The organism is Mucilaginibacter flavus (assembly GCF_030409315.1).
Taxonomy (GTDB): Bacteria; Bacteroidota; Bacteroidia; order Sphingobacteriales; family Sphingobacteriaceae; genus Mucilaginibacter; species Mucilaginibacter flavus.
Genome location: NZ_JAUFPS010000035.1, coordinates 57,672 through 115,342 on the forward strand (window position 1 = coordinate 57,672; position 57,671 = coordinate 115,342).

The 57,671-nt window shown below is 42.7% G+C and carries 49 protein-coding genes (2 of these 49 cut by a window edge); 25 read left to right on the forward strand and 24 right to left on the reverse strand.

Features of this window, described 5'->3' with window-relative positions; genetic code table 11:
- The 4 genes from QWZ17_RS16225 to QWZ17_RS16240 form a co-directional block, all read right to left on the reverse strand.
- Positions 1 to 525 carry the 5' portion of a family 43 glycosylhydrolase gene (locus QWZ17_RS16225; RefSeq protein ID WP_290306319.1) on the reverse strand. Its footprint begins 435 nt before the window's first position, so 525 of the gene's 960 nt are visible here — the first part of the coding sequence; it begins with the start codon at positions 523 to 525; its stop codon lies beyond the left edge, outside the window.
- A gap of 89 nt (positions 526 to 614) precedes the next feature.
- A complete protein-coding gene (gene cysQ / locus QWZ17_RS16230) occupies positions 615 to 1,394 on the reverse strand; it encodes a 3'(2'),5'-bisphosphate nucleotidase CysQ (protein WP_290306320.1) in 780 nt (259 codons plus the stop codon).
- A gap of 68 nt (positions 1,395 to 1,462) precedes the next feature.
- Positions 1,463 to 2,338, reverse strand: a complete 876-nt coding sequence (locus QWZ17_RS16235; RefSeq protein WP_290306321.1) for an alpha/beta hydrolase — start codon at positions 2,336 to 2,338, stop codon at positions 1,463 to 1,465.
- Positions 2,339 to 2,551: 213 nt separating this feature from the next.
- A complete protein-coding gene (locus QWZ17_RS16240) occupies positions 2,552 to 5,506 on the reverse strand; it encodes a discoidin domain-containing protein (protein ID WP_290306322.1) in 2,955 nt (984 codons plus the stop codon).
- Between the two features lie 469 nt (positions 5,507 to 5,975).
- Here QWZ17_RS16240 and QWZ17_RS16245 point away from each other — a divergent pair, with 469 nt between their 5' ends.
- The 4 genes from QWZ17_RS16245 to QWZ17_RS16260 all read left to right on the forward strand — a co-directional run bounded on the left by QWZ17_RS16245 (position 5,976) and on the right by QWZ17_RS16260 (position 9,198).
- A complete protein-coding gene (locus QWZ17_RS16245; RefSeq protein ID WP_290306323.1) occupies positions 5,976 to 6,167 on the forward strand; it encodes a DUF2683 family protein in 192 nt (63 codons plus the stop codon).
- A 183-nt stretch (positions 6,168 to 6,350) separates the two neighbouring features.
- Positions 6,351 to 7,376: an abortive infection system antitoxin AbiGi family protein gene (locus QWZ17_RS16250; RefSeq protein WP_290306324.1), complete on the forward strand. Its 1,026-nt coding sequence runs from the start codon at positions 6,351 to 6,353 to the stop codon at positions 7,374 to 7,376.
- A gap of 211 nt (positions 7,377 to 7,587) precedes the next feature.
- The gene (locus QWZ17_RS16255; RefSeq protein WP_290306325.1) at positions 7,588 to 7,983 is read left to right on the forward strand and encodes a hypothetical protein; all 396 of its coding nucleotides are present in this window, start codon (positions 7,588 to 7,590) and stop codon (positions 7,981 to 7,983) included.
- 222 nt (positions 7,984 to 8,205) lie between these two features.
- Positions 8,206 to 9,198: an amidohydrolase family protein gene (locus tag QWZ17_RS16260; RefSeq protein ID WP_290306326.1), complete on the forward strand. Its 993-nt coding sequence runs from the start codon at positions 8,206 to 8,208 to the stop codon at positions 9,196 to 9,198.
- 225 nt (positions 9,199 to 9,423) lie between these two features.
- Here the strand turns inward: QWZ17_RS16260 and QWZ17_RS16265 are convergent, their stop codons facing one another.
- A complete protein-coding gene (locus QWZ17_RS16265; protein WP_290306327.1) occupies positions 9,424 to 9,852 on the reverse strand; it encodes a hypothetical protein in 429 nt (142 codons plus the stop codon).
- A 175-nt stretch (positions 9,853 to 10,027) separates the two neighbouring features.
- Between QWZ17_RS16265 and QWZ17_RS16270 the strand changes: the two genes are divergently transcribed.
- Positions 10,028 to 10,429 (forward strand): DUF5655 domain-containing protein, encoded by a 402-nt coding sequence (locus tag QWZ17_RS16270; RefSeq protein ID WP_290306328.1) that lies wholly within the window; start codon positions 10,028 to 10,030, stop codon positions 10,427 to 10,429.
- 177 nt (positions 10,430 to 10,606) lie between these two features.
- Here QWZ17_RS16270 and QWZ17_RS16275 read toward each other — a convergent pair whose 3' ends face one another.
- The 12 genes from QWZ17_RS16275 to kduI form a co-directional block, all read right to left on the reverse strand.
- The gene (locus tag QWZ17_RS16275) at positions 10,607 to 11,233 is read right to left on the reverse strand and encodes an alpha/beta hydrolase (RefSeq protein WP_290306329.1); all 627 of its coding nucleotides are present in this window, start codon (positions 11,231 to 11,233) and stop codon (positions 10,607 to 10,609) included.
- Positions 11,234 to 11,235: 2 nt separating this feature from the next.
- Positions 11,236 to 12,171, reverse strand: a complete 936-nt coding sequence (locus QWZ17_RS16280; protein WP_290306330.1) for a ring-cleaving dioxygenase — start codon at positions 12,169 to 12,171, stop codon at positions 11,236 to 11,238.
- Positions 12,172 to 12,421: 250 nt separating this feature from the next.
- Complete coding sequence (locus QWZ17_RS16285; RefSeq protein ID WP_290306331.1) at positions 12,422 to 13,267, reverse strand: glycoside hydrolase family 16 protein; 846 nt, start codon at positions 13,265 to 13,267, stop codon at positions 12,422 to 12,424.
- A gap of 14 nt (positions 13,268 to 13,281) precedes the next feature.
- Positions 13,282 to 13,596, reverse strand: a complete 315-nt coding sequence (rhaM, locus tag QWZ17_RS16290; protein WP_290306332.1) for an L-rhamnose mutarotase — start codon at positions 13,594 to 13,596, stop codon at positions 13,282 to 13,284.
- Positions 13,597 to 13,647: 51 nt separating this feature from the next.
- Complete coding sequence (locus QWZ17_RS16295; RefSeq protein ID WP_290306333.1) at positions 13,648 to 14,706, reverse strand: glycoside hydrolase family 43 protein; 1,059 nt, start codon at positions 14,704 to 14,706, stop codon at positions 13,648 to 13,650.
- A gap of 17 nt (positions 14,707 to 14,723) precedes the next feature.
- Positions 14,724 to 15,956: a DUF2264 domain-containing protein gene (locus tag QWZ17_RS16300; protein ID WP_290306334.1), complete on the reverse strand. Its 1,233-nt coding sequence runs from the start codon at positions 15,954 to 15,956 to the stop codon at positions 14,724 to 14,726.
- Positions 15,957 to 16,029: 73 nt separating this feature from the next.
- Complete coding sequence (locus QWZ17_RS16305; protein ID WP_290306335.1) at positions 16,030 to 17,328, reverse strand: BNR repeat-containing protein; 1,299 nt, start codon at positions 17,326 to 17,328, stop codon at positions 16,030 to 16,032.
- An 84-nt stretch (positions 17,329 to 17,412) separates the two neighbouring features.
- A complete protein-coding gene (locus tag QWZ17_RS16310) occupies positions 17,413 to 18,438 on the reverse strand; it encodes a LacI family DNA-binding transcriptional regulator (RefSeq protein WP_290306336.1) in 1,026 nt (341 codons plus the stop codon).
- Between the two features lie 23 nt (positions 18,439 to 18,461).
- Positions 18,462 to 19,232: a hypothetical protein gene (locus QWZ17_RS16315; RefSeq protein WP_290306337.1), complete on the reverse strand. Its 771-nt coding sequence runs from the start codon at positions 19,230 to 19,232 to the stop codon at positions 18,462 to 18,464.
- A gap of 193 nt (positions 19,233 to 19,425) precedes the next feature.
- Positions 19,426 to 20,469, reverse strand: a complete 1,044-nt coding sequence (locus QWZ17_RS16320) for a LacI family DNA-binding transcriptional regulator (RefSeq protein ID WP_290306338.1) — start codon at positions 20,467 to 20,469, stop codon at positions 19,426 to 19,428.
- A 200-nt stretch (positions 20,470 to 20,669) separates the two neighbouring features.
- A complete protein-coding gene (locus tag QWZ17_RS16325; RefSeq protein ID WP_290306339.1) occupies positions 20,670 to 21,485 on the reverse strand; it encodes an SDR family oxidoreductase in 816 nt (271 codons plus the stop codon).
- A 31-nt stretch (positions 21,486 to 21,516) separates the two neighbouring features.
- Positions 21,517 to 22,347 carry a 5-dehydro-4-deoxy-D-glucuronate isomerase gene (gene kduI, locus QWZ17_RS16330; RefSeq protein ID WP_290306340.1) on the reverse strand — a complete coding sequence of 277 codons (831 nt, stop codon included), beginning with the start codon at positions 22,345 to 22,347 and terminating at the stop codon, positions 21,517 to 21,519.
- Between the two features lie 386 nt (positions 22,348 to 22,733).
- Here kduI and QWZ17_RS16335 point away from each other — a divergent pair, with 386 nt between their 5' ends.
- The 3 genes from QWZ17_RS16335 (at position 22,734) to QWZ17_RS16345 (ending at position 25,209) form a co-directional block, all read left to right on the forward strand.
- Positions 22,734 to 23,741, forward strand: coding sequence for a polysaccharide deacetylase family protein (locus QWZ17_RS16335; RefSeq protein ID WP_290306341.1), 1,008 nt, complete (start codon positions 22,734 to 22,736; stop codon positions 23,739 to 23,741).
- On the forward strand, positions 23,728 to 24,678 hold the full coding sequence (locus QWZ17_RS16340) for a GNAT family N-acetyltransferase (RefSeq protein ID WP_290306342.1): 951 nt from the start codon (positions 23,728 to 23,730) through the stop codon (positions 24,676 to 24,678). Before QWZ17_RS16335 ends, QWZ17_RS16340 begins: the two co-directional genes overlap by 14 nt.
- A gap of 141 nt (positions 24,679 to 24,819) precedes the next feature.
- A complete protein-coding gene (locus QWZ17_RS16345) occupies positions 24,820 to 25,209 on the forward strand; it encodes a LiaF domain-containing protein (RefSeq protein WP_290306343.1) in 390 nt (129 codons plus the stop codon).
- Positions 25,210 to 25,220: 11 nt separating this feature from the next.
- Here the strand turns inward: QWZ17_RS16345 and QWZ17_RS16350 are convergent, their stop codons facing one another.
- The gene (locus QWZ17_RS16350; protein WP_290306344.1) at positions 25,221 to 25,604 is read right to left on the reverse strand and encodes a hypothetical protein; all 384 of its coding nucleotides are present in this window, start codon (positions 25,602 to 25,604) and stop codon (positions 25,221 to 25,223) included.
- 166 nt (positions 25,605 to 25,770) lie between these two features.
- On the opposite strand from QWZ17_RS16350, the gene QWZ17_RS16355 reads away from it, so the two are divergent.
- On the forward strand, positions 25,771 to 27,333 hold the full coding sequence (locus tag QWZ17_RS16355; protein WP_290306345.1) for a M20/M25/M40 family metallo-hydrolase: 1,563 nt from the start codon (positions 25,771 to 25,773) through the stop codon (positions 27,331 to 27,333).
- A 332-nt stretch (positions 27,334 to 27,665) separates the two neighbouring features.
- Positions 27,666 to 28,181, forward strand: a complete 516-nt coding sequence (locus QWZ17_RS16360; protein WP_290306346.1) for a hypothetical protein — start codon at positions 27,666 to 27,668, stop codon at positions 28,179 to 28,181.
- A gap of 76 nt (positions 28,182 to 28,257) precedes the next feature.
- Here the strand turns inward: QWZ17_RS16360 and QWZ17_RS16365 are convergent, their stop codons facing one another.
- Positions 28,258 to 30,219 (reverse strand): ATP-binding protein, encoded by a 1,962-nt coding sequence (locus tag QWZ17_RS16365; protein ID WP_290306347.1) that lies wholly within the window; start codon positions 30,217 to 30,219, stop codon positions 28,258 to 28,260.
- Positions 30,220 to 30,462: 243 nt separating this feature from the next.
- Between QWZ17_RS16365 and QWZ17_RS16370 the strand changes: the two genes are divergently transcribed.
- The 11 genes from QWZ17_RS16370 (at position 30,463) to QWZ17_RS16420 (ending at position 43,316) form a co-directional block, all read left to right on the forward strand.
- On the forward strand, positions 30,463 to 33,510 hold the full coding sequence (locus QWZ17_RS16370; protein ID WP_290306348.1) for a sensor histidine kinase: 3,048 nt from the start codon (positions 30,463 to 30,465) through the stop codon (positions 33,508 to 33,510).
- Positions 33,511 to 33,513: 3 nt separating this feature from the next.
- On the forward strand, positions 33,514 to 34,254 hold the full coding sequence (locus QWZ17_RS16375; protein WP_290306349.1) for a LytR/AlgR family response regulator transcription factor: 741 nt from the start codon (positions 33,514 to 33,516) through the stop codon (positions 34,252 to 34,254).
- 327 nt (positions 34,255 to 34,581) lie between these two features.
- Positions 34,582 to 35,868, forward strand: a complete 1,287-nt coding sequence (locus tag QWZ17_RS16380) for an OmpA family protein (protein ID WP_290306350.1) — start codon at positions 34,582 to 34,584, stop codon at positions 35,866 to 35,868.
- Positions 35,869 to 35,933: 65 nt separating this feature from the next.
- The gene (locus QWZ17_RS16385; protein ID WP_290306351.1) at positions 35,934 to 36,461 is read left to right on the forward strand and encodes a hypothetical protein; all 528 of its coding nucleotides are present in this window, start codon (positions 35,934 to 35,936) and stop codon (positions 36,459 to 36,461) included.
- A gap of 103 nt (positions 36,462 to 36,564) precedes the next feature.
- Positions 36,565 to 36,990 (forward strand): hypothetical protein, encoded by a 426-nt coding sequence (locus tag QWZ17_RS16390; protein WP_290306352.1) that lies wholly within the window; start codon positions 36,565 to 36,567, stop codon positions 36,988 to 36,990.
- Between the two features lie 56 nt (positions 36,991 to 37,046).
- The gene (locus QWZ17_RS16395) at positions 37,047 to 37,610 is read left to right on the forward strand and encodes a hypothetical protein (RefSeq protein ID WP_290306354.1); all 564 of its coding nucleotides are present in this window, start codon (positions 37,047 to 37,049) and stop codon (positions 37,608 to 37,610) included.
- Positions 37,607 to 38,542, forward strand: a complete 936-nt coding sequence (locus tag QWZ17_RS16400; protein ID WP_290306355.1) for an HTTM domain-containing protein — start codon at positions 37,607 to 37,609, stop codon at positions 38,540 to 38,542. The genes QWZ17_RS16395 and QWZ17_RS16400 overlap by 4 nt, the downstream gene beginning before the upstream one ends.
- A 21-nt stretch (positions 38,543 to 38,563) precedes the next feature.
- The gene (locus QWZ17_RS16405; protein ID WP_290306356.1) at positions 38,564 to 39,664 is read left to right on the forward strand and encodes a hypothetical protein; all 1,101 of its coding nucleotides are present in this window, start codon (positions 38,564 to 38,566) and stop codon (positions 39,662 to 39,664) included.
- 10 nt (positions 39,665 to 39,674) lie between these two features.
- Positions 39,675 to 41,120, forward strand: a complete 1,446-nt coding sequence (locus QWZ17_RS16410) for a hypothetical protein (RefSeq protein WP_290306358.1) — start codon at positions 39,675 to 39,677, stop codon at positions 41,118 to 41,120.
- 1 nt (position 41,121) lies between these two features.
- Positions 41,122 to 42,135 carry an RICIN domain-containing protein gene (locus QWZ17_RS16415; RefSeq protein WP_290306359.1) on the forward strand — a complete coding sequence of 338 codons (1,014 nt, stop codon included), beginning with the start codon at positions 41,122 to 41,124 and terminating at the stop codon, positions 42,133 to 42,135.
- A gap of 89 nt (positions 42,136 to 42,224) precedes the next feature.
- Positions 42,225 to 43,316: a hypothetical protein gene (locus QWZ17_RS16420; RefSeq protein ID WP_290306360.1), complete on the forward strand. Its 1,092-nt coding sequence runs from the start codon at positions 42,225 to 42,227 to the stop codon at positions 43,314 to 43,316.
- A gap of 320 nt (positions 43,317 to 43,636) precedes the next feature.
- On the opposite strand, the gene QWZ17_RS16425 is transcribed toward QWZ17_RS16420, so the two are convergent.
- A complete protein-coding gene (locus tag QWZ17_RS16425) occupies positions 43,637 to 44,563 on the reverse strand; it encodes a formyltransferase family protein (RefSeq protein WP_290306361.1) in 927 nt (308 codons plus the stop codon).
- A 540-nt stretch (positions 44,564 to 45,103) separates the two neighbouring features.
- Here QWZ17_RS16425 and QWZ17_RS16430 point away from each other — a divergent pair.
- Genes QWZ17_RS16430 through QWZ17_RS16445 form a run of 4 tightly spaced genes read left to right on the forward strand, consistent with a single transcriptional unit; the run spans position 45,104 to position 47,769 of the window.
- A complete protein-coding gene (locus tag QWZ17_RS16430; protein ID WP_290306362.1) occupies positions 45,104 to 45,691 on the forward strand; it encodes a hypothetical protein in 588 nt (195 codons plus the stop codon).
- 6 nt (positions 45,692 to 45,697) lie between these two features.
- Positions 45,698 to 46,357 (forward strand): hypothetical protein, encoded by a 660-nt coding sequence (locus QWZ17_RS16435; RefSeq protein WP_290306363.1) that lies wholly within the window; start codon positions 45,698 to 45,700, stop codon positions 46,355 to 46,357.
- Positions 46,321 to 47,109: a sensor histidine kinase gene (locus QWZ17_RS16440; protein WP_290306364.1), complete on the forward strand. Its 789-nt coding sequence runs from the start codon at positions 46,321 to 46,323 to the stop codon at positions 47,107 to 47,109. The genes QWZ17_RS16435 and QWZ17_RS16440 overlap by 37 nt, the downstream gene beginning before the upstream one ends.
- A 6-nt stretch (positions 47,110 to 47,115) precedes the next feature.
- Positions 47,116 to 47,769 carry a response regulator transcription factor gene (locus QWZ17_RS16445; RefSeq protein ID WP_290306365.1) on the forward strand — a complete coding sequence of 218 codons (654 nt, stop codon included), beginning with the start codon at positions 47,116 to 47,118 and terminating at the stop codon, positions 47,767 to 47,769.
- 111 nt (positions 47,770 to 47,880) lie between these two features.
- On the opposite strand, the gene QWZ17_RS16450 is transcribed toward QWZ17_RS16445, so the two are convergent.
- From QWZ17_RS16450 to QWZ17_RS16465, 4 genes are all read right to left on the reverse strand, one after another.
- A complete protein-coding gene (locus QWZ17_RS16450; RefSeq protein ID WP_290306366.1) occupies positions 47,881 to 50,679 on the reverse strand; it encodes an outer membrane beta-barrel protein in 2,799 nt (932 codons plus the stop codon).
- A gap of 238 nt (positions 50,680 to 50,917) precedes the next feature.
- A complete protein-coding gene (locus QWZ17_RS16455) occupies positions 50,918 to 53,122 on the reverse strand; it encodes an alpha-galactosidase (RefSeq protein ID WP_290306368.1) in 2,205 nt (734 codons plus the stop codon).
- Positions 53,123 to 53,136: 14 nt separating this feature from the next.
- Positions 53,137 to 55,176: an alpha-galactosidase gene (locus tag QWZ17_RS16460; protein WP_290306369.1), complete on the reverse strand. Its 2,040-nt coding sequence runs from the start codon at positions 55,174 to 55,176 to the stop codon at positions 53,137 to 53,139.
- A gap of 369 nt (positions 55,177 to 55,545) precedes the next feature.
- A protein-coding gene (locus tag QWZ17_RS16465; protein ID WP_290306370.1) for a glycoside hydrolase family 95 protein crosses the window boundary here: on the reverse strand, positions 55,546 to 57,671 show its 3' portion. 211 nt of this gene lie beyond the right edge of the window; the window shows 2,126 of its 2,337 coding nt (coding positions 212-2,337); its start codon lies off the right edge, out of view; it ends in the stop codon at positions 55,546 to 55,548.

Sequence of the window (57,671 nt, forward strand, 5' to 3'; positions counted from 1 at the left end):
GTTGATCCATTTATATCCAGATCCCCAATAAAGATAGGCGCTGCCATCAGCGTCAATAAAACAATCGGGATCGATATTATGCACCGCCTTATAATCAGTTGATTTTACCATAGGTGAGTTATCGCTCTTCAGGTTTTTCCAGGGACCGAGCGGAGTATTGCTAACACCACCCCAAACCTCGCCTCCAACGGCAACGTACATGTAAAACCGATTGTCTTTTCCTTTAACTACAGATGGAGCCCAAACCATTTCATTAAGCGAAGTTGGTGTGGTACAGGCCTGTTTTGTTGGCCAGTTAAGGTGATGCCGTTTAAAGGTTATAAAATCTTTGGTTTCCAGCACAGCCAGCTCCTTATCGCCCCAGGGATCGATGGTGGCATAAATAAAAAAACTGCCCTTGTCCTTCACAATAGTAGGATCGGCAAAATACCCTGGTGTTATTGGGTTGTGAATTATTTGCTGCTGTGCAACGGTTACCTTGCAGCATACGCTGAATGCGAGCATGAAAAACAGGCGCTGTATCATGGCGCAATATAAAAAAAGGCCGGAATATTAATTGTTATTTACACAATTAATATTCCGGCCTTTTTGAGCTATTTTAATCTGTGTTTAATTTATCTCACTTTAACAATAAAGCCGCCATTTAATAGCGATGGTTTATTGTAGTCAAAATGCGCTCCATTTTCCGTCGTCATGATGGCACCGCTGTGAACGGCAATGGCTTGGCCAGCGGCTGTATCCCATTCCATGGTGGGGCCATGCCGGTAATAAATATGGGCTTTACCTTCGGCTATCAAACAAAATTTAATAGAACTGCCGACCGTAAGGGTGCCGGTTATGGGGTATTGCTCAAGCAGGACATTTTCCGCGGTTGAAGCATGTGACCTGCTACCGGCAGAGATCCAGTTTATAGCATGCTTATCGGCATGAATTTCCCGGCTATCTCCTGAAGCTGTCTCTTTCCAGCTACCTATACCCATGCCACCGTAGTACAGGTCACCACTTACAGGTACATAAATAATGCCTAAAACCGGCTCATTTTTGTACATCAAGGCAATGTTTACGGTAAACTCGCCGTTCCGTTTTATAAACTCTTTGGTGCCGTCTAATGGGTCTATGCACCAATAGCACTTCCACGCCTTCCTCACTTCATAAGGAATATTTTCACCTTCTTCTGACATTACCGGAATACCCGGAGTTAAAGCCGTAAGACCTTTCATGATCAATCGGTGCGATGCACTATCGGCAAGTGTTAATGGCGACTCATCGTTCTTTAGCGTCACTTCAAAATCATCCTGATGATAGATAGCCATGATGGCTGCACCTGCCTGTTTGGCCAGCGTTAAAAGGTCATTTATTTCAATTGCGGGACAACCGGGAATAGTAAAAAACATGCCTAAAATTAAATAATTTAAACAAAGGTGGGTGCTGAACTGCCAAACGCCGACAGTATAATGCGTTTTTACAGCGATCCGTTAGCCTTCAATACGTTATAGAAAAACAGGAATTGAAAGGGCACCGCCTTTGACCAATAAGGCCATTCGTGCTTACCCGGGCGTTCGATATAATCATGCGGAACGCCGGCATCGGTAAGCAACTTGTGAAACTCGCGGTTGGGTTCAATCATGATATCCTCAGCGCCACAATCAAATATCAACTTTACATCATTGCCCTTAATCTTATCTATCAATGTTACAGCCGAGTAACCAGGGTATGGGTTGCCGTTCTGTTTTTTGGGACCGAGCAAATGTTCAAAATTTTGATCTCTCGATTTGGCAAAATCGGCGGGTACGTGCCATATAGCAGTATTGATGTCGGCCACACCGCTCATGCTCCCGGCCGCGCAATACAAATCGGGATGCAGGGCAGAAAGATATAATGCCCCATGGCCACCCATGGATAAGCCCGCTATGATACGCCCTTTACGGTCTTTAATAGTATGATACGTGGCGTCAACCTGCTGCACCAGTTCTTTAGTGATAAAAGTTTCGTATTGACTGGTTTTATCTATAGGGCTATCAAAATAATAGCTCATGGGGCCGCCATCGGGTGTCACAATAATTACCTGGTATTGGTCGGCAAGTTTATGGAGCAGCAACTTGTCGTCAGTTTTTGAAAGCCAATCGCGGTAGTTACCTGTGCCACCATGCAATAGGTAAATAACCGGGAATGTTTTGGTAGAGCCTTTGTAAGCATCGGGCAAAACCACCGCGGCTTTTATCACCTTTTGCATTACTTTACTTTGTATTTGCATGGTATCAACCCCGGCGGCAAAACCTTTTACTGCAAACAAGCCCAGCATAACGCTTGTCGCTAAAAATGTAGAAATTGATTTCATAAAATTGGCGATATAAAGATATTGGCCAGTGGTACACCTCAATTAAACAAGCCCTGCTTATTGTGTAATACTAACACAATGATAATAAATTAAATATAGATAGCTATCATTCAAAAAAACATTTACCTCAACAAAAAAAGCAGCCTTTACTTATGGTAAGACTGCTTTCAATTCTATGGGGGTTGCAAGAGGTTATGCGTCTCTACTAAAAGATCACTTTCGGTTATTATATGGCTCTGCTATAAGCCTAACATTATCATTGCCAAGTACATCATCTGCAACCTCAATTTTAACTGTTTTGGTTTCCCCTTTTAACAATGAGAAATAATTATCGTTCATAATAGCCGGTAAAATCTGCTCGCGGGTTGATGTTCGCAGTGCCTGCACCCTGATGCCGAAGGCCACCGCCTTTGATGAAGCCGGGTTGGTAATTTGTGCCGTGATAAAGTACTTACCGTCCACTTTAACTGTCCTGTAATTCACCTTTAAATCTACCTTTGCAATACTGTTCAGGGCTGTATAGTCTCTGCGTTTATTGCCGCGCCAATAAAAATTATCAGAAATGAGTTTACCGGTTTTATCAGTTAGTTTCAGTTTGATGAAATGAACGTCTGTGAGACCCGGACTGGCTACATCGCCCTGGTAAACTTCAAAGTTCCACAACGAGTATCCCCATGAGGTAGCGCGCTCAACACCTTGCATCCGCACGTACCTTGCCGCAGCCTCGGTAAAGGATACCTGTTGCTGCCCCGCCCGGCCATCAGTAGTTGAATAAATATCGCGCCAGTTTTTGGCATCATCAGATACCTGGATCTTGAACGATTTTGGGTAAGCATCCTCCCAATTCAATCCGACACCGTTTACCACCTGTTGCTTGCCTAAATCAACATAAATCCATTCGTTATCGTTATAGTTACTGGCCCAGCGGGTTTTGTTGTTGCCGTCATTCACCTGGCCGGCGTCGCCATTGGTTGATGATGAGGCGTAAACCGGTTTGTTCAACGCCAGGTTGGCCCTGCTCTCGCTCAAATTCAGCCTAAAGCATTCAACGGCCGTGTTTGATAGCGCGTCGATAGCCTGAGTTTGACTATATTGCTTTACCAATTGCCCGTCGAGGTTATAAATTTCGGCCTGGGCGGTTAAACCATCAACATCTGTGCGGGTGGTGTTCACTACTTTTATGGCATTATTAACCGGGTTCCATTGGATGTGGATTGGCTCGCACGCTTTTTTGGCTCCCCAAAAAGCGCCAGTTAAATCATAATAGTAATCATACGTTTGCCATACCATTGATGGATAGGCCGATTGGCTCATCCAGGTCATGAGGCCCGAAGCATCTTCGCCAATATGATCCTGCCAGCCTTCAAACATGGCTTTATTAGTTTCGATGTTTACAAACTGGGCTTTGCGGCAGTAATCTTCAATGCCGGTTGGCGCGCCGTAGCCAACGGTGATGCTGCGGTCGTAATTATCCGGACCGGCATTAAACGCCAGTTCGCCAAAAAAGTGTTGGTTCCACATCTGGTTACGCGGCCACCAGTTTTCTTTCGGCATAAACTTTTTAAAACTTTCAAAGTTGGTGAATACAGCGGTACCCAGTTCGGTACGGAGACCCCAGCCTATGTTGCCGCCGGTGCCTATGGGATAAGGCGTAAAATAGTAACGAGGGTCGCGGTTATCCCAGGGGCCACTGCCAGTTAGGTTTTCGGCGTGCGAATTGGGCTGGTACCAACGGTCGCCGCCATCAAATGTTGCCAGGTTTTCTTTTAACCAGCCATTCACGGGAGCTTCAGACCAGCCTTCGTTTTCGGCACACCAAACCGCTATAGCCGGGTGGTTACGGAAGCGTTTTATTTTTTCGATAACGTTGGCGTTAAAAACATTCAGATCGGCCGGCAGATTGGGGTTAGCATTCAGCCAAAAATCGTCCCAAACCATAATGCCGTATTTGTCGCAGGCATCGTAAAACTCCTCGTCGGTGGTCGAACCAGTCCAGTTACGGATCATGTTAAAGTTCATTTCCTTGTGCAGCCTTACCTTGGTATCGTACTCCTTACCACGGCAGCGCAGCAGGTATTCGGCCATTCCCCAGTCGCCCCCTTTTATAAATACCGGGGTACCGTTAATGGCCACGTGCAGTACATGCCCAACCGTATCATAGCTGTATTTTTTAATTCCGAATTTAAGCTCCTGCACATCAGATACCTCGTTGCCCATAACCAGGCTTAACTTGCAGTTATACAAGTTAGGTTCGCCGTAGCCGTTTGGCCACCATAATTTAGGGCGATTGATCATCAATTGCTCAAAATTCCGGGCATCAAACTTTACCGTAGTAACCCCATTGGCATCCACATAAACCTTTTTGGTAAACTCGATATTGCCTGGGGTGATGACACCTTTAATAAAACCCTGCTGACTGCCTGATGAATTATTTTTAACCTCGACAGCCACAGACAAATCGGCCCGGGCCAGGGTTGGCAATTTGGTTTGAATCCATGGGTCCTGCATGGTCAGGTCGCCTGTATTGCTCAGGTAAACCTTATCCGTAATGCCCGAGTTTAGCCCGGGAACATAAGGTATCCAATCCCAGCTTGCGCTTGCCACATAATTGGGGCTTCCCACATTAGCCAAAGGTTGTTTAGGGATAGATACCAGCAGGGTTAACACATTTATACCCCCGCGATTTACCAGGGCAGTAATATCAAACTGCCCGCGCTGCATAAACCCATCAAGCGTACCCAGTTTGCTGCCGTTTACATAAACATCGGCCTTGCGGTTTACGCCTTTAAAGTTAAGCCAGATGTTTTTTTGCGTATAGTTGGCCGGTATTTTAAATTCGGTACGATACCAGAAACTGCGATCGTACTTAGCACGATCAACCTTGTAAATGTTATCGCCAAAGTTGGGGTCTTTCTCTAACCCGGCAGCTACGTACGATGCAAAAACAGTTCCCGGTACTACCGCGTTTACCCAGTTAGCCATGTTATAATTGGGTTGGATAATATCAGCGGGATTGCTTACATCGGCCTGTGGCTTTACCTTCCATATCTGGCTGGCCGAACTGTTTAAATAAACAACATTTGACTGGGCAAATAAATTGACGCCTTGCAACAAAACAGCAAGCGAAACAATAAGCGCTTTTAAACTAAAAGTATAGCTTTTAAACATGAGCTGGGTTTAATTAACGGGGAATAATTTTATTGGCAGGCAAATGTATTTTGCAGCTATGTTTCAAAAAATGGATAAACTTATAAATGGGATGGACTATTCGATTGGGGTGGAAGGTTGGGATATTGGAATTTTATATTAGGTCAGCGTTGGGTTTCGCTGAGCTGTTAAATAAGGAATAGATTATTGTAGCCTTTGTGGTATCTGAAGCACAGCAAGACATAAACAAGGCTCAGACGACTCACCCCCGACGAGGCTGCGCCCGTCTCCCCCTCTCTCCGACTGCGTCGCATAGAAGGGATGAAAATTTTCTCTTCCTCATCACTCTTTGCGGATTTAGCCGGAGGACGGGCGGTACAGCGAGCGTAGACTGGGTGAGTCGAAAGCGGTGTGTTAAGAAATAGGTCTAAGCGGTTTCAATAGGCTGTTGAATCGTAGTTAGTTCTGATATAAATTAATATATTTATCTATGGAATCATTAATAATGCACCCTCAAAACAAGGAACAGCTACTGGCTTTAAAAGCTGTTGCGAGAGCATTGAAAATAAGTTTTGAAATCTCGAAAAGCCCGTACAACCCGGACTTTGTAGCTATGGTAAAAGATGCCGAGAAACGAGGTAATTATAAAACCATAGATCCGACTGATATATGGGCGGTTTAAACTCAAAAATAGAAGAAGAGTCGAATTGTTTGTAAAGCGATACTCAAATATCGTCAAGTAATTTCGTCGGTAAAGCCGTTTGTTCGATTCGTGTTAAGAATTTCGACGCAGCGTAGGGCTAAAGACAATAAAAAATACCCAAACTAAAAATGTGAATATTTTAGCTTAATCTTAAATTTATAAATGAACGACGATAAAAAAATATCGCTTAAATGGGCAAAAGAGAAGAATACCACTCCTACTTTTGAACTGACGCCAATAGAAAAACCGGATATGTCCCCTTATCTAATCCACCTTACAGAAAAAGGAAGTTTGCTTGGAATTTTAAAGGGGAGCAATCAAGGATCATCCATATCAAATCGTGGACATTTAAACGCAAGTATACCGATTTACGCTACACCACAATTTCATTCACCCGTCGTATGCTTTACGGAAAGCCCCATTTTTGCGTTGGACTTTTTCAGAAAACGAAGTTTAAAACGTTTTACTCAAGATCAACGTTACGGGATAGGCTTTTCCAAGGCCAAGATGATTCGTGATTATGGTGTGCGCCCCGTTGTTTATCTGGATAAAACGACCAATAGCAAATTTCAAATTATCTGTAGTAAGATTGAGTTGCAAGAATGTAAGTTATCAGACGATGCAGGGCAAAATAAAAGTCTTTTGAATTTTTTTAAGGAACTTAAACCTCTGATTTTTCCAATGTTTGAGGAAACTCCACTGCAAGGTTTTATGTGGGAAAGAGAGTGGCGCTACCCTAATGCATCAGGCTTGAGTTTCCATTACGAAACTATTGAAATAATTTGTTGTCCTGCAGATGAAAAGCAAGAAATCATGCAAGTCTTAGGTGATAATGCTACAAAAGTCACATTCATTGAAAACTGGCGAGAATACAATGAACTTACCGGATATTTAAAAAACAAAGACATAATTAAAAATGGAGATATGTTGATTGAGAATGAATATGACATTGGAATTCTCATGCAAATGCAATTTGAAATATTTGAAAAATTAAATACGCTTCAGAACTATAAAAATGCATTGAAACATATTGATCCGAACCTTCATACAGCGCAGGTCGATGATTTATTGGACAAATTCATGATGTACGATTATCGAGTGCAGTTACAAATTGAAATGTGCGAGGGCTATGAACAAATTAAATTTGAAGAAATGCAACAGGCCTATTTAAGAGAATATCGTTTTTAAAAACTTACAATTTCGTAAGATCTATGAAATTTATTATATCGATTGGGTCGACAATAACTTTATTTTTTTTTTTATTTTTTCAAACTGGAACAGAGAAATTTTCTAATTTGTTCGGCATCCAACAACTTCGATTTGCTAAAGGCAATATCAAAGAAGTATTCGGTGACGCATTAGCCACATTAAAAGGGAGTATCAAATAACTACATAATATATGAAAGCAGATGTTCAATACAATGATTTTAAGGGGACAGCAGCAGCTGATATCTCTGATTTTTTAGGATCTAAGTTTGGCGATAATTTAGAAAGTTTTGGGAGATACTTCAAGTTGGACTTGGAGCGATTTAAAGTTATCGGTATATCTATATACGGAACAGAAAACTTTTACATATCACTATTCTGCGTCGATAAACAAAAAAGCACAACGGTTAAGGAACACATTGTGAGTATGTCCATTGATGTAGACGACAAAAAAGAAATATTAGATTTTCTTTTCAAAAGGCTTCATGTCGTTCTTCATTCAAGATTTGACGAAAAATATCCGAATTTAAGATATGATGAAGAGATAGATTATAGCGATTTTCACGAAATTGACTCCGATGATGAATAGCTTTTTCGTCTACTTGAAAACAAACCCTGAGCTCGGCTACTAACTGACCCACATTTTGATAACCATATCCAAAGTCTCAGCATCTTTTCTCAAGGAAATCCTGAAGGAACTCCCCAAAAAAAATATGGACGCAATCCATATTTTCATCCCCCCAACTATTTCAACTTTTTACTCTCAATCGCTTAGTATTATTTTAAATTGCTTAATCAATACTTTATCAGCTTGAATAAATTAACAATAGCGGTTTTATTTTTTAGTGTTTGTACCATTAGCCTGAGGGCCCAGGTTAAACAAGGCAACTATACCGACTACCACGTACACCTGCAGGATTCGGCAACCGTGGTGCTGAATGATAAAATGTTAAAGGCCATTCACCAGGCTCCTACCAAAATGGACTCACTTGTTTTGGATGCTGATACCATTACCGGGCGGCTCGATAGGGCTAAGTTTCACTCAGCTTTTATCCTTTCAAACGCGTATCTGTTTGGTTCGCCATTGGTGCCGGTTGCCAATGAGTATGACGAGGTAAAAAAACAAAACGACTGGATAGCCGTGCAGGCCGAACGTTACCCTGATAGGTTAAAACCCTTCTTGAGCGTAAACCCTTTAAAACCTTATGCTTTAAAAGAGATACAAAGATGTGTAAACAGTAAACGCTTTTACGGCCTTAAGCTACATTTTGCCAATAGCGAGGTAAATCTTATGAGCAAGGCACAGGTTAAGCAATTACAAAAGGTATTTGCTATAGCCAATAAAAATCATTTGGTAATGCTGGTACATTTCAGGAGCGGACAAAAATGGGATGGACTGGCTAATACACGCATTTTATTACATCAATTAATGCCGTATGCAAAAAACACAAAAGTGATTATTGCCCACATGGCCGGCTGGGGCGGATACGATAAGCCTATGGACGCCGCGCTTGGAGCCATAAGCACCTACCTGCATCAAAACAGCAGTCACCATAACTTATACCTGGAGGTTAGCGCTGTATTCCCGCTCAGCTTAAATGAGGACTATAAACCCGCCAAACGCAAAACCGACTGGGATGCCGTTGTCGCCCTCAAAAAACGCGTCGCGCAAATAGGCACCGAGCATATCGCCTTTGGTACAGATTGGCCTTTAATTGATATTGAGCCCTATATTGGTTTACTGACACAAGCTTTGGGAGCAGCAACTGTACAGCAAATTTTAAATACGCGGGTATTAAAATAATTAATTTTACAGATTTAAAATATTGATAATCTGAAAGTTAAAATAAAAATCATCTTAAATCCAAACGTCATACCGAACTTGTTTCGGCACCCCACTCACCGTGTATACATCATGCGGGTTACCTGTCCTGTGGGGTCCTGAAACGAGTTCAGGATGACTTCTTTTGTAACCTGTTATAGGTGGGCATGAAGCAATAAGGAATTTTATATATCTTCAAAACAACCTCTAAAGAATACGCGGCTTGCTAATCGAGCCGAAAATATTAGCCGCTTTAGCCCCAGGCAAAAATGGGTATTGAAATTCATCAGCCGGTTTAATTTTTATCCACCCGGTAACCGCCATGGTATTTGAGGGATGAAATATATTAGTCGTGTCGGTATTACTGGTATTGGTCGACTCAACAGCACGCATACCCAGGCTCATATTGAGCGGAGCATCCATTAAATTTAGTTTTTGAGACGCGTTGAGCGCGGAAGTATAGTTTGCAAGTGCTGACGTGCCGATTTGGGGAGCACTAAAATGCCAGCCCGATTTAATATTTGCGCGGAAGGTAAAGGCTTCTTCTGTGCAATGCAATTCGGCTGGTCCGGAGGATTGCGCTTTAACCATATTGGTAAATAAAACTGCGGCGACTATAAAGATTGATGTTTTCATGTTTTTTAAATTTATAATTTAAAGATACCCTGTTAAACCGCCAGAGCCAATCAGCAAAAGGTTCAAACGGACAAGCCGCCTGCCGAAACAGACATTTAATAACCCTGACCGTTTTAGCGGGAACGCGAATAAATTTATACCTTAACATTATAAATTCAACACAAGCAAAAATCAAATGACCTGGATTTGCCCAAAATGCGAGCGTGAGCTAAAAAACGAAAAGCAAACGCACTATTGTGCCAAGGTAAATCTGGACAGCTTATTTGAGGGCAAAAGCGCGGAACTGGTGCTCGCCTTTGATAAATTACTTTTAGAAGTTGCCGACTGGGATGATGTAGCCATTAGCACCACACCCAACTGCGTGGTGTTTGTACACAACCAAACTTTTTTGGTGGTAAAGCCAATGAAAGCTGCATTAGATGTAAAGTTTTATTCAATGTTGCCATTAACCGATCTCAATCCTTACAAAAGCTTATTTTATTCTGGCAGATATGCCAATCACTTCAGGATTTCAAAGGTGGAGGAACTAACGCCTTTGATATTCAGGTGTGTTAAGGAGTCGTACGAATTGTTGTAGAACACTAAAGCTTTAGTAAAGAATAACAAAGCGACGAAAACTTACGAAGTTTTGAAAACTTCGTAAGTTTGGATATCCACGCGGCTATTATTTATTAAAGATCATCTTAACGACTAACAAGCCGACGAAAACTTACAAGTTTTTGAAAACTTCGTAAGTTTGGTTCTCCCCCTGTTGTTATTTATTAAAAATCAATTCATTAGCCAGCACTATCTCGGGCATGGAAATAGTGTGCTGCCTGCCTTTGTATATTTTAAGGGTGACATTGGCATTTAACCCCTGCATAACCTTTACACTGTCCTCTACCCTGTTTACGGGCACATGCGGGTCGGGATCGCCGGTGGTTATGAGGATTGGGGTGTTGTTAAAATTGCCTTTGTAATGATCGGTTATCAATTTCTCGCCAATCAACCCGCCGGTAAAGGCTACCGCGCCACCATAAGTTTGGGCGTTGCGGGTGATGTATTCCAATGTTAAACAAGCGCCCTGCGAAAAGCCCAGGAAATAGATTTTCTCTTCGGGGATACCATCGGCCTTAACTTGTTTTACCAGTTCGCCTATCACTTCAATAGCCGAATCAAGGGCAGGCTGATTTTGCTCGTCGGGAGCCATAAAGCTATAAGGATACCAGCTGTTGTTGGTGGCTTGCGGCGCGTAAATGGCAAAATCTTTTACGTTAAGTTCATTGGCCAAAGCGGCTATGTTTTGCGCCGTACCTCCCCTGCCATGAATCATGATTAAAGCAGCCCCGGCGCTTTTTGCCGGGGTGCCTGCTGTTATATATTTTAACTGATGGGTGTACATGATCAATATAATTGAGGTAATGTTTTTTCGAGCGTACTGCGAAATTTTTCGTGTTGTACTGGTAATTTCAAATGAGTACCTAATTCTTCAACCGGTTCATCTACATCAAAACCGGGGTTATCGGTAGCCAATTCAAACAATACACCTCCCGGTTCGCGGAAGTACAACGAATAGAAGTAGTTTCTGTCAATCTTATCGGTAATGTGTAAACCAAGAGCCGCGATTTTTTCACGATATTCCATCAAAGTCCGCTCGTCTTTAACCCTGAAGGCCACATGATGAACAGAACCACCTGCTACATGGCCGGCAACTTCGCCTGCTACTTCAACCAGATCAACTATCGCCGCGTTTTCAACCGCGCTGGTTACAAACCTGTAACGGTTTACGTTACTTTCTAATAACTGGTAACCAAATACACCGGTCAATATATCGGCAGTTGGCTGCATTTTATTGGTGGTGATGGTGATGCTGTGAAAACCTTTGGTAGCGTTTTCGGCTTTTACTTCATCAGTTTCCCATGGTAAACGGGTATCGGTATTTTTTGAGGCTATCAGTTCCAGTTTTAAACCATCAGGATCTAAAAAAGTAAGGTATGGCTCGCCAAATTTTTCGGCCACTTTATTGTAGATCACGTTATGTTTTTCAAAACGGTTCAGCCAAAAATCAAAACTGCCTTCGGGTACAGAGTAACCAATTTCGGTAGCCTGGCGTGCTCCCCTCCTGCCGCTCTGGATGTTTTCCCAGGGGAAGAAAGTTAATATTGAACCAGGGGTACCTTGTTTATCACCATAGTATAAATGGTAAGTTTCGGGATCATCAAAATTTACTGTTTTTTTAACCAGGCGTAAACCCAAAACATTGGTATAAAAATTATAGTTGCGTTTGGCATTGCCTGCTATTGCTGTAATGTGGTGAATGCCGTTGATTATATTTTCCATGATGTTGTTTTTGTTTGTTGATATCAAAATTACGGCCATATACCACAACAAAACTTGACCTACAACAAGAAATGACTGAGGGGGGATAAAAGATTATGGGAGCAAGGAATAAGGACAGGAAAGGGATGAAGGATTTAGGGAATAAAGACCGTTAAGCGGATTAAGGATAAAAGGACGAGAGAGCAAGGACAAGAAGGCGGACAAAGGGTAGATAGATGAAAGAGCAAGAACAGGAAATTTAGATTTTGCTTTATTTCCGTTGATAAACCCTCACGTAATCAACTTCATAGCGGCGCGGAAATTTGGTTGCTGATGGGTCGCCGCCGTTATCGCCGCCAAGGGCCATGTTGAGTAATATGTAATGCGGTTGTTTGAATGGGTTAAAACCGGTGCCATCCTGGTTTACCAACTGAGTAAGTTCAACGTGGTTTAACAATTGATCGTCAACATACAGACTGATTGATTTTTCGTCCCAGTCCATGCGCCAGGTATGAAATTGCCGGCTCCAGTTTTTACTAAATGTCGCCATTGGCGTTTTTGTGCTGTACCATTTGGCTTTATATCGTGTGGCCGTACCACAGGCTATGTTAGCCAACAGGTTGTTATTGTAGTACTCCATAATATCTATTTCGCCGTTTGAGGGCCAGGGTTTATCAACACCTAAAGTCCAAAAGGCGGGCCATAGCCCTGCGCTTACATCAATACGGGCACGCATTACCATACGGCCGTATTGCCAGCTGTGCAGTCCGCTGGTATTCATACTGGCAGCTGTGTATTCAATAAACGGTCGGTTTGTTTTCCAATCAGAACTATTCGGCACATAGTTAGGATTAGGCAGATGTTCTTTCTTTGCTTCGATAATGAGCAATCCCTTGTGGCAGCGGGCGTTTTGTGGCTGGTACCATTGCAATTCGTGATTGCGCGCAAAACCATGTTCATAAGTCCAGTTGGTGCTATCGGGAGCCCCCTCTTTATTAAACTCATCGGCCCAAACCAATTTATAGTTATCGGAGGTATCGGGCTGCAGTTGCTGGCTCTTAGCTGTAAGATGCAGCAAAAAGCCTAAACAAAGTAGCCCTACAAAAGCCTTTTTCATAAATAACATTAAGTTTACGGCAGGTAAAACATTTTAACCAACCGACTGCTAACCGGCGAATGATCAGCATTGCTATCCATAATATCACTCATATACAGCCACCATTTTTGCATAACCGGGTTTTGCGGCAATACTGCTAACGCGTCAATATCGGCTACTTTGTAAGTTCCAAACAGGGTGTTGGTCTCTTCATCCAGGTAAATATAATAATCGCTTATACCACTTTCTGTTAGCAACGCGGCCAACTCGGGCCAAATCTCGTCATGACGTTTTTGGTACTCCTGGGCCTTGCCGGCATAGAGTTTCATTTTAAAGGCTAATTGCTGCATTTCATCACTTTTTAAAAACGGTTAAATTCCATTGATCCATCCAGCTTATCTCTATATCATCGCCTTTAAAGGTAATGGGTAACCACAGGTAGCGGCCATCAATGGCATCTTTGGGCGTCCATTTATCGGCCATAAAAATAAAAGCATCCTTTTACCGGTTACCGGCAACACATAGGTGCTTTGGCCTCCAAAGGTAATTTCGGCACCTTTACCTACGCAGGGATTGCCGTGATAAACCCATGGACCGTAAATAGATTTGGCCGTAAACCAGCGTGCCGGGTTCGGCGCCCAGCCTGTTGTACCAGAACCAATCATGTAGTAAATTCCATGGTGTTTAAAAATAGCCGGCGCTTCTGTTTGATGACCTGCATAAACCCGGGCAAATTTACCGGTATGGCCGGTGTAGGTATCGTTCAGCTCTGCAATATCCAATGTATAATTCTCCTCGGCAGAAAATATGTGATAGGCTTTACCGTCATCGTCCACAAACACATTCATATCCCGGGCCATTTGTCCGCCGGGCAGGTCGCGGCAAAAAAAGCCTTCACTTTCATTAGCAGGATGAGCGCAATTAACTTTTTCGTTATCCGGCGTTCCTTCAGGATATATTGGCATAAATCCCGCGTTGGGGCGATAGCTTTTAACAAATGTATACGGGCCGGTTACCTTATCAGCTGTGGCAACTCCCGCGCGTGCTGCTTTATAACCCTGGCCACGCAGTTCAAGGTGAAACCACATGACATATTTTTTTGTTTTGGGATTATAAACCACTTTAGGCCGTTCAAGGATACAACCTTTGGCAATATCATTGGCCGTATCGGGCGAAACAGTTAGTGCTATACCCTCGTCCTTCCAGTTATACAAATCTTTTGACGAATAACAATGTACACCAACCATGGCCCGGTTACCGGCATCGCCCGCAATTTTGTGTTCGCCAAACCAATAGTAAATGCCGTTTTTATAAAGCATGCCGCCACCATGCGCGTTTATGTGGACACCCTTATTATCGGGCCATATAGCACCCGGATTAAAGCTGTTTAATTTAGTTTGGGCAATGCCCAAATTGCCTAAAAGCAGTAAAAAGGGCAATAGTAATCTGTACGGTTTCATAGTTTAAATGTGTGCTATTATTTTTTTATGTCGAGGGCATGGTCGGCAGGTACATCCTGTCCGCTCCAAACCTTTACCGCCGTCCATGGCTCATCGGGTGCCGACCAAAATAGATCGGTAGCCGACAAGCCCAGTGGCAAAAACGCGTTAGTACAAATGTACAGGCTGCCGGTAGTAATGTAGAAATCGGCCAGGCCGGGCTGCTTACCACAAAGGCCGATATTAAGCCATCCATCCGCGGTAAATGTTTGCGGTGCGCTTAACGTTTTTGTAATCATGGCGGTTAAGGCACATCTTACCTGGGCAGGTTTCAGGCTTTCGGGAAGTTGCTTTTTATAGGCGATGCTGGCTAAGTGATGAAATACACCTCCCCTGTAAACTATTGATCGGCCTGTGGCGGGGTAACTGCCATCGGCATTAATCATTCGTTCCAGTATCTGAGCATAACGCTCGCCAATAACAAGCTGCTGTTCCTGCTCATGTAAGTAAGTTTTCTTTTTGGCGTTTATTTCATCCAGAATGGTGCTCAAATAAGGTTGAATTACGATACTGTTATAATAATCTAAATGAAAATTCATTCCGTCGGCATACATCCCATCCCCTACGTACCAATGCTGGGTAAATTCGCGGATGCCAAATTCAACCCGCAGGGGATCGTACCCCAAATCATATTTGCATAAAAAGGCTTCTATCATTCCAGAAAAAAGCACCCAGTTTGAATAGGCCGGGACAGTGCTACGCGTGGCTTTCAATGCCTCTGTTAGCTGCACTTTAACTTTTTCATCCAAATGTTCCCATAGCCACGGTGCCCTAACTAAACCCAGGGCCACAAAAGAGGCATCCACTAAGGGTTGCCCACCTGTCCATTGCATATAATCTTTAGCATGCGGATTTACGGCATTGGCAATGGCCTTTAAAGCCCAACCGCGATATTGATCGCGAAGTTTGATCTCTTCGGTATCGCCGCCTTCCAACTGTAACCATGGGGCTATACCGCTTAAAGTACGCCCAAATGCTTCCAGGTAACCAACCTTAGTACGATTTTCTTTGTCATCTACCCTATCAGATAGCATCATTGGCATCTTTTGTTTAAGCTCATCGGCGGCAAGGTTTGACATTACCGGTCGGGCCACCCTATCCATGTAGCTTAGCCAAAGTTTGCGGGTTAATGCAGGGCCGGCGCTTTTCTTTTGTGCCAATGATAGCATTGGGATAACTATCAGCAGAAAATAAATTAAGATCTTTTTCATCGGCAAAAAATTTATAGCTCAATATAACGACCCGTTTTTTGAGAAACGGGTTAATTTAATGCATCTCGTTCATCTACCTTATTGGTGGCTTCCATTCAATCACCTCAACAGGTTGTGGCGCGGCTTTGGCGTTCCCTTCGCCATCTACCTGGGTAGTTGACTGCACAAACAAGTTAAGGATTTTTTTATCCCGCCAAAGTTCGGTATCATAAGTTGGCTCCCACGAACCTACCGATGCTGTACTGAGATCGCTGAGCTGCCAGTAGTTATTTTTAAGATCATCGTTTACAGCTATTGATACTTTACTCCCCCGTTCTTCGTCTCTAAAAACCATCGCGACAGCTATTTTACCACCTCGTTTCCAGGCCAGTATCTGCGGGCGCGAAATGGGGATACTTTTGGTTCCGGTACCGCTAAGACTAAATGATGTTTTACGAAAGCCCAGATCGGCAACCTGCCATTGGTTGTTGATGTTGTACACCAGGTGATATTGTGGTGCCCGGTCATTTATGCCCTGCCAGTAAGTAGCTATATAGGGGTACCCTTGCTCATCGGCAAACATGGAGGTTTGATTGATGAGTTCACTTTTTTGAGGGATGATGCAGGCATACTCGGCAGTAGTTGCCCTAATAGGTAAGGTATATTTTTCGCCCGAAAGCTTTTGCCAGGTTACGCCACCATCGGCAGATTGCGCGTAACAAAGATCATGGTTACTGGCCACATCCGGCGATTCGCGCCATACCCATGACAGGTGCAGCGTACCTTTTGCATCCATAGTGGTTTGCCAGTAAGCATTGCGTTTGCCCTCGCCATCAATCAGGTTGTTTTGCACACGCACCCAGGTTTTTGTTTTTAGCCGATACCGGTTCAATACCAGGTTTCCATTCCCCGATGCGCCATCGCGGTAAAAAAACAGCAAATCGCCATTTGGCATTTTATAAAATTCGGGATAGGTTAGCTTGTCTTCTTTTATGCCGGTCATGGGCATTGGGGCGGTTAACTCCAAACTTCCCGGACTTACACTGCGGCAATAATTTAAAGGCTGATTGTGGTGCCCCCAGGTTACGTGTAAATAGCCATCGCCATCAACCATAATGCTGATGCTCTTATGGGCATCAGTTGCATCGCCTTTATAAGCGGTGCGTTGTGTTTGCCAGGTTGATGAGCTTTGTTTACGTTTTGCCAGCACCACAGATTGCTCATCATCATAAAAAGCGGCGTATTGCGTTCCTTTGAAAGTAACCAATGAATTTTTGCGAAATACTACCGTATTTACAGAATTACTGGCCCAACCATTAGTTGCGATTGTGCTTATTTGTGCACCCGCCGTTTGATAAGTTATTGTAACGATCAAAAACGACAGGATCAGCATAGTCGCTCTTTTTATGTTATAATGGCTTTGCAACATCAATGCATTCAATTTAAACTATAGCCTTTATCACAACCCGCCAATCAGTTATTCGGCTTTTGATACCGATGATTGCCTTTCTTTAAAAATGGCAGGCACAATGATCTTTTTCCTTTTCCGATCTGACCCAGTATGTTCTATCTGCTCCAAAAGCAGGTTCACCATTTGCTCCGAAATTTGCAGCAACGGCTGGGCCATAGCTGTTATACCTGGTTTAAAAAGTTTAAACACGTCGTGATCATCAAAAGAAATCACACCCATATTACCTGGGATGCTCAATTTTAACCTGTCAATAGCTTCAATACCCTTGATGGTAAGATAATTGGTACCGAAGAACAAGGCATCTATTTGCGGATTTTCGGTAAGGAACAGAACAATATCATCTATACCGGATTGATTTACTTTTGAGAAACTAAGCTTTTTAATATATGGCGTGAAACCATGGTCGTTTATCGCTTTTTGGTAACCCTGCAAGCGATCCTGCATCTGGGTTTGTTCAGAATCGAGCGTTACAAAACCAATGTTTTTATAGTTATGGTCAATTAAATAGTTTACCGCTTTGCAGGAGCTTTCCAGGTTGTCAACTATCACCGTATCGGTATCAATAGCTTTATAATACCTATCAAACAAAACCAATGGGATATGCTCATTAAGCAAACCGGTAATATCGCTTTCCAGGCCTTCGGGCGGACATATAATAAATCCGTCTACATGCCTGTCTCTAAACAAATCTATCAGTTCAATGGCTTTGGCGGTTTGGTTTTTGGTACTGCCGTAAATAATTTTGTAGCCATGCTGATTAAGCAACTCTTCTACATGGGCGGCTACCGTCGAGAAAAACGGATCGGCAATATCCTCAATAAGCAGGCAAATAATTTTGGTTTTACCGGTACGCAGGCTTTTGGCCAGCATATTGGGTTTGTAACCAATTTCTTCTACATACTTTAATACCCGCTCGGTTTGGGCTTCGCTTAAGCCAACCTGTTTTGATTTACCGTTCAAAATCAATGATACGGTAGTGATAGAAATATTTAGCTGTGCAGCAATATCTTTAATGGAAACCTTTTTTTTCATTTACGCCGCTATATAAAATACGTCTATTTAAGTACCGGTATCTGTTTTAATAACCAGACCGATACATCATTTGCTGCCTTATCATTTTCAAAACGGGCGGGCAGCCTCCCGTTTGTATACTCGTTATATAACCAGGGATCGCCAACGGCCATCACTGTTCCTTTACCATATTTTGCTGTCGCGATAATAACCGCGTCATTCTTTTTTAAGGCCGCTTTTGCCGGGCCGCTTATGGCTATGGAGCATACATCCTTCATGAATATATTACCCGCGGTAGCAAACATGTCATTACCCGTGGTAACAATTGCGCCATCATCAAAATGATCGTCGTTAATTACGTGGTTTTGCAAATCGTTATTAAAATGCATCCCAAACTTAGCGGCCAGGGTGTTAAAATGCGGTAATTCCACATTGGCGCTGTCATTAGCCAGCATTACCAGTACACCACCGCCTTTTACCCATTTGGCAATAACTGTGGCATCTTTTTCATTGATATAATTGGGATTGGGATTTTCCTTTTTTGTATCCGGATCAACAATAATATAAACTGCCGACTTTTTCAGGTTAGCCGCAGTGGGAGCTTCGCCAAGCGTATCCAGCGTGGCACTTAATTTTTTAAAGGCATCTCCCCAGATAGAAAAACCTGTGTTAGCCGTTTCATCCCACAAATAATGAAAGCGTTGCTTTTGGCCGGCTGCGTTGTTGTGCACTTCGTGGTTAAAATAATAATCTAACGTAACTACCTGTGCCTTTGCTGAAAAACATGCCGGTAATACCAGCAAACTCAACAACATTTTTTTTAAATACAACCCGCGGCGCATAATTGTGATCCGTTTTTTGAATTAATTATTTTAACAATTGGTTATCAAATGTATTGTGGTGTACAGGTTTTTATCGCGCAGGAGCAAAAATTATTTACTACATCGATTGCGTAGCAAGATAGCTTAAGATTTTGAAAAAAAGCCATTTTGATTGAAAAAAATCGTTTTAGGGTTTAGTTTTTATTGATTTTGAGGAATCCCGGATAAAAACTTCGGTTGGGAGCTCAACGGTTTCAAATTCGGTAACGGGGCGTTTACTTTCTATTAAGTTAATAAGCATTTCGGTAGCTTTTTTCCCCATTTCAAAACAGGGCTGATAAACAGTACTTAAGGAAGGGTTCATCACATCGGCCAGTTGGGTGTTGGTAAAACCCAGTAAAGCTATATCTGTAGGGATGCGGTATCCCATTTTGTGTAACAGTTTAAGGGTTGTGGTAGTAATCCTGTCTGATGCGGTAAAAATGGCATCCGGTTTATCGGCAGATAGAAGCAGGTCGTTTAAAGCGTTTTCAATTTCTACCACATCCTTACCACCATGCAGGCAATATTTGATATAATTTTGATTAAGCGCTATGTTGTGATGATCCAATGCAAGTTGGTATCCCTTCAATCGCTCGGTTGTTATAGAAATATTGGGCGAGCTGGTAATATGCGCGATTTTGTGATAACCAGCTTCAATTAGCTGCATGGTGGCATCGTATGCTCCCTTGCAATTATCGGCAGTAACTTTATGAGTGTCAATTTCATCACTTACCCTATCAAAAAAAACTATAGGTAACCCTTGCGCGTGAAGTGATTTGAGGTGGCTTACATCATTGGTTTCTGTCGATAAAGAAATCAGCAGTCCATCAATGGAGCGAAAAGTCAGGTGGTGCACATTTAGTTTTTCCAGTTCGTACGATTCGTGGGTTTGGGTTACAAACACATTATAGCCCCTATCATAAGCAACAGACTCGATGCCGTCAATTACCTGCGCGAAAAAGTTATTGTCAAAGGTAGATACTACAATGCCGATTAGTTTGCTATTGCCTTGTTTTAAACTTTGAGCCATGGGGTTTGGCTTATAGTTGAGGCGCCGGGCACATTCAAGCACCAGTTTTTTGGTTTTTTCGCCTATTTCATGACTATCCTTCAACGCTTTTGAAACCGCCGAAGTAGAGATACCCAATTCCCTGGCAATATCTTTTATAGTAACAGCCCCAAACTTCATCAGCAAATCTTTAGATTTATTTCACAAGTTTAAAACTAATAGCTAAAAATGTGAAATAAAGCTAAAATTTAAAGGCATTTCCCGTAGAGACGCAATATTTTGCGTCTCCCGAATGCAAATCGAACACACAAATCAGCTATGCAAGTTCGCTCTGTATAGCTGGAGACGCAAAATATTGCGTCTCTACAGAAAAAAGATATTTATACGCCCCCAAATATCGAAAACCCGCCATCAACGCAAATCATTGATCCGGTTACAAACTTTGAGGCATCGCTCAGTAACCACACCAATGCGCCAATCAACTCATCCGGGTGGCCGAAACGTTTAAATGGAGTTTGGTTTATGGCCAACTGCCCACGTTGGGTATAACCTCCATCGGGCGTGGTAAGCAAGTTACGGTTTTGTTCGGTAAGGAAAAAGCCTGGTGCGAGGGCATTCATGCGGATGGCATCGCCATAACGGTTAGCTAATTCAACTGCAAACCACTGGTTATAGCAATCAACAGCGGCCTTGCCAATATTATAACCCAACACTTTGGTTATTGCCCGTTTGGAGTTCATTGATGAGATATTGACAATGCTGCCTTTGCCGGTTTGAGCAATGGCTTCGCCAAATATCTGGGTGGGGATGATAGTTCCCCAGGTGTTTAAATCCATAACGGTTTTCATACCGGCTATGTTCATTTTAAAAATATCTTCATCGGGCTGCAAAACGCCTTGTGGCATATTGCCCCCCGCTCCGTTTACAAGGCCATCTAATTTGCCAAAGGTATCCAGCAGCTTGGTTTTTGCGGCTTGTAAGTCGGCCTCGTTTAAAACGTCGGCTACCAGCGCAAGGGCTTTACCACCATTTTTGTTGATAGCATCCGCGCGTTCTTCGGCAACCTGCGCGTTACGACCTAAAATACCTACCGCGCCGCCCGCGGCTACAATACCGTTTACAAAGGCGTTACCTAATATACCTGTACCACCGGTAACTACAATTACTTTACCGGCTAATGAGAAGTTGTTTTCCACTTTAAAATTCTTTTTTGGGATTAATATTTAATTACCTGAGATCTGTAATGGCTATAGGGTCCATATCGGTATAGTCCAGGTTTTCGCCGGCCATACCCCAAATAAAGCTGTAGCTTGCTGTGCCGCTGCCCGAATGGATACTCCAGGGCGGCGATACCACGGCATCATAGTTATCCATGGTGATGTGGCGGGTTTCGTTCCCCTCGCCCATGTAATGGAAAATTTTTTGCCCCTGTGGCACATCGAAATAAAAATAAGCTTCCATACGGCGGTCATGCACGTGCGACGGCATGGTATTCCAAACACTGCCATCGTGCAAAATGGTTAAGCCCATTACCAGCTGGCAGCTTTGAATGCCCTCCAGGTGAATATATTTATTAATGGTACGATGATTTGCTGTTGATGCCGACCCTAAAGTAACCTTAACGGCATCAGCATGAGTTAGCAAAGTAGCAGGCTTTTGCGCATGGGCCGGCGATGATAACATATAAAATACCGCTGGATCACCAGGGTTTTTACTGGTAAATTTCACGCTTTGAATACCTTTGCCCAAATAGAGGCAATCCAGTTTTTTAACCTCGAATGATTGTCCATCGGCAATTATAACCCCATCACCAGCAACGTTAATGATGCCAATTTCGCGGCGCTCTAAAAAGTATTCGGCACGCAGGTTAGGGTAATTTGGCAATTCCAGTTCCAGATCAACCGGGTTGGCGAAACCCACAATCATCCTGTCGTAATGCGTATAGGTGCAATTAACCTGGTTGGGTTGCACCTGCTTATCTATCAAAAAACGCTCGCGGATAAGGTCGGTTTGATAGCTTTTAAAATCGGCGGGGTGTACGCTGTGTATAACTTTCAAGGTGGTGTATTTTAAAGGTTCAATTTACAGATTGCAATTGTACAACCTTAAGCATTATTTATGAAAGTATTGCTGCTATATTTTCACTTCATCGTTATAGTGCAAAACCACACACAAAATAAACACCTCATCTTTAATTAAATGTGATTGTTTACCCGGCGATAATGATTTGCTTTATTGCGAGCCTATACCTGCCCTGCAAGTGGTTTAGCAAATACAAAAAACGCATATGCATTGTTGGCTGAGTTATTTGTAATACGAATTCATTCCACTTCAAACTATTGCTATGTTATTTTGAGGCGGCTGATTATTTCAATTTCAAACATATACTCCGGCGAAGGCAACCATTTAAGTTTGGTAGCGTATTCACTGTATAAACAGCCTTTATGATCTCCAGGATCTGTTCAAAACTTTACCGCGAAGCCAAATACTTAAGCAGGGATATAGGCCACGCCTTGGGCCTTTATGAACATTTCTTAAAAAACGCGCGGGGCAGCCGGATCATGATCTATCATGGTATCTGCCAAACTAATCACACCCTGTTTAACCCGATTTTTTTAACGGCGCAGATTTTTGAAGCGCACCTTGCCTTGTATAAAAAGTATTGCAACGTGGTTTCTTTAGATGATTATTATAACGGGAACTTCAGTGAAGATAAATTCAACATCTGCATTACTTTTGATGATGGTTTTGCCAATAACTGCAAATACGTATTGCCGCTGTTGGAGCAATACCAGCTGCCAGCCACTTTCTTTATAACCGGCATCCGCGATGCGGGTTACGATATTTTGTGGAACGACTTTTTAGGAATTGTAAACAAATACGGACCAAAAACCATAGATTATAAAGGCGAGCGCTACGTTAAGGGGCGGTATGATAAATACATTTCTACGGCTGATGAAATTAGTTTGACCACAAAACTCCGGTCGGCAGGGTTTGATGAAAAAGCCGAAATGATGGAATTGCTGTCCCCCTTAGTCCCCTTTAAAAGTAATAGTACCATTGAAGATTACTGGCTGCAGATGACTACTAATGAAATTAAACAACTGGCTGCATCCCCCCTGGTCACCATCGGCGCACATGGGTATTATCATAATGACCTTACTTGTATTGATATCAACGAGGCCTCATGGGAGCTAAAAGAAACAAAAACATATCTTGAAAACCTTGTTCAAAAACCGGTAAATAGCCTGGCTTTCCCATACGGCAGTTATTCGCAGGCGGTAATTGACGCTGCTAAAGATGCAGGCTACAGGCAACTATTGGCGATGGATTTTTTATTATATTCTGATAAACATGACAATACCATGCGTGAGCGTTTCACCGTAAACCCGTTTATAACGCCAATTAACCAGATGCACGCCACCATAACACGCAGATATGAGCAACATTAAAGAAAAGGGTTTGTATCAAATAAGCCGCTTGAGCGCATCTAATTTAAGCGATGTTTCCAAATTACATACCGCGGTTTATAACAAAGCACCTGCGCCAGGTTTTTTTGACCGCAAATACAACACAGCCTATACGCTGGTTGAGCATACCGGCTTTATAGCATACAACCAAGAGTTGCAGCCAATTGCATTTTATGGGGTGATCCCTTGTTTTATGCTGATTGATGGTAAGGAGGTATTGTGCGCGCAATCTGCCGATACAATGACCCATCCCGACTATCGTAATAAGGGTCTTTTTGTAGAATTGGCCAACCGCACTTTTGAGTTGTGCGTGCAGATGGGCATTAAATTCCTGTTTGGTTTCCCTAATCAAAACTCACTGCCGGGATTTATCAATAAACTTGGCTGGCAAATGGCCGGGCAAATGGATTGCTTTGTGATACCGGTAAAAGCTATCCCCATAGCTAAACTTGCAGCAAAGTTCCCTGTATTAAAAAAATGGTATTCGGGATATGTTGATATCATGCTCAGAAAATATCAACTACATCAAGCAGGTATACCCGGCAGTGTTTTAATGGAGGGTTTTGATGGCTTGAGCAGAAATAATGGCTACCTGCAAAATAAAACCTACTCCCGCACCCATGTGATCAATGTTGACGGTGGCGTTGTTTGGACCAAAATAAACAACACACTCCTTATAGGTGATCTTTCGGTATCGCCCGCCAATTTCACTTTGGTGATGAGTGATTTAATAAAACTTGCAAAAAAGCTTGGCTTGCAGCAAATACAATTTCATACCAGCCGCGGCACACAGCTTCATTCCCTATTTAAACTGCACTATAAAGCGGTGGATTCGTTCCCTGTTATTTTTAAGGACCTGGGCGATGACATTTCAACAGACCGCATCCGGTTTACCTTTGCTGATATCGACATTTTTTGATCGCGCCCGGTAATTGCCGGCCAATATTTTTTTCACCGATATTTTCCCGGCTTTTACCGACAAGTTTAATCGTCCTGCAGATATAGCTTAGTCTCCCCGGCGGCATCGGTATACATTTGTATCACATTAATCATCAAGCTCATGAATATTTTATCAGGAACAGCCATGCAAAACGCCGACGACAGCTTCAATACCACCACCATTTTTGGCGATATAAAAAGAACTATCCTTTCAAAAGACTTTAAAGGCGGCAGTGTACGAAATGTATTTGGCAACACCGAACTTGACTTTACCCACGCGGATATAACCGGCACTGCCTTTTTAGATATTTCGCAGGCTTTTGGCCAGGTAACCATAGCTATCCCAACAGACTGGCGCATAGAAAGCGATACCACCCACATCCTTTCGGAAATGGAAGACGACAGAAGTTTTCTGATCCGTAAAAACAGATCGAGCAAGGTTTTAGTACTCAAAGGTCTTTCTGTTTTCGGCGCGGTTGAAATTGTAAATGAGTTAGAAGAGGACGACTAATTACCTCTCAATTAATTACTCCACTTTATCAGCGCCCCATTAGGGTCAGATTCAAATATTTTACCGGTAGCACTATCAATATAAATCCAGCTATCAGATATAAACCTGGCACCGTCCTCATCAATAAAATCGTGACCGATGTTAAACCTTTGATAGTTGGTCGAGCCAATTTTCTCTTCCTGGTCAAATAAAGCCTCTTCTTTTACCGTGGTTTCCTTTCGTGCCATGGCTACCAATTCATTTTTGGCGTGTGCTATATAATAGTTCGCCAGAGAGTCGACATCAATTGGCTTGGCAGGCACTTTTTTTATGGTATCAACAATTATCGGTTTAGCTTTAACAACCACAGGTTCAGCAACCGTTTTATCTTTTGACGGCTGCCTACATCCTAACATTAATATAAAAACAATAAAAGCGGGGATTATATTTTTAGTAATTAGCATTTGTGTAAGGTTATCAATACCCGGCTAATTTAAGTACATAATTGTGATTCAATGTAACAATTATTCTACCTGAAACCGGTTTAGCTTTAACCTCCTTCCTTTTTCATAAATTAGGTTTATGAAACACTTTAACACAAATTTAAGCTTCAACCTATGGCAAAGGGCATTGCCAATTGTTGCGGGCATGATGCTTTGCAGCGGCATTGCGGGCGCTCAATCAAGTAATCCTGTTATAAACAACATCATGACCGAAGAAACCAGTAACTCACAACTGGAAAAACTTGCGCATGAGCTTTTTGATGGCATAGGGCCGCGTTTGGTGGGTACGCCGCAAATGAAACAAGCCAATGATTGGGCGGTAGCCAAATATAAAACCTGGGATATTAAAGCCCACAATGAAAAATGGGGCGAATGGCGCGGCTGGGAACGTGGTGTTTCGCACATTGACATGATCGCGCCCAGAGTAAAATCATTAGAGGGTACCCAATTAGCCTGGAGCCCCGGCATGGGCAATAAAACCGTTACTGCCGAACTAATCATTTTACCGGATGTGGCCGATTCCACTGCCTTTGCGCAATGGTTACCAAAGGTTAAAGGCAAGTTTGTAATGATATCAATGCTACAGCCAACCGGACGCGCGGATTATAACTGGACCGAATTTGCCACCAAAGAATCATTTGATAAAATGAAGGCCGATCGCAGCGCGCAAACCGATGCATGGAAAAAGCGCGTCAGCAAAACCGGCTTTAACAATAAAACATTGCCTGTAGCGCTTGAAAACGCGGGTGCGGCGGGCATTATTACCAACAACTGGTCGCAAGGATTTGGGGTTGATAAGATATTTAGCGCGTATACCAAAACCATTCCTACCGTTGATATCGCGCTGGAAGATTATGGCATGCTTTACCGGTTAACAGATGGCGGCCAAAGCCCTAAAATCGCCATTCATTGCGAATCTAAAGAACTTGGTGTAGTGCCTACCTTTAATACCATTGCCGAAATTAAGGGCAGCGAAAAACCAAACGAATACGTAATGTTATCAGCACATTTTGACTCATGGGATGGCGGCACAGGTGCCACAGATAATGGCACAGGCACTTTAACCATGATGGAAGCTATGCGTTTGTTAAAGAAATTTTATCCGCATCCAAAACGTACCATTTTAGTTGGCCATTGGGGTAGCGAGGAAGAAGGCCTTAACGGTTCACGCGCCTTTGTTGAAGATCATCCCGAAATTGTGGCAAACCTGCAAGCCTTGTTTAACCAGGATAACGGTACAGGCCGTGTAGTTAACATCGGAGGCCAGGGTTTTGTAGAGTCAAAAGATTACTTAACCCGTTGGCTTGCCGCTGTACCTGATACTATTAAAAACAGGATTAAAACCAACTTTCCAGGCACGCCGGGTGGTGGCGGATCTGATTTTGCATCGTTTGTAGCAGTTGGCGCGCCGGGCTTTTCGTTAAGTTCGCTTAACTGGTCGTACGGTTCATATACCTGGCACACCAACCGTGATACTTATGACAAAGTAGTTTTTGACGACCTTAAAAACAACGCCATCTTAGCCGCTATTATGGCCTACATGGCAAGCGAAGATCCGGTTAAAACAACCAACACCAAAACCGAAGGCCTTAAATGGCCGGTACAAACCAAAGCCACCCGCAGGGGCGGTTTGGATAAGTAGGTTTGGGACTTGTTTGGACTATGGGACTTTTGGACCATGGGACTTTTGGACCATGGGACTTTTGGACAAAAGATTTTTGGAGTAAGGAGCAAGGACTTTTGGAGCTTGAAACTAACACAGCCGCAAATAACAAATCCCGTCGATGCATCGGCGGGATTTGTTATTTGCGCTTGTCGACTACTTAGTCTCATAGTCAAATAGTCCAAAAGTCCCAGCGTCCCATAGTCCGATAGTCCAAAAGTCCCAAAATCCATCAGTCCCAAAAATCCTTCGATAAATAAAACCTTTTGTGTTTTTAGTACTTGTACTATTATAAACCAACACATAAAGTTATGAAACATGCATTCATTTTTGGCACCACCATATTTTTGAGCGAGCTGAATACGCTTACTTTAAATGATGCCGATTACAACACAGAGTTTTTAAGAATCCTGTCGTTTAATAATCAAAACGAAAATACCCCGCTTTCTATTAATGCCACAATATCCACTTTAGATGGTAGCATGGTACAAATTACAAACAATGTAATTGAGGGACGTGCGGATATGCGCGCACAGGTTACCGGCAACCGTGTCAAAATATTTCAAAATGGGCATGAAGAACCGGTACTCGACGTTTATCAGCTTGATGAGCACGAGTTTCACGGTTTATCAAGCCATATTCTTAACGAGATACATGCCCAGCACCCCGATAAAGTATTAACCATTAAAGGCAACTTTAAGGTAGGCAGCACCCATTTTATGATCGAAAACGAAAAAATGTTCGTGGATAATAATGGCTTTGCCAATGGCGTGGTAAACGCGCACAACGGCGTGATTTTATCGGCTGTCGATCACGACTTTTTATAAAATTACCTGCTAAAAAATGGCCTTGCCGTTAGTAAGGCCTTTTTTTTAAAGTTTGCAATAATGCTTCAATATAAAACTATTCGCTTAGCGGTATGGTAAACCAAAACGTACTTCCCTTACCCAATTCACTATCTACTCCAATTTGCCCGCCGTGGCGTTTAATGATTTCGGCGCTGATATATAAACCCAAACCAAGGCCCGAGTTTTGAAAACCCGATGTTGCTACCTGGTAATACCGTTCAAACAGGTTAACCTGTTTTGCAGGGTCGATGCCGGGGCCATTATCTTTTACGGATACCTTGGCGTAACCATCAATAGCTTCAACAATAAGGTAAATTTTCAACGACTCTGGCGCATATTTAACCGCGTTATTAACCAGGTTAACAACCACCTGGTCAATGGCATGTTCGTCTGCGTAAACTTCTAACTCAACATCGCCCTGTATAATCAATTCATATTTGCCGGCTACCCTTACATGGTTACAGCAAACATTAAGCATTTCGCTTATATTAAATGTTGTTTTATTGAGCGTTAATTGCGACGCGTTTGAGCGGCTTACATTCAACAGGTCTTCAACCAGGGCACTTATTTTTTGCATACTCCTGTTTGATTGATCTATCAATTTGGGTAACATGGCCGATGACGGATTCTCTTTTATCCTATCCAGCAATTGTAAGGAGGCCTTTAAACTGGTTATTGGCGTTTTAAGTTCATGGCTGGCAATGCTTATAAAATCGTCCTTTTGTTGGTTAAGCTGCTGTACACGGGTAATATCAAGTAAGGTACCCAATACGCGTACAGGAGTGCCGTCCTTATCGTAAAAAACGTTACCCTGAGCTCTTATCCACCTTATGGCTCCGTCTGTATGAATAATTCTGCCTTCGTAAAAAAGCTTGCCATTTTTGTAAGCTTCCTCCTGCGCCAGCGCGCGTCTTGCTAAATCATCCGGATAAACCGCCTCAACAAATTTTTGGCGTGGTACATCCTCATCATATCCAAATATCTGGTTAAACCTATCAGATGTTATCATGGTGCCTGCCTTTAAATCAAGATCGTAAGTACCAATTTCACCGGCTTCAATGGCCAGGCGGCTCCGTTGTTCGGCATCTTCAATACTTTTGCGGGCTATCACTTTCTCGGTAACTTCAATGCCCAAAACCATTATGGCGTAGGTTTCACCATCAGATGATCTCATGGGTTCATAGGCAAAATCAACAAATACAGTTTCGGGATTGCCGTTACGAATCAGCACTAATTCATGCTCTTTCGCTTCAAATTTTATACCGCTGTTAATAACCTGTTGCATAACAGGGGCATAGACCTCGGCTGCTTCGGGCACGGCTTGCCAAATAGTGCGGTTTTCCATTTCAGTCCGCGGTCGGCCTACCAACTCAAGATAAGCGTCGTTCACATCCTGTATCATCAAATCGGCAGCACGTATAATGCAAATACTTACAGGAGCTTGCCTAACCATACTCCTGAACCGGGCATTACTTTCGGCCAGTTCTTCATAAAGTACACGATATTGCTCCTGCGATGCTACCAACTCTTCATTCGTTGTTCTTAGCTCCTCATTTGACGCGGCCAGCTCTTCGTTAAGGGCGGTTAATTCTTCGGCCATATCCTGCTCGCGCTGCTGACCCAGGTAACGGGCAGTTACATCTGTGGCGGTATGCAATATGCATAGGGTTTTGCCTTCGCCGGTTTTGATAGCCTTATATTCAAAATCAAAATAAAAGGTTTGTAAAATACCGTCAACAATCAAATCGGCCGCAGTGTTGGTACCGGATATGGTAATGCCTTCGCGCCAAACCTTTCTGAACATGTCAATAAAAGGTTGTCCTTTTAACTCAGGCAGCGCATCTTCTAATGATTTACCTATAACGGTTTCCTTATCCTTGCCCCAAATAGCAATCATGGCATCATTGGCCCATTGAATGATGCTGTCATCGCCATAATGTATGGCAATACCATACTGGTAGGTAGCTAAAACATTTAATAGTTGCTGGTTACTCAGGGGATTTGCCGGCTCGCTCATTAATATTATTTGAAAAATTTCAAGGTATATAACCCGGTTAGGCTTAAAAAGTTTGTACTATTCCAAACATTTGCCGCTTTGCAAATTAAACCAAATTCTGCTCTAAAATTGACTATGCTGCTACGTAAAACTACTTAAAATACTGTTTTTCAAACCGATGAAAAATATTTTCCATGTATCAAATCATATATTGTGCTACTTTTAACGCAAAATTTAAAACAAACCTTTTCCTAAACTTAGCCTTTGCGCCTTAACAAGCCTATATCACTACTATTATTTTACCTGTTTTTTACGGGTGGACTTTACGCGCAGGTAAGTAAATCAAAACTACTCTTTTACCATATAAGCGAGAAAGACGGCCTGAGCGATAACCTGGTAAATTGCTTTTTTCAGGATAGTAAAGGCATTATGTGGATGGGTACATCATATGGCCTTAATAATTTTGACGGTTCGGTAGTAAACGTATGGCAGGCCGACAACGCTACCGGCGACGACCGGATGAAAAGCAACCAGGTAAACGGCATTACCGAAGATGACCAGCATACTATCTGGATGGCTACAGCCGGTGGTTTAACCTCGCTCGATCCGGCAACCAACAGTATCCATACCTATCAATCAGTATATAACAATACCATGCGCGGCTTAGCACGCGAGGGTAATAAACTATGGATAGCTACTGAGGGAGGCTTATTACTGTTTGATATCACCGAAAAGTCATTCCGGCATTTCATCAATAATATGGATGACCATCGGGAATTTGTAAACTTTGATAACGATATTAATTCGCTTACCATTGATAGCAAAAAACGCTTATGGCTGGCTACAGTTAACGGTGTTTGGATGTTTGACCGTAAAAAACAATTTTTTGAGCAGTACGATGGTGTTAAAAACGATACCGAATTTGATGGTATGGCCAACACCGTTTTTGAGGATCATAAAGGCCGGATTTGGATTGGCTGCTGGAGCAAGGGCATGAAACAAATTATCCCCGAAACCCGGCAGACAATTAATTATCATACCATAAAAGGTGCCCCAACACACGTAATGACCATGGTTGAACAAAAAACAATCGACAATCATTACAGCATGTGGATAAGTGATAACCTTACCAGTTTTAAAGAACCATTTGATAAGTTTGAGCACAACGATCTGAAGCCCATTATTGAAGCGGCCTCCCTTGACCCGCATTGTTTATATGTATCGCGCGATAATTTATTGTGGATATCTACAGTAAAAGGCGTTTACATACTTGATCCTACACGGCAGCTTTTTAAACATCATTTTATAAGTACACAACCTAACATTACCAACCAGGAACCCGCCATTTTTTACCAGAATAACAAACTATGGATTGGTGGAGATAAAAATCTTACCCTGGTAGTTTATGATGACGCTTTTAATGTCATAAAAAATTACACTGCCACTATACGCAACCTTGGTGGCGAATATGCGCAGGACGCCGCCGCCGTGCTTAATATTGTTCCCTTTGGTAAAAACGAGCTTTTATTGGCTACGTCAGCCGGGGTTTTATCGCTTAATCTTACTACCGATAAGATAAGCATTTTGTGCCATAAGGTAAATGAAACGGGCCAGTACCCCTATAATTTCATCAACAATATTTACATCAACAACGGCAAAATATGGGCTTTTCCATGGCGACGTGGAATTTGGGAGTATGACCCGGTTACAAAAAAATTTAGTCCGCTTGTTATTAAACTGCCCGATTCAAACGAGAAGCCCAAAGGTGTTAACGTTGCCGATGTAGTTACCGACGATATTGGTAACACCTGGCTTGCCGATTTAGATTATGGCCTGGTTAAGTACACTCCTGCTACAAAAAAATTTGAACGCTTCATTGATGGCAACATCACCCCGTATAGCAGGGTACTAAATATAGATTTTGTTGGCGGGAAACTTTGGGTGGTTGATAATACTACAATTGTGGCTATCGATCCTAAAACCAATTTGAGCGAAGGCTGGCCGCTGCCAACCGGTATGAACAAAGTAATTAATGAATATACCTTAGATGGCCGGGGCAATATGTGGATAGCTACCAAAACAGGGCTGGTAGTTTTTAACATGATCACGCATGCTTTTAACCAGTATACCGAAGAGGATGGACTGATTAACAACGATATGAATGGCAACCTGCGCTCACTGCCCAACGGAAAAATATTATTTGTTGGCGAAAACTATTTCACAAGTTTTACCCCGCAAGAATTACTGCGCAAACCCGCGAAAAAAAGATTGCTGCTTACCGGCGTAAATGCCGATGACCATAGCGTATCAACACAATACATTATACCTGCCGGCAGCAGGAAGGTAACTTTTAACTGGGCATTAATTAATTATACCAACCCGTTGCAAAACCGGTATTATGGTAAGCTTGATAAAATAGATAAAGATTGGAACTATGTAGGCAACAAAGGCAGTATCAATTACAACAGTTTGCCAGCCGGCACTTATACCTTCAGATACAAAGCGGCTACATCTGATGGTTTGGTTAGTGCCGAAAAACATTTGGTGTTTATTATAAAACCCCCGTTTTGGAAAAGCTGGTGGTTTGAAACCCTTTTGGTACTATTTGCTGCCTCATCGTTAGTGTTTATCATCCGTAATGAGCGCCGCCGGGAGCGTAAAAAGGCGGCGATAAAACTTCAATTATCAGATCTTGAAATGCGGGCTCTTCGCGCGCAAATGAACCCACATTTTATTTTTAACGCGCTCAACTCCATACAGGAATGTATTGTGAGTAAAAATACCAAAGCGGCATATACCTACCTTTCCAGTTTTTCAAAATTGGTGAGGATGATACTGGAAAACTCCGAAAAACAATTCATTACACTGGAGGCTGAAATTGAAACACTGCGCTTATACCTTAGTTTGGAAAAACTGCGTTTTAACGATGATTTTGAGTTTGATATTCAAACCGATGCCAACATCCACCCCTCCTTTATCAGGATACCCACCATGATCATTCAGCCCTTTGCCGAAAACGCGCTATGGCATGGCCTCATCCATAAAAAAGGGGATAAAAAACTAACCATCAGTTTTAAACAGGAAAAGGGCGTTTTGCTTTGCCTTATTGAAGATAATGGAGTTGGAAGGGTACGATCTGCAGAGTTTAAAACCATTAATGGTACTCAAAAACAAAGCATGGGCATAAAAATTACCGAAGAGCGCCTTGCCCTGCTACAAAACGAAGCAGCCATTAAAATAGACGACCTGGAACAAGCCAACGGAGAGGCATCGGGCACAAAAATTACCATTAGCATACCTTTACAATTTTAATATATGTTGAAAGCCATAGTTATTGACGACGAGCCACGCGGACGCAACATTTTGTTGCAGCTGATTAGTCAGAATTTTGAGCACATTAAAGTAGTGGCCACAGCCGCCGGTGCCGACGAAGGAATTAAACGGATTGATATGTACAAGCCTGATGTGGTTTTTCTGGATGTAGAGATGCCCGGCAAAAACGCTTTTGATATGTTGAAAGAGTTAGGTAAGGTTGATTTTAAAATCATTTTTGTATCGGCCCACAACCACTACGCGCTCAATGCCATCAAACTTTCGGCTATTGATTTTCTGTTAAAGCCAATTGATCTTGATGATCTTACCAAAGCAATTGATCGGCTACAGGATCAGCCCAGGCAAGCGGCTCAACAGGTGCCTCATCTGCTAAACCAGTTACAGCAGCCAAAAACCAATTTCGGCAAAATAGCCATAACATCTGTAAGTGCCATTGAGTTTGTAAACATTAACGATATTATTTACTGCAAGGCCGATAATGTGTACACCGATGTGCACCTATGCGGCACCAGCATCACATCAACCAAAAACCTAAAGGAGTTTGACGATATTTTGCAGGCGCATTACTTTTTTCGCATCCACCACTCCTACCTCATCAACCTCAACCACATCAAAAAATATATCAAAGGCGACGGCGGCACTGTTGTCATGAGCGATAACACCGAAATTGAAGTAAGCCGCAGAAGAAAAACAGCCTTTTTGGAGCAATTAGCTACTATTTGATATCGGATTTGGGATGTTCGATTTCGGATTTATTTGATTTGGGATTTGCACATTTTAATTTCCCGTCCGCTCGGGGTCTCCCAGCTTGTGGCCCGCGTTTGGGTAGCCGGCAAGACAGTTCTTTCGATATCTGATTTATTTGAGTTGGGATTAGCACTTCTCCCAGGTACACAGATTCCAAGCTGCCAATAAAAATAATAAATCCGAAATCGAACATCCCAAATCCGAAATCTTCTCCGCCACTTACTACCCAAAATAACCACTTACTAAAAACGCCCGGAACCCATTTGCGTATTTGTCACTTTCGTGTTACCAAAAAACATCGAAATGAAAAAGACATTACCTGCCCTGTTCCTGTTTTTTGCCTGCTTTACCGCACAGGCACAATTTGGCAACATCCTTAACAAGGCAAAAGACAAACTAAAAACCAAGGCAAACGCCAAAATAGATCAGCACCTGGATAAGGCCACAGATAAAGTAGTAAATACGGCCGATACCATTTTAACCGGTACAGCTACCAGCGGCGGCAACACCACTACCGCCACAACTGTTAACAGAGGCAATGCAGCGGCAAATGTTAGTGCAAATACCAGCGTTACCGCAAGTGCCGGCACAGCCCAAACCGTCCCCAATTTTAAAGCATTTAACAATTATGACTTTGTCCCCGGCGATAAAATATTATTTGAAGATCATTTTGATGATGATCAGACCGGCGAGTTCCCCGCTCATTGGAACCTTGGGGCAGGCCAGGCGGTAGTAAACCAAACCGGGGACGTAAAATCACTTTTAATTACCGATGGTAACTACGCGCATGTTAGTCCGCTTATCAAATCGCCATCTTATTTAGGCGACGCCTTCACTATCGAGTTTGACAGCTTTTTTAATGGTGGCTACGGTCCACGCATTTATTTTTATAGCAGTAATGCCGATGCCACAGCGGCCCACAACGACCTGGGTAATATTAGTATTTCTCCCGGCGAATCCGGTGCAGGTGCTCAATTTGGTTCGGAGATTGGTAAGGTAGATCTATCGGGAAAAACACCTTCAAATGGTGATAATTACGCCAATAAATGGCATCACGTGGCCATAGCTTGTAAAAAGAACCAGTTAAAAATTTATGTTGATCAGTATCGCATCCTGGTAGTACCTAATATGGGTATTACACCACATGCATTTGATATTGAAGGAATAGGCAATGCTGATCAGCCGATTATTTTGGCCAACATGAGGGTGGCCAGCGGCGGCGGCATGAACATGCTGGGCAAAAAATTCACTGATGCCAAAATAATTACCCACGGTATCAACTTTGATATTGACAAGGCCAGTATTAAACCCGAGAGTATGGGTACGCTTAACATGATCGTATCAGTACTGAAGGATAATCCCGAAATAAAATTCCAGGTTGGCGGCCATACCGATAACAGCGGTACGCCAGCGCACAACCTAACCCTTTCACAACAACGTGCCGATGCTGTTAAAGCGCAATTGGTAACTATGGGCATTGATGCAGCACGCCTTACAACCAAAGGTTTTGGTGATACCAAACCCATTAGCGATAATGTGACTATTGAAGGCAAAGCCAATAACCGCCGAGTTGAGTTTGTAAAAATGTAATCCCCCCTACTCTTAATCTACCTATGAAAAACAAAAATTTATATACAAATCTAAACACACATCTTATGAAAAATCAATTCTTATGCTTAGCGCTTTTAGCAGGTTTGTTTATGGCATCCTGCTCAAAAAACAACGACAACACGCCCACTAAAGTTGCGGCCAAATTTACTTTCAGGGGAAAAGCCTACACCTCAAAAGGCTTACACAGTTCATCTTCTGCTACAATTGACGCCGTTACCGACTCTGCCATAGCCGATGACAACTCCACAAAACTGCTGGTAAACTTCATATTTAAAAAAGGAACCTCCGGCGTGGGCACCTATGCTGTTATTGGCGATACCGACACCACACCTGCCGACAACCAGGTGGGCTTACTGGTATTTGAAACCGATTTAAAAAACAAAGAAAACACCGGTATATACTCCTCAATTTCCGGCGGTTCGGCAGTGCTCGCAGGCTCAGGCAATACCTTCTCATTAAAAATAACAGACGTTAACTTAAGAGGCAATTACTACGACAATACCGATCCTAAAAACACGCAGATCATCAATGTAACCACCTCCATTTCGGCTACCACATTTACAAAGAATTAACCCCAAACCAAATCATAGTTAATTAACGGAGACCAGAAACCGGAAAAACGGGGCGAAATCGAAAAGCCATACGAGTAGAAACAAAAAACAAACAAAACAAAAAATGAAAAAATTATTATCAGTAATGCTGGGCATTACGTGCATTGTGGCATTCTCATTCTTTAAAAACGCTCAAAAATTAGGTTTTACCAAGCTAAGCACCAGCTTATACACAGCGCACACCATTGTGCCTATGAGCGATGCCAACAAAAGCAAATTGAAAGACATTTTTGCCAAAGAGTATGGCATCAAAAATTTCAGCCAGCAAACTACGGTAACCTACAAAAAGGTAACCGATTCAAAATACCCAAAACTAACAGGCTACAGCGTAGCTGATAAAACTGTTGGTGCCGAAGTATTTACCGAAACCACTGTTAACAAACCTGTAGGCGAAGATATTGAAGTAACCCAACGTGGTATTTACGCTTCAAGCGCCAGTGTAGCTTCGGTAGCTGCGATGACATCTGTACTTGAAGCTTATAAAAATTAATAATTAGGGTGAGTACTGGCTGGCGGCTTAAGCTGCCGGCCATATTCTTTTATTTTATGAAAACCAGGGCGGTTATATTTAGTATTTGGAGCAGGTTTCACATTGTGTTTATTGTGTTAACCTCGGTATTTTTTGCTTACGATAAATTATACCGGTTTTACAAAGTAAAAGAAAACGCTCCTGTACAATATTTTTATAACAACCTGTTTTTTAACACCCCTTTCAGATATTATGGAAAACTAACTGCCGCAGGATCGCCCTATGGTTATTTTGCGCCCAATATACGAGCCAGCGGACTGATCATTGGCGAAAGCGGCGGTAAAAAGTATACTGCACTTTTTAACGGCTTTGAGGCCGCAATGCGTTTTTCTGTACTATCGGCCCGGGTTACCAATAACCTTATAGATTCCCGTGATTCTACCGATCACAAACTTGAAGACCGCTTTATGGACCTGCTGTTTAAAAGCATAGCGGTAAAAATTTACAATCAAAATAAATGCACCCAGGATAGCTTGTTTGTAAGCTATAACATTGTTGGTTTCCCCACCCTTAAAGAGTACACCGCGGGCAACCGCCAACCCTATTTAATAAAGCTTAAGGAGGTAAAAATTAGCAAATGAAAACCTTCATTAAAAATATTTTTAAACAACCCGTGGCCACCACACAAAACCCATTGTGGATGGTTTGCCTGCGCTGCGGCATAGCCCTGATATCCTTTGCCCATTTTATGGCCTTACAGCCTGATTTTGACAATATATTTTCGGCACATGCTTTTGTGTCGCCGGATATTGCCAACGCTACCCGCGATTTTTTACTCCCATCCATATACAGCATATATAAAAGCATACAGGGTATTATCCCCATAAGTTATGAAGCCGTTTTACTATTTTTCAGGATACTTTATCCACTAACGCTGCTGTTTTTACTGGCTGGATTATTTACGCGCCCGGCGGCTATTTTGTCGCTGGCCCTACACCTGGTGATAACCAATTCAATGGAGTATTACAGCTATGGGGTAGATCTGTTTACATCAATAGCCTTGTTTTACTGTTGCGTTTTCCCGATTGGCAGTTTGTTTTCGCTGGATGTTTTGTGGTTTAAAAAAGTTTCACCATCTGCCGATAGGATAAGTAAATGTTTAAAGCTTTTTCAAACCCATGTTTGTATCATGTACTTTTTCTCGGGACTTGAAAAACTAATGGGTTACAACTGGCGCAACGGCGAATCCATCTGGCGCATGTTGCACGGTTATAACGCTACCGAATCTGTTAATTTCGATTTTCTGTACAATACGCCTATCCCCCTGCTCATTGGCTGGGCCACGGTTATGCTTGAGTTGCTGTATCCCCTGTTCATCAACATACAGCAAACCCGCAAATGGTGGCTGGCAGGCATTGTTATTTTCCATGTGTCGATAGCCTTTTTTATGGGCCTTTACTTTTTCTCGTCGGTGATGATTATCCTCAACCTCACTGCTTATTATATGCCTTTTATAGAGGAAAACAAACCCGTTTTGGCCCCCAAATCTTTACCACAACTTATTGAAGCCTGAAAATCATTAACCCTAAATAAAATGAGAAAATTAGTTTACATCCTTTTGCTGCTTACGGTTACCAATGCCGTAAACGCGCAATTTTTAAAGAAATTGAAAAGTAAAGTTGGCAGCGTGGTGGGCACTGCCGATACGCCGCCTGCCAATACCTCACCGGCCTCTTCTGATGGCAAATTTACCAACCCGGCCCAGTTTGGTACACTCATTAAAGTATATACTAAAGGCGAAATTAGCACGGCCATGGGTGGTGAAGGCGGGGGCAATTTTGGCTTACATTTTTTATCATTTAAAGTGGTTAACAACCAATTTGTAGCCCAGATTGCCGATGTGCTTGGCGTTTACGACTATCAAAACGGAAAACTGCAAAAAACGGCGCAAAAGCCACCGCTAAATGTATCTTTTAACGATGCGTATAATGGCAGCGAAATGGATTTTCAAAGTAAAGATTTCAGCAATCATGATATGGAGGCCGCCATGCTAAAAAAAGGTCCGCACGTACAAAGCGGCAGGCAGCCGGGCAAAATAGACCAGGAGTTTACGTTTAATGGCAAGCCCTTTGCCCGGTTTATGTCGGCTATGGTATCGCACAACAATGATTCGTCGGTGGTAGTAGCCATGGGCATGAGCTACGGAAAAGGCGTTAGTTATGTAATGACCAGTTCTACAGGGCAAACTATCACCCTGCCCCACATGGTAACGAGTTCGCCCCTGGTAAGCCCGGATGGCAAGATGAGCGCGGTGATCAATACAACTGCCGATGGCAGTATAGCCTACCTGATGGATGGCAGAAAAGTGCCTTTAGCTGATTATGGCGGTTATGCCTGGATACGTAACAGCGGTGCCATATTTTTCCCCTCTGCCAAAGGCAGTACCGCGATAATGAAAAACAATAAGCTTGCCCAGGTAATTCAATATCCTTTAGAGCTAAAACACCTTTTTATTGGCGCAAATGATGATGCCTTTTGCTGGCCCGGCGATCATTGCCTTTGCTTTAGCGACAACACCAGGTTTGAGAATGCCGATTTCCCGGTTAAGGTAACCATCAACGGAAAAGATGTAGTTTATTTTACAGCCGTTAACGTAATAACCGGCGAGTTGTACCTATGTCATCATGATCTTTAACAGCTGCGCCATGAAAAAACATTTCATTACCCTGCTGTTATTTTGCTGCGTGATAAAAGGCATGGCGCAACCTGCGGGCACGTTCAATTATACGTTTAGTCCGCTTGATGGCGGGCCACCTATACATAAGAATGTCACCATCCCACTCATAAAGTATAAAAATTACGATATGTATTGGTACGCCAACCCTAACAATGGCGAGCGGCATTTATTTGTGAACGGCGCTTTTGATATCGGCATTATTATACTGGATGATAAAGCCGATACCGATGTGGTTTACCGCGATAAGTTTGAGGGCGATCAGTTTAATATTCTTGGCAAAACCAATACTACTTTTTACATCCACCCGGATAACGATCATCGTCCAATCCGTATCCATTACAACACCTTTACCTCCGGCGAACTGTATTTTACATTTGCCGGTAATGCCGTTTATGAAGTGCAGGGCACGGGCGGAGTCATAAACAAAATACATGGCACTATCTCGGGCACATTCCAGGCTTTTCGCGAGCCCAAATATGAGCAGAGCGATAAACTGCCCGGCTGCAATTGCGACCCTACCATCTATGCAAAATTCTACAACCCTGAAATTGGGCGCACTCCATCGGCTTGCGAAAACGCGTTGTTGTGGAGAATTTTTAACCACGTACAGCAGGCCCTGCATAACCTTGTGCCAAACATCAGTCACCGTGAAAACGAGGGCGGAAAAAGAGCGCCTGGCGACTTACTGTACCTGGAAACCAAGGCTACCATTGATGTTACCGGTCCGCTATCAGAAATTGAACCTTGCAGCCCCGATAACCCTCCCCGTACCAAAGTTTCAGTAAGTGCTGCCGAAAGACCCTTTATACAGGATGACGCTTATGGCTTAACGTTCGAGAAGATGCCGGTACTACCTGCCGCTGGTACTTTTAATGGCGGTGCCTACTTAAAAGCGGTTTTGGCCGTTAGCGATTCACTAACCACGCTATTTAAAGCCGGAAAAATCACTGCCGACGAACTCAATAAAACCTTAAATGCCCGCAGCAAACAACTTCAAGGCCCGATGCCCGACTACAAAAAGATGGAAGCTGACTATAAGCTCAAAGTGAGCGTAATTATTAACGCGCAACATCCCGAAACGGCCGGCCGTGGCGTAACCGGCAGCGATTATGCCGCCGTGATTAAACACACCATTCCCGATGCCGTTTTTGATGTTCACGTAGCCGAATTTAAAGACAGTGATGGCACCTGGATTCCTAATAAATTATACATTTATTACGGGCAATTTACCATAGTGCCTGGCAATGGCAGCATAAAAAGCATTACACCAGTATACGCGCCGGCCATCAACAAGCTTAGCATTTTCAACATCATTGTAAAAATTGAAGGCGGTAATGATCTTATTACAAAAGCATTGGCCAATATTGATTTAACCAGCCTGCCTACCCTGCTTGACAACCCTAAAACCAAGTGATATGAAAACTAAATTAATCATCTGCCTTTTTGCAGTTTTTGCGTTTGCCGTTCCATTACATGCCCAACAACAGCAGCAGGTATTCGATGTTACCGATACTCAACCGGCCGAGTTAAACGGCCTTAGCATGGGTTACCACATCAACAGCGAGGAAGTAAAAGCAGTAAGCGACAAAGGCAATTTCAGCCGGTTTTCTGTAAAGTTTTTTGTGACCAATACCTCGCCCGAGTCGAAGATTATTTTGTACCGTACCGGGTTTATCTTATTGAATGAAATATCGCCATATATTGTACAGTTTGATGTTTTAAATGCCACCGGTGCCCGCTTTACTTCCAAACAAGCTACCCTGCAGGCCAACCCTTGTACCGTATTTGCCCAGGTTGATGACAAAGACCAAAGAGATCCAAACAAAACCGTTAAAAACAAACGCTTTGTTGATATAGGTTACTGGATTAAAGCCGGCGAAACTATAAGCACTACAGCCATTTTCATAGTGCCGCTTAATGAGAAACCAAAGGTAACGGCTACCTACCTTATGAACCAGGGATCGCCGGTTGGTACGGTTTTAAATACGCAAAACATGGGTGTTCCTCCCCCACCACCTGCCGCCTCCTTCGGCTTCAACAGGGGCGCGTTTTACGCCATACGTAATAGTTGGAAAGGCACCTACATTGATAACCGCACGGGCTTTTTAACCACCAATAATACCGATCAAACCCACGTGATATTGCAATGGGAAATACTGCCGGTTAATGGCACCAACTATTATATCATTAAGGGCAAAGGGTTGTTTAGCTGCCTGAGCAGTGGCAAACCCGGCACTGTTGAACTTAGTAACAACAACCAATACGCCGGCAGCATGTGGTATATAGAACCTGTACCAAATTCTGACAGGGTGCGCATCAGGAACGTGGGTAACAACACTTACCTCAATATGGAGAGCGGCGCGCTGCAAAGCACCGCCATTTGGGACGATGCCGAAAGCTCGCGCTGGGTATTGGAAGGCGGGAGGTGAAGAAGAATCAAGAGCCAAGATTTAAGGCATTAAAACGGAATAATTAAAGCGCCAAAAAGCAAAGAATAAAAACATAAAAAAATTGAAGTATGAGAAAAATATTAATAATTGCGTTTGGGCTTGTTTGCGGTATTCAGGCAGTGAATGCGCAGCAATACACACCGCAACAACTTGACCAGGCTATTGCGCGCCGGGCAGTGGCCTTTGCACTGAAACCCGACAAAGAGATTGTAGAAACCGGCGAACAAATACAAATCAGCGTGGAATTGCGGATTTTTCCGGGCGACCCGGCGACCATGAATCCGGGCGATGCCAATTACGGGCAGGATTACCGGTATGATACCAGGAACCCGGCAAACGAGCCTTACCAAATAAAAAACTGGAAAATTATGGAACAAGGCGCAGGTAGCCTTGATATACATGATGATTTTGCTACCTACAAAGCTCCTGCTACTATCCCTGCCGGTAAGTGCGCCACCATTAGTGTTGAGCTTGTACCCAATCGCCCGGGCCTGGCCAAAATAATTTTGCTGCAAACCATCTACATAGAGGATAACCCCATTGTATTTTATTTTGATGCCCCTACAGCAGGTATTGTGCAGGAAAAATACACTATCAAACCCAATGACAACCAGATGAACCAGCTGGCCGGGATGCAATTACCGCCCAGCGCCAGCGCCGCCCAGCAGGCAAAAATGGCAGCGCTGCAGGCTCAGCTTGCCCAGGTAAGCGCGCAGGCCAGGGCAGCCACCGCTGCTAAAGGCATCAATATGGATGTAGCCATGAGCAATGCCAAAGCCTTTTACGTAAGGGAAAGCAATATTACCACCATGCAGTTTATGGGCCATTTTATGGTAACCAAAAATGCCCGGTACGCGGGTGTAAAACAAATTATGTTTACGCTTACCTTTAAAGGGATGGCACCGGGGCAATACGCCATTAAGCGGGCAAAAGAAAATACCGCCTATATGATATATACCGATAAACAGGAAGCATTTGGCTGCGCCAACGACCCTAAAAAGAATCCCGACGAAAAAGGGATACACTGCGCGGGCGGCAACATCAATATTATCAGCTTTACCGATGGCGCTTTTAAGGGTACAGTACATGCCAAATTGGAAGGCTACAGCACAACGGGTACACTGGATGGCAAGTTTACCGTGAAGATGGCTAATATGTAGGTTTTAGCTGAAGGCCGAAGGCTTAAAGCTAAAAGATGTAAAACGTTGTCGTCCTAAAAACCACAAAAGCCAAAGACGGGAAGCTTTAGGGATAACATACAAATGGCTTTGTCCGTGCGTATGTTATGCTTCTCGTCTTTGGCTTATAAAATCGAAAGTCCTTTGACTTTTGATTTTAATCCCCCTGTGTCAACAAATTGTTTGTGGCTTTGTTATTGGTAACGCAATAAACCCGCCCAGCTACCTTACCCACAGATTGTAAACAAGAGCAAAAGACAATTCATGATAAATTAATTATCAGTTTTTTACCAGGCATCCCCTTATATTTTACTGATGAAGATTTGCCCTGTTTTTAAACCATAAAACCCCGCATGCCGGGCCGGGATATAGGTGTTATTCATATTAAAAAAATTGATGTTTAATACCTCATCGTTGATACAGGCTACACTAAAACCATGTTCTCTTATGGTGATTTTTCCCGGCGTTTCTTTGGTCAATTTGTTTGCGCCTTTTTCTGCGTCAAGTATTTTTAGTTCATACCCATTTATGAGCGTAATTGCTCCATTATTCCAGGAGTTGCACGCTTTAATTAAATCGAGTATTACTTTTGCTTCCATTTTATCCCAGTTAATCATTACATCTGCCAGTTGTGGTCTTTTGTAATAATTTGCTTCGGTTGCGTTCTGCGATATTTTATCCGTTATTTGTTTGGTTGCTATTTTTTCAATTATAGACAATACTCCCCCAACCTGTAACTCACTAAAAATCTGATTTATATAATTGTATGTATGGTATTCTTCGTTATTGATATTTTGTTCCCATACTATCGGACCACTATCGAGCGTATTTGTCATTTCATGAATAGCCAGTCCAATACTGCGTTCACCATTTTTTAGCTGCCAAAACACAGGCGAAGGCCCCTTATATTGCGGCAGTTTACCAAAATGTATATTGAAAATACCTTTTGGAACTCCACTTAGTTGTTCCACATCTACCTTATAACTGTAACCCGAAAAAAAGATAATATCCGGAGTATGCAATTGCTGCCATTGATAAATTTCGGCCGCATTACTTTCTGTATGCACAGCAATTCCTTTTGTCCTGCAAAGCGCCAATATTTCGTTAGCAGATACATCTGGCCTGCGGGATTTACCCAGATACAGTATAACCCCTGCTTTATTATAATCCCCTAAATAAGAAACCAGGGGCATGCAAATTTTAGAATTTGATACGATACCAATTTTCATTAACACTTAACAAAATTTATAGTTGATATTAGTTATATAACGGAGACTTTAAAGTCAGATACCGCTAATTACGGATTTCTCCAATGTACAACTCCACACTTTGATGGTTTAGGCTAATTAAGTTTACAACGGATTTGACTTGATTACTTCTCTGGTAAATATATGTTATTAAATATAATCTCCATATTATTCTTAAAATATTCCAAGAATCAACATAGGGCCAAAGCAACTAACTACAAACCTATCGTATTAAATATCTTATCAATGAATTAAACTGATCCTTAAGTACACCGTGCCTAACATAGGACATATTTTCGCACATTTAACGATATCTTACGAGGGAATAATTTTTCCTTTAAATACCAATGCCTTGTTAGTTACCTTTCGTTTGCTAAACAAATGTTAGTTTTAAAACACAAAGCAAAAACAGGGTATAATCAGCTTTTTTAACAGGTTTATTTAGGGGTAAAAAAAGGCGGGATATAAATTGTGTATCAGCATTTAAATAAGCATTTTCGAATCAACTTAAAAACAATTATCATGACAATAAAAATAGCCCTGATTACATTTGTTGTTGCTGCAATAGGTTTTAGCTCTTGTAAGCCAAACCAACAGTCTGCCATAACAGATGCGGCACCGGGTGCCATTAATGTAGATACCCTTACGTACGAAACGGCGCTTAGATATGTAAAAAACTATGAAAAACATGCCGGTACCGTTGATTCTTTAGATAGCAGAGGCGGCAAGCATAAAAATTCAAACAGCCGTTGCATCTGGTTTAGTTTAGCCCGCATGGATAGCCTTGTTCAAAGGGTAAGGCGTGAAGGGGGGGATGGCGTGCGCTTATACCTTGCCACCTATGATAGCACGTACAAAATTGATTACAGGGGCCACAAACCAGATAAAAAGTACTGGGGTTATAATACATTGGTAATGGTATCAACAAAAGATAGTGTAGGTGCGGGCGATAGTTTAACCTATCATGCAGATTACTACAAGAAAAAGAAAAAGCCTGGTCAAAACGGAGGCCCTGAAGGGTTTATTATTGGTAATCCGCCAGAAAACCGCGGTGAACAATGCCCTCCTCCTGTTACCTGCAGCAGCATTGGTGCAACCTTAATTAAATAAAACTAAATGATATTCATTACTATAAATACTGGTTCTGAATTGATATGCTTCCTGGCCGCCCTTATCTTTTTAATAAAGGATAAAGACCCGGCCTGGAAGCTGTTTATCCCCTACTTGCTGCTAACCTGTATAACCGAGTTTACCGGCGTGTATATGAACAGGATAGCTCATATATATAACTATCCATTATACAATGCTTTTTTATTATTTGAATGCGGTATTAACAGCTACATCTTTTACAACTTATACAAGCCTTACAAAAAAACGGGCAAATGGCTTATTGTGTGGTACTGCGCTTTTATAGTAATGTTTATTGCCGAACTATTTAGCACACATTTCACAACCTTTGTATCTACAACTGCCACCATAATGTCGGTAGTGTTTGTATTTGCCAGCTTGTATTTTTACTATTTGAAGCTGATGGACGAGAATTTTGAACCCCTCATGTTTTCGGCACCTTTTTGGTGGATTAGCGGAGTATTGTTTTTTTACTTTGGCAGCACGGCCTGCAACGTTTTTTTTGATTATCTTGCTAAATCGGCCATCATTATACACGGTCATTCTATCCGATATTATATATTTAACCTGTTGAATGTGATATTATACTCTTTTTGGTCATACGCTTTTTTATGCAGATATCTTCAGAGGAGATCATTTTCCTCATAGGGCTTACGTCCCTCATTTTCCTGATCGCGCCGCTATTTCTCATCATCTATATTGTTTCTTACAACCGTAAAAAAAAGAAACACCAGGAAGAGAAACTACTGTTGCAAAAAACCTACGAAAATGAACTGCTTAAAACCCAGGTTGAAGTGCAGGAGCAAACCCTTAAAACCATCGCCTATGATCTTCATGATAATATTGGGCAATTACTGAGTATCACCACTATTACCCTAAGCTCTATCAACCTGGATAATAAAGAAAAGGCGGCCGAAAAACTCGCCTTTATTGATGACCTTACCAACCGATCTATCAAAGAAGTAAAAGCCTTATCGCGGATGTTGCATGCCGAGGAATTAGTAAACCGTGGCCTTGCTGCTGCCATTGAGTTTGAATTAGAATGGCTAAAACGATCAGATAAGTTTAAAATTCACTTTGAAAAAGAAAATTTTGGCGCTTTCAGTAGTGATAGCGACAAGGAAACTATTGTTTTTCGCCTGTTCCAGGAGATTATAAATAACATTATACAGCACGCCCGTGCTACAGAAATTTTTATAACTTTAGAGCAGATTGAAAATGCCTTTAAGTTAATCATTCGTGATAACGGGGCAGGCTTTAATGTTGAGGAAACATTGAAACGCAAAACAGGAATGGGGCTTCACAATATAACGAAACGTGCTGCAATGATAGGTGGTATAGCCTCAATAACCTCAACCATAGGTAGCGGATCTGAAATTGTTGTAACTATATCCTATTAGATATTCATGCACCCCGAAAAAATTAATATTGCCATTGTTGACGATCACACGCTTTTCAGACAAGGGTTGGCCAGCCTGCTTACTGATTCTGACAAAATAAATGTATTGTTTGATGCCGAAAATGGCCAGGATATGATTAAAAAAATATCCTTAAACCCAATCCCCGAAGTAATATTAATGGATATAACCATGCCTTTAATGGATGGTTACGAAAGCACCAAATGGATTAAGCAAAACTATCCCGAAGTTAAGGTACTTGCCCTTAGCATGTTTGAGGAAGACAAACCTATTATCGGTATGCTTAAAAGTGGTGCCGGCGGCTACATGCTTAAACAATCAAAAGCAGGCGACCTTATAGACGCCATTACCGGCATTGCCAAACAATCCTTTTACATTAATGAACTTGTAAGCGGTAAACTATTACGCAACATCCAAAACAACCAGCCGCTGAAAACTCAGCAAGTTGAGGTTAATACCAATGAACTAAAATTTCTTGAACTATGTTGCAGCGACCTTACCTACAAACAAATAGCCGACGTCATGAACTTAAGTCCGCATACTATTGACAACTACCGCGAGGCCTTGTTCCAGAAATTTGATACCAAATCCCGAACTGGCCTTGTAATAGCCGCTTTAAAGCAGGATTTGATAAAGATATAAGAGCCTCACCTAAATCCACTCCAAAGGAGAGGACTTTAAAAGAATAGTTGAGAAGTTATTAAATCTTACAAATCAAAAGTCTCCCCTGAAGGGGAGATTTAGAGGGGCCCCCTACTCTATAAAACTACCATCCCCTCGCCTCTTCATCCGCTGGCCGTGGCGCATTAGCGAACCGCTCCATTTTTGGAGGTTTAACTTGGCGCTTAGCATAAAATAGCGGCTTTGGGCGTTGCTGAGTGTATTAGTTACCGAGTTTTCCGTAGTTACCTGGTTTACAAAGTTATTTTGTTTTAAAATATCAAATACCTGGAAGGTTATGGTGAGGTTACGTTTTCTAAAAAATTGCTTCTCGACAAACGCGTTAATCACCAACGGGTTACGGGTTAGGTTTTGAGATACCCCTTTAACAAAGTTTTTACTTGCATTATAACCAAAGGTGGCAGTACGCCCCTCTAAAAAGTAAAACTTACCATCAATTGCCAGCGCCGTAGTGCGGATGTTGGTATTTACAGAATGTGGCAGCGTGAAAAACGACTTAGCCACATCATAAGATACATAAGGATTAACCTCCACAGATTCGCTTGGATTAATCTGCGGACCAAAACGTTCGTTATAATGCCAGGTGGTGGTAAAGCTTTGCACATTGTTACTCATAGATACCCCGTGCCCGTAATTGATGGTTCCGTTTAACGACAGGTTGTATTTCCTATCATCAAACTGCTTGCTGATGTTGTAGTTACCACCAATAGTATAGCTGCCGTTCAGATTGATGTAATGGGTTTCGTTTTTCAAAGCGCCCAAAGTATCGGCAATCTGCACGGTATTGGTTACTATCTGATTTTTGATGAAGCTGATGTTAGCATTACCCGATACATTGAACTTCGAATCGACCAGGTAATTATTGTATTGAAAGTTGATAGAGTTGCGGAAAGAGGGCTTTAAATTAGGGTTACCTACCACCGGGTTTTGCGGGTTAGATTCGTCCCTTACCGGTTGGATCTGGTTAAATGAGGGCTCCTGCGGACTACCCGAATAGTTTACCGAAAACCGCTCCTGCTTCGACCACACATATTGAAACCGAGCTATCGGGATTAAATTAAAATTGCTACGGTGGGTTGATACAACGCCCCCGCTAATCTTGGTGCCATCCAATACGGTGGGCACCCCGGTAACGCCTAAAGATAGGTTGTATTTTTTTTCCTGTATGCGATAATTAAGGGCCAGGCGGGTTTCGGTAAAGGAATATTTAAAAACATTGCTCAATGAATCTACCAACGTTCGCCTGCCTGCCGAATCAATATTATAAGTATAAGCCTGGTTATCATAACTGCGCGAGTTTACCTGGGCATTAAACTCCAACTGCGAAACATCGCTAAGTGGTTCTACATAAGTAAAACTTGTTCTGAAATTTTTGCTGAGGTTGGTACGGCTGATGTAACGATGCACCAATGAGTCTTTCAAAACATTTGCTGTAGAATCCTGGTAATAAATAATATTGTTATCCTGTTCATTAACCGTTTCATTATCAGAATGAGTATAGCTTACCTGTAATGATAGGTTACGTTTAGGTTTTTTAAACAAATGCTGGTAAAACACCGTGCCGCCATAGCTTGGTACAGTGTTGTTGCTTTTGGTTATTCCCGAAATATCCTGGTGAATTAAACCGGTTTTAAAGTTTTGCGATGTATTTGACGAATTTGCACCCGAGTAACTGAAGTTTGGTGTCACTTTTAAATAGTTGGCGCTATCAATATTATACTCCAGCTCAAAATTTACGTTGTGCGTTTTATTGTTGTTTTGCGAATTGCTGTTGCGGATAAAATTGGTGGTTCCCAATGTACTAAACTGTTGCCCATCACTTTTATTGATGGAATTTACATCCCTGAAATTATAGTTATAGCTGGTATTGATCTGTATTTTTTTATTAAGGTAAGTACGATAGCTCACATTCGGGCCGCCTGTTTTAGTGGTACCGCCGCTGCCACCGCCTGTGCCACCGGTAACGCCATTCACGGTATTTACAAAGCTGCCAATAACGCCAATTTGCTCGTTACCGTTAATACGCTGAAAAAACAGGCGGTTATCAAACCTATCGTCGCTGCCAAACCCGGTTGTTAAACGCCCGGTATTCCCTACAGATCTGTCGGGCCGGGTGGTAATATTCAATACCTTTTGCGGGTCGCCATCTTTTATACCGGTGCGGGCGGCCTGGTCGCCATAATCGTCAATAATTTGTACTTTTTCAACAATATCGGCCGGCAGGTTTTGAATAGCCTGCGCAACATCGCCGCCTATGTAATCTTTACCATTTAAACGGGCCTTCACTACGGCCTGTCCCTGGTGAGTTACCGTACCATCTTTGGCTACTTCTACCCCCTCCATCTTTTTAATCAACTCATCTACAGTAGCATTAGGGCGTACCTTGTAATCGCTAGCGCGATATTCTACGGTATCGGTTTTATAGGTGATGCTCGGCTCGCCGTTAACAACAACCTCGCCCAACATATGCGATTGCGGCTTTAATGTAAAAGGATCAAGCTCCAAACTCCTGCTCTCGTCATTGTTCAGCATCTTGCGCACCACCGGCTGAAAACCAATACTGGTAACCGTAATTACAAACGTTGCCGATTTTACACTCCTGAAGGTAAATTTACCTGTTGGCCCGGTACTGGTAACCATACTGTCTTTCGCCGAAACCAATTTTACCGTAGCGCCTTCCAGCTTTTTACCAGCGGTATCTTTAACTACCCCAAAAACCTCTCTAAAAGGCAGCGGTCCATTTTGATCACGGGACTTGCGCTGTTGCCCAAAATTACCGTTGCCATTACCATTACCTCCCCGACGGTTTTGAGCATAGGCCATATTGGATAACATAATAACAGATAATAATAGGAGTAGCGTTTTTTTCATAGGGTAAGGCGGCAGTTTATCAGGTAAGTGATGGGGCTTATAAGTTTATAAAACTGTTAAGCCGACATTAAATACCTGCTGCCATAAAAGTACATACCACCTATTATTAATTATAACTTGTTGCATACATGTTACATAATAATGTTGTTACATGTTATTCATAATCCCTTAATCAATCCGCATAAAAAAGCCCGGATGCTTTGCGGCACCCAGGCTTACTTTACTAAATATCGGTTTGTTATTTTACCTCATCAAGTTCAATTACAACGCTTGCGCGGCCGCTATTAACATCGGGGTTAATGCCTACCGTCATCAGGAAATCGCCCGTAAAAGTAAGATCATTACCTATGGATGAATTGCTACCCGGGTAAAGGTTAATCTCTTTAAGCGAGTATTTTTTCTGCGGATCTAAACCTTTTAAACGGATGGGTACTTTAGTACCGGCACCATACCTGTTATTCACCAGATAATTAAACATAACCGCTTTTGATTTGCCATCATTTACATACATAATAGATGCCGCGTCATTATCCCAGGGGCTTTGCAAACGGTATTGATCGCCGTGCCAGATGGCGTCTTTTAAATAATCGTAGCTTTTAAGTGCGCCGTGTACATATGCCAAATCATTTTCGCTTAAACGGCCCACCACAATGTCGAAACCTAATTTACCCATCATAGCTACATCAGTACGGAATTTTAGTGGCTGCTTGCCCCAATCTGTTACGTGGTTACTGCTGGTGATGGCGGGATAAAAGAAGGAATATTCCCATTGGATAAATACCCTTTCTAAAGGCTCGGTATTATCGCTTGGCCAAAACTCTGTAAAGTATTTTAACGCGCCGTAATCAACACGACCGCCGCCGCCTGAACATAGCATTAATGGAACCTTCGGATATTTAGCACGTACCCTTTCCAATACCTTGTACAAGCCACGCACATAATCAACGTACAAATGTGATTGATCTTTCTTCAAATATGCCGAATAAGCGTTATAAATCACCGCGTTGCAATCCCATTTAATATAAGCCAGGGTTGGATTTTTAGTGAACAGATTATCAACTACACCGTACACAAAATCCTGCACCTGCGGATTAGTTAAATCAAGTACCAACTGGTTGCGGAAATATTTTTCAGGGCGATTAGGTTGTTTAATTACCCAATCCGGATGCTTCACGTACAAATCACTGGCAGGGTTAACCATTTCAGGTTCTATCCAGATGCCAAACTTTACGCCATTATTCGTAGCTTCCTTAACCAGGGAGCTTATACCATTAGGCAGCTTTTGTTTGTTCTCCTGCCAATCGCCTAAGCCGGCGTGATCGCCATTACGGGGATGGCTGTTGCCAAACCAACCGTCATCCAGCAAAAACATGTCAACGCCCAACTTCTTGGTGTCCTTCATCAGGTCGGCAAGTTTGGCCTCGTTAAAATCAAAGTAGGTAGTTTCCCAGTTGTTGAGCAGCGTTAACCTGTCGCCTTCGCCATTTACAATTTTGTATTTGCGTGCCCAGCGTTGTAGCTTACGGCTGGCATCGCCTTTACCGTGATCGCTGTAGGTGTAAACAAAAGCGGGGGTAGTAAAATCTTCGGCAGGTTTAAGGTGATATTCCGACGCGGAGTTGTTGATGCCCGCGATTACCCTCAGGTTATTAGATACATCCAATTCCAGGTCGATTTTAAAATTGCCCGACCATTCCAACGCGCCCAGCATTACTTTTCCTTCATCCTCGGTAGCCGGCTGATCCATAGATACCATAAACATAGAGTGTTCATACAAATTGGCACGGGTACCTAATTTACTATCAATGGTTTTAATGCCGTGGGTTAGCTTGGCTTCCTCTGGCTGCATTTCCATGGCCCAGTTGCCATGGTATTGTTTAAGCCAAAAGCCACTGCCCTTTAAATTAAGGTTGGCCGATGCAAATTTATTAAGTGTTACCAAACCCTTTTCATTATGTTTAATAACCGACCATTGTTCGGTAACATCTTCTTTAAAATAGGTTTTGTAATATAAAGTAACCTCAAACGGATAAGCAGGATCTTTCAGGTTGACGGTCAATAAACTTATATCATCATCAATTTTGGTAACGTTATGGCTTACATATACCAGGTTAAGCGATTTATTGCCATCGGCATGGGTAACGGTTATAGCCGGTTCTGCAAGGCTTGCCGAACCCGATGGCATATAAGCATCGTTCAATACGCCCGAATCATCGGCCTGTTTGTACTGGCTCAGGATGCTTTGATATTCGCCGGCATTGCCCAGCTTATGGCCAAAGTAAACCATCTTCAGGTTCTTTTCGCCATCGGTTTGCAGTACCAGGGCGTTGTTTTGAGTTTCAACTGGGATAGTTACAGTTTGCGCGTAGCTTGTTGCCGCTGCCAGCATGCTTGCCATAGTAAGGCAAACCGGCATGATCAGCTTTTTTTGTGTTCTTCTCACGGTTATGATATTGGTTATTTTTTAAGATCTAATTTGTATAAGGCAGCATCACTGCCATCGAGTTTAAAACTAAGCGTGCCGCCTAATACATCACCCTGCAACAATTCATGCAACTCATAAGAAGCGGTACCACTAAGGCCTAAACGCTGTGCGTGAAAGGCAAAAGTTTTAGGTTCTTTGCTATAATTAAACACGGCAATATAGATACTATTCCCTATTTTTTGAGTAAATATTTCTGAGGCATTTTCGCCGGTATTTCCCTCTATGGGTTTAAAGGCTTTCCCATTTTGAATAACTTTTAACAACTCGGGATTTTGATACCAGGCTTTGGCCCTATCACTCCATGGCCCATGTACCGAAAAATCATCACCCGTAATAAATGTGCCGGTAATTAACGCCGAAAGCAGCCTGGCCCTGTTAGTTCCTTCACTTTCTGTCGAAAGTACCACATGATCGGCATCAATATAATTATACAGATAAGTTTGCCACCAGCCGTAGGTAACGCTGTTTAGGGTATATTGCGTGTTATCAATACTTTTAAAAGCATCGCAGGCTATTCTGCGTGTGTGCACATATCTGCCGGTGGCCAAACTTGGCGAAATAGCCGCGTAAATGAGCATCTGATCACCTAACTGACCGATCAAATGTTCCATCCCTTTGCGGTAGGCCTGCATGCCGGTAGTTACCGTTGGATCATAAAAATGAGTTGATTCGGTAGTGGCATGACCCAGGAAATCTATCTTGATCATTTTAAAACCACACTCTCTTAGCTTGCCTATCACCAGGTCGATGTGTTGCAGGGTGGCTGGGTGTGTAGGGTCTACCGCACGGGCACCATCAATATCGTTGTAGCCGGTGCCAACTTTTGTCCAGGTTTCGCCATAATTATATTGAGTGCCAGCTACTTTACGGTCGGGACCGCCTTTCCAGCCCCAGTCGGTAAACGGCGCCCAGTATACGCCGGGTTGCAGGCCTTTGCTTTTGCAGTAGTCAGCAAACTGCTTTAATCTGGTGTAATCGCCCTCCAGGCCGCCTTTCAGCATAAAATCCCAGTACGAATCCAGGTCGATAAAAGCGGTATTACCGGTGCGGAAAGCGGGGATACTATCGGCGAAAAAATCGGCAACTTTGGTGGCTTTTTCGTAGGTAAGTTTTTCCTGCATTACGCCCCAGCTGTTCCAACCAACGGGCGTGGGTTTTGTCCAGTTAAAAACAAAGGGAGGTTCGGCAATGCGGTTGGCTTTGGCGTATGTTTCCATCCCGGTGCGCCAATCGTCAAAATAACCAATAAAAATTTTAGGCGATGCCACCACACTGCCTTTAATCTCACCATGTTCTATATGATCGCGGGTTACGCTTAGGTCTGTATAACCGGCCCATGCTACTAATTTATTGCCCACATCGGCTTTTGATACACTGCGGATACCTGTTTTCCAAACCTCGTGTTCAACAGAGCCAACCACGTAGCCATTGCGCGAATTATTATCATATATCGCGCCCACCTCGGCACTTACATTGGTAAACGGCGCCTTAAACTCCTTGGCATTGTAACGGATAAAAGTATCATTATCAAAAGGTACAAAAATGCTGCGCGCATCGCCGGTAACCACGGGAATATTGGCTGAAAATGGAATAATGGAATTGCTGCTGAGACCTTTGCCTGACAATACAATCTGCGTAAGGAAAAATTGCCTGCCGGGATAAGTGTAAAACACCTGCTCTGTTTTGGGCAAATGATTACCTGTTAGGATAATCACATGCTTTTCGCCTTTACCAAAGCCGTCGGCAATAGTGTTTTTGCTGTACTTTCTAACTAAGTTATCCTTGGTAGATGCTGTGACGCTATTTATTTTAAAGGTTGAACTTACATGTGAAAAAATAGCGGTTTTGCCTTTGTAAACATTGTACTCGCCGGTTTTTAAATCGTAAACAATGGAGTTACCGTTGCCATATGGAATGGTAACCGTTGTGCTTTGTTTATGAGGGGATGCAAGGGTAATGAGGGGTAACATTACCACTTGCAGGATGAATGTGAGTTTTAAAAGTATCTTCATTTATTGTGTCTGTTTTTAACAACCAATAGTCATTGCGAGGTACGAAGCAATCTCTACATAGGCAAAACGGCTCTGCTTTTTCGCTCTGTATGGTTGGAGATTGCTTCGTACCTCGCAATGACATTTTTATTATTTAGGGCTATATATCAGACTTACGAAGTTTTAAAAACTTCGTAAGTCTTTCGCACAAAGCCTATCTTATTCCGGGGCTTGTCGCTTTTCAAATCCCCTCTTGAGAGCAGGGCGCGTGGGACTAAGCGTATGCAGGGGTGTGTTATGCTGCGTTCAAATATCGCTTGCATAACACACCCCTCCGTCCCTCTCAAGAGGGATTCGCACGGGCCCGCGCTTTTTGTTATCGTCCCTCCCCTACACCTTCTGCGCCATTACTTCCTTCATCACACCGTTAACTTTTATTTTAACCTTACGTGGCGTAGTTGAGGTAACATTGTAACTGGTTACTTTGCCATCTTTCCATTTAAAATCAACGGTAAAATTACCACGGGCACGTAAACCTTTTACTTCGCCGGCGGGTTTCCAGCTATCCGGGATGGCGGGGATGAGGTTGATATAACCTTCATGACTCTGGATCAGCATTTCGGCAATACCGGCTGTGGTACCAAAGTTTCCGTCAATCTGGAACGGCGGACCGGCAGATAACAGGTTTGGATAGATACCGCCACCTGCACCATAATTGATACCTGTGCTGGTGGTTGGTTTCATGATTTCGGTAAACAGTTTATAAGCGCGATTACCATCGTGCAATCTTGCCCAAAACAACAGCTTATAGGCTATCGACCAGCTTGGGCCGTCATCACCGCGTACATCCAGGGTTTTCTTAGCGGCAGCGGCCAGTTCGGGTGTGCCATCGGCTGTAATTTCTGATGCCGGGTAAACACCATATAAGTGCGAAATATGCCTGTGATGTTCGTCGGTTTGTTGATAATCTTCCAGCCATTCCTGTATGCGGCCATCTTTGCTGATGATGCCTGCCGGTGGAATTTGTTTTAGTCTTGCTTCCAAAACTTTTCTGAAATCCGCGTCGACACCAAGCGTTTTAGAGGCGCTGATTACGTTGGTAAATAACTCGCGCATAATCTGGTTATCAATGGTTGCGCCAATGCAGATACTGGCGTGGTTACCACTGCCATCGGGCATCATAAAGCTATTCTCTGGCGATGATGATGGCGCTGTTACCATGTAACCACTTTTAGGATCTTTCACCAAAATACTGCTGTAAAATTGCGCCGAACCTTTCAATATCGGGTAAATGCTTTTCAGGTAATTTTTATCGTTGGTGAAAGCGTAATGATCCCAAATATTGCTGCATAACCAGCCCGAACCCGCTTTGGTTACGCCCCAGGAGGCGCTTTCGCCGGGTTCGGTCCATCCCCATACGTTGGTAATTACGTGGGCCACCCAGCCATCGGCATTATAATAAGCCTTAGCGGTTCGTTCGCCGTTTTTTTGCAGACCGCGCACCAGTTCAACCAAAGGCAGGTTCAGTTCAGACAGGTTAGATACCTCTACCGGGAAATGGTTCATCTGCACGTTAACATCAAGATGGTAATCGCCATTCCAGGGTGTATGCACCTCGTTGGCCCAAAGCCCTTGCAGGTTTGGTGGTAATAAACCAACTCGCGTACTGCAAATGCTCAGGTAGCGGCCAAACTGATAAAACAATACCGGTAAGCCTTTATCATCCGCGGGTGCTTTGTGAAAGCTTACCAGGCGTTGATCTGTAGTTTCTTTATCATCGGCACCGCCCAGGTTAATACTTACCCGGTTAAACAGTTTTTGAAACTTAGCTATGTGCTGCTGCTTTTGCAAAGCGTAAGGTTTATTGAGGGCGGCAGCTAAATTCTGCTCCATTTTAGCTTTAAAGCCCGGACTCCTGAAATCGGTAGTGGCCGATACGTAAATGATCACTTCGGTAGCATCCTTAATCACCAGGCTATTATCGGTGGTAGTTAATGTACCGCCCGTTAATTTAGCTTTTACGTTGGCTATGTATTGCATGCCATTGCCATCCGTGCCATTATCTAAACGACCTTCCATTTGCAGCGTGTTGCCGACAATGCTGGTTTTGGATCGCTCGGCACGATTTATACCGATGCTTAAATTCAGCATACGTGGCTTATCTGCCGTAAGGCGAATTATGTCTACATCATCGCCGAAACTGGTAAAATATTCACGTTTGTAGGTTACGCCATTAACGGTGTAATTGCTTTTGGCTACGGCATTATCTAATGATAATTCGCGCTGGTAATTTCCAAATTTTGCGGCATCAGCGCCTTTGTAATCAAAGTCGATATTCAAATCGCCGAGGGTTTGAAAGCAACCCCATTGCCTGCCGCCAGATCCCGGGCCTTTACATACAAAGTCCTTATCAATAAGCGCCTGTGCTTCCACATTTTTACCTGCCAGTAAAAGCGCTTTAATTTCGGGCAGTTTTTTGTAGGCATCATAATTATTGGCGTCCTGTTCTGAGCCCG

What these genes read in the sequence shown, in the direction of transcription:
- cysQ (WP_290306320.1), bottom strand. Translation starts at nt 1,394, where the DNA reads ATGTTTTTTACTATTCCCGGTTGTCCCGCAATTGAAATAAATGACCTT.
- QWZ17_RS16235 (WP_290306321.1), bottom strand. Translation starts at nt 2,338, where the DNA reads ATGAAATCAATTTCTACATTTTTAGCGACAAGCGTTATGCTGGGCTTG.
- QWZ17_RS16240 (WP_290306322.1), bottom strand. Translation starts at nt 5,506, where the DNA reads ATGTTTAAAAGCTATACTTTTAGTTTAAAAGCGCTTATTGTTTCGCTT.
- QWZ17_RS16245 (WP_290306323.1), top strand. Translation starts at nt 5,976, where the DNA reads ATGGAATCATTAATAATGCACCCTCAAAACAAGGAACAGCTACTGGCT.
- QWZ17_RS16250 (WP_290306324.1), top strand. Translation starts at nt 6,351, where the DNA reads ATGAACGACGATAAAAAAATATCGCTTAAATGGGCAAAAGAGAAGAAT.
- QWZ17_RS16255 (WP_290306325.1), top strand. Translation starts at nt 7,588, where the DNA reads ATGAAAGCAGATGTTCAATACAATGATTTTAAGGGGACAGCAGCAGCT.
- QWZ17_RS16265 (WP_290306327.1), bottom strand. Translation starts at nt 9,852, where the DNA reads ATGAAAACATCAATCTTTATAGTCGCCGCAGTTTTATTTACCAATATG.
- QWZ17_RS16270 (WP_290306328.1), top strand. Translation starts at nt 10,028, where the DNA reads ATGACCTGGATTTGCCCAAAATGCGAGCGTGAGCTAAAAAACGAAAAG.
- QWZ17_RS16275 (WP_290306329.1), bottom strand. Translation starts at nt 11,233, where the DNA reads ATGTACACCCATCAGTTAAAATATATAACAGCAGGCACCCCGGCAAAA.
- QWZ17_RS16280 (WP_290306330.1), bottom strand. Translation starts at nt 12,171, where the DNA reads ATGGAAAATATAATCAACGGCATTCACCACATTACAGCAATAGCAGGC.
- QWZ17_RS16285 (WP_290306331.1), bottom strand. Translation starts at nt 13,267, where the DNA reads ATGAAAAAGGCTTTTGTAGGGCTACTTTGTTTAGGCTTTTTGCTGCAT.
- rhaM (WP_290306332.1), bottom strand. Translation starts at nt 13,596, where the DNA reads ATGCAGCAATTAGCCTTTAAAATGAAACTCTATGCCGGCAAGGCCCAG.
- QWZ17_RS16295 (WP_290306333.1), bottom strand. Translation starts at nt 14,706, where the DNA reads ATGAAACCGTACAGATTACTATTGCCCTTTTTACTGCTTTTAGGCAAT.
- QWZ17_RS16300 (WP_290306334.1), bottom strand. Translation starts at nt 15,956, where the DNA reads ATGAAAAAGATCTTAATTTATTTTCTGCTGATAGTTATCCCAATGCTA.
- QWZ17_RS16305 (WP_290306335.1), bottom strand. Translation starts at nt 17,328, where the DNA reads ATGCTGATCCTGTCGTTTTTGATCGTTACAATAACTTATCAAACGGCG.
- QWZ17_RS16310 (WP_290306336.1), bottom strand. Translation starts at nt 18,438, where the DNA reads ATGAAAAAAAAGGTTTCCATTAAAGATATTGCTGCACAGCTAAATATT.
- QWZ17_RS16315 (WP_290306337.1), bottom strand. Translation starts at nt 19,232, where the DNA reads ATGTTGTTGAGTTTGCTGGTATTACCGGCATGTTTTTCAGCAAAGGCA.
- QWZ17_RS16320 (WP_290306338.1), bottom strand. Translation starts at nt 20,469, where the DNA reads ATGAAGTTTGGGGCTGTTACTATAAAAGATATTGCCAGGGAATTGGGT.
- QWZ17_RS16335 (WP_290306341.1), top strand. Translation starts at nt 22,734, where the DNA reads ATGATCTCCAGGATCTGTTCAAAACTTTACCGCGAAGCCAAATACTTA.
- QWZ17_RS16340 (WP_290306342.1), top strand. Translation starts at nt 23,728, where the DNA reads ATGAGCAACATTAAAGAAAAGGGTTTGTATCAAATAAGCCGCTTGAGC.
- QWZ17_RS16345 (WP_290306343.1), top strand. Translation starts at nt 24,820, where the DNA reads ATGAATATTTTATCAGGAACAGCCATGCAAAACGCCGACGACAGCTTC.
- QWZ17_RS16350 (WP_290306344.1), bottom strand. Translation starts at nt 25,604, where the DNA reads ATGTTAGGATGTAGGCAGCCGTCAAAAGATAAAACGGTTGCTGAACCT.
- QWZ17_RS16355 (WP_290306345.1), top strand. Translation starts at nt 25,771, where the DNA reads ATGAAACACTTTAACACAAATTTAAGCTTCAACCTATGGCAAAGGGCA.
- QWZ17_RS16360 (WP_290306346.1), top strand. Translation starts at nt 27,666, where the DNA reads ATGAAACATGCATTCATTTTTGGCACCACCATATTTTTGAGCGAGCTG.
- QWZ17_RS16365 (WP_290306347.1), bottom strand. Translation starts at nt 30,219, where the DNA reads ATGAGCGAGCCGGCAAATCCCCTGAGTAACCAGCAACTATTAAATGTT.
- QWZ17_RS16375 (WP_290306349.1), top strand. Translation starts at nt 33,514, where the DNA reads ATGTTGAAAGCCATAGTTATTGACGACGAGCCACGCGGACGCAACATT.
- QWZ17_RS16380 (WP_290306350.1), top strand. Translation starts at nt 34,582, where the DNA reads ATGAAAAAGACATTACCTGCCCTGTTCCTGTTTTTTGCCTGCTTTACC.
- QWZ17_RS16385 (WP_290306351.1), top strand. Translation starts at nt 35,934, where the DNA reads ATGAAAAATCAATTCTTATGCTTAGCGCTTTTAGCAGGTTTGTTTATG.
- QWZ17_RS16390 (WP_290306352.1), top strand. Translation starts at nt 36,565, where the DNA reads ATGAAAAAATTATTATCAGTAATGCTGGGCATTACGTGCATTGTGGCA.
- QWZ17_RS16395 (WP_290306354.1), top strand. Translation starts at nt 37,047, where the DNA reads ATGAAAACCAGGGCGGTTATATTTAGTATTTGGAGCAGGTTTCACATT.
- QWZ17_RS16400 (WP_290306355.1), top strand. Translation starts at nt 37,607, where the DNA reads ATGAAAACCTTCATTAAAAATATTTTTAAACAACCCGTGGCCACCACA.
- QWZ17_RS16405 (WP_290306356.1), top strand. Translation starts at nt 38,564, where the DNA reads ATGAGAAAATTAGTTTACATCCTTTTGCTGCTTACGGTTACCAATGCC.
- QWZ17_RS16410 (WP_290306358.1), top strand. Translation starts at nt 39,675, where the DNA reads ATGAAAAAACATTTCATTACCCTGCTGTTATTTTGCTGCGTGATAAAA.
- QWZ17_RS16415 (WP_290306359.1), top strand. Translation starts at nt 41,122, where the DNA reads ATGAAAACTAAATTAATCATCTGCCTTTTTGCAGTTTTTGCGTTTGCC.
- QWZ17_RS16420 (WP_290306360.1), top strand. Translation starts at nt 42,225, where the DNA reads ATGAGAAAAATATTAATAATTGCGTTTGGGCTTGTTTGCGGTATTCAG.
- QWZ17_RS16425 (WP_290306361.1), bottom strand. Translation starts at nt 44,563, where the DNA reads ATGAAAATTGGTATCGTATCAAATTCTAAAATTTGCATGCCCCTGGTT.
- QWZ17_RS16430 (WP_290306362.1), top strand. Translation starts at nt 45,104, where the DNA reads ATGACAATAAAAATAGCCCTGATTACATTTGTTGTTGCTGCAATAGGT.
- QWZ17_RS16435 (WP_290306363.1), top strand. Translation starts at nt 45,698, where the DNA reads ATGATATTCATTACTATAAATACTGGTTCTGAATTGATATGCTTCCTG.
- QWZ17_RS16440 (WP_290306364.1), top strand. Translation starts at nt 46,321, where the DNA reads ATGCAGATATCTTCAGAGGAGATCATTTTCCTCATAGGGCTTACGTCC.
- QWZ17_RS16445 (WP_290306365.1), top strand. Translation starts at nt 47,116, where the DNA reads ATGCACCCCGAAAAAATTAATATTGCCATTGTTGACGATCACACGCTT.
- QWZ17_RS16450 (WP_290306366.1), bottom strand. Translation starts at nt 50,679, where the DNA reads ATGAAAAAAACGCTACTCCTATTATTATCTGTTATTATGTTATCCAAT.
- QWZ17_RS16460 (WP_290306369.1), bottom strand. Translation starts at nt 55,176, where the DNA reads ATGAAGATACTTTTAAAACTCACATTCATCCTGCAAGTGGTAATGTTA.